Raw genomic sequence first — 56,068 nt, 5'->3', positions numbered from 1 at the left:
GCGGCTTCTGTGTGTCGAACCATCCCAAGTTCGAGGCGATCCGGCTGGCCTGCCGCCCCTATATCTTCACTGCCTCGCTGCCGCCTTCGGTGGTTGCGACCGCCGCAGCGTCGATCCGCAAGCTCCGGTTCGCGCACAACAAGCGCGCGCATCTCTGGGAAAACGCCCGGACCTTGCACGGCGGGCTCAAGGAAATGGGCTTCCGTCTCGGTACCGAAAAGCCGGACAGCGCGATCATCGCAGTGATCCTGGAGGATCAGGAGCAGGCCGTGACGATGTGGCAGGCGCTGCTCGACGGCGGCCTTTACGTCAACATGGCGCGTCCGCCTGCGACGCCGGCCGGCACCTATCTGCTGCGTTGCTCGCTTTGCGCCGAACATACGGCCGAGCAGGTTACGCGAATCCTCGAAATGTTCCGTGCCGCGGGCCGAAGCGTGGGCGTGATAAGCTGAAGCGACTCTAATCGCTTCCCCCCGGAGCTTCTGCACCTTAGATTCGCTCTATGAGTGAGGGGCAAGTCATTGTGCTGGAGCGCGTTCGTCGCGTGACGAACTGGCGTATCCTCGTGCTCGGTTTGCTCGCCATGCTCGGGCTGGGCGTGCTGGTGGCGATCATCGTCCTTCAGCAACGTACCGATCAAGAGCGCGACCGCGCCGTCGCACTCCAGCAGCATACTTTCGAAGTCGTCATCCGCGCCAACCAGCTCTCCGTCGCTGTCTCCGCGGCGGAGGCGGCTTTGGGCCGCTATGTGGTCAGCGCCGACAAGACGCTCGGTCAGCAATATTCGGCGCAATGGGGGCGTGCTGCCGAGCAGCTAGCGCGGCTGCAACAGCTCACTCGGGACAGTCCGCGGCAGCAGGGGCAGATTGCCCAGTTGCGGCGGGCTTTCGAGGTGCGCGGGCGGGAACTGAGCGAAACCGCGCTCTATTCGACCTACAAACGCCACAACGACGCATGGGGCAGCTATTATCGCGTCCGGCAGAGCCCGGCGCGGCAGGCCGTGGAGACTCTGCTCACCCGGATCGTCGATTCCGAGCGCGTGCTGCTGCGCGACCGGACGCGCGCAGCCGGGGACTTGATCGACAATTCGAGCTTCGCCTCGCGAATCCTCACCGGGTTCGGCGTGATGATCGTCGTCGGTGCGGTGCTGCTCGGCTGGCTGGCGATCGCGGCCGAGGGAGAGCGCGCCGCCGCCGACGCCGAGGCGACCGCGCAACGCGAGCGCGCGGCTGAGCTCCAGCTCGCGGTCGACGCCGCGACCGCCGATCTGCGCGCCGAAGCGCATGAGCGCGCGCACGCCGAGGCGCAACTTCGTCAGGTCCAGAAGATGGAAGCGGTGGGCCAGCTCACCGGCGGTATCGCGCACGATTTCAACAATATGCTCGCGGTCGTTCTCGGCGGTCTCGAACTCGCCAAACGCCATCTCCATACCGGAGGCCCCGACGCCCAGCAGCATATCGAGAATGCGATGGAGGGCGCCAACCGCGCCGCCGCGCTGACCCGGCGGCTGCTCGCTTTCTCGCGCTCGGAGCCTTTATTGCCCGAACCGGTCGAGGCGGGCGGGCTGATCGCAGGCATGTCCGATCTGCTCGATCGTACGCTGGGCGACACGATCAAGGTCAAGACGCGCGATGCGGGCAAGCAGTGGGCGGTCTGGGTCGATCGGCACCAGCTCGAGAACGCACTGCTCAATCTGGCGGTCAATGCCCGCGACGCGATGGAAGGGCGGGGGACGCTGACGATCACGACCGATGGCGCCACGCTCGAGGCGAACCAGGTCGGCGAGTGCCCGGCGGGCGATTATGTCACCATCACCGTTGCGGACACCGGCTGCGGAATGACGCCCGAGGTGCTGGATCGCGTGTTCGAGCCCTTCTTCACGACCAAACCGGTGGGCAAGGGCACCGGCCTCGGCCTCAGCCAGATCTTCGGCTTCGTGCGCCAATCGGGGGGTGAGATCGGGATCGAGACCGTACTCGGGGGCGGCACCAAGGTGATGGTCTATCTCCCGCGGCATACCGGGGAGGCGGCAACCGAAGCCTTGGAAGCACCGGCACCGGCGCCTGCGCTGGCGGCGCCCGTGATGGAGGAAGCCGTACCGGCGAAGGTCTATGACATTCTGGTGGTGGAGGACGATCCGCGCGTGCTTGGCGCGACCGTGGGCGCGCTGCAGGAACTGGGGCACCGGGTGACCTCCTGCTCCGATCCGCTGGCGGCCCCCGTTGCCGTTGCGGGAATGGCGTCGCTCGACCTCGTCATCTCCGACGTGCTGATGCCTGGGCAGACCGGCCCTGAGATGATCGCCAGCCTCGGCGAGCGGCTGGACGGCGTGGCGGTGCTGTTCGTCACCGGCTTCGCCGGCGAAGCGGAGGCCGATATGTTCGGCGGCCGCGGGGTGCTGCGCAAGCCGTTCACGATGGCGTCGCTTTCGCGCGCAGTGAACGAAGCCGTGGAATATGAAGCGCGCCGGGGAACCCAGCAGGCCGCCTGAGGGCCCTAATCCTCGTTGACCACCGAGTGACGCAGTGCCGCCGCGGCCATCTCGCGCGCCTTGTCGCGGGGCAGCGAGAGGGCCCGGGCCATCGGCCCGCCGAGCAATGCGTCGCCCAGCGCCATCAAAGTCAGCTGTAGTGTCTCTTCATGCAGCGAGCCCTGGATGTCGTCATGCTCTTCGGCGATCTCGTCGACGAGGCGGTGGATTGCCTCGAGGATGGGATCCAGCGCGTCCTCGTTGCCGTTGAGGATCATCCAGCTCGCCAGCGCGCCGGCGCCTTCCTTGCCGAATGCGTCGAACGTCAAATCGACGACTTCGCGCGGATCATGATCGTCAGTGCGCGCGCGCAACACTGCGGCGCCGATCTTGGCGGTGACGGAATCGGCGATACTGGCGGCGAGCGCCTTCTGCAGGCCCGCGGCCGAACCGAAATGATGGAGGAGATTGGCGTGGGTCCGCCCGATCCGCGCCGAAACCGCCTTCAGCGTGACCGCCTGCGGCCCTGCCTCGAGCAGCAGCGCGCGGGCGGCTTCCAGCGCGGCGTCGCGTGATTCCTCGGGGGACAGACGCTTGCGTGCACTGGATGACATTGACGGAGATTGACTCTTGCTCTCGGGGAGCCCGGCTTAGTGGAGGAAGCGCCGGGGCGAAAGCGGCGAATAGGGCTGCGTTTCCGTGATCGGGACTATCCAGGCGGATGGCCGATGCGGAGAAAGGAAACGCAGCCCCTTTGCTTGGCGTGAATCGTCACGCCGCCATTCGGTTTCGCGGATCGTGGTCGCCTACGTCGCCGCCGGCCAGATCGAGTTCGAACCGAACCGAGGGGACCGCGGCGCCGCGCCCGCGCGAATAGACCGAAGTCATCCGCCCGGTCGGACGGAAGCCCAGCTTGCGCAGCACGCGCCCCGAGGCGGGGTTGTCGAGAAAGTGCCCGGCGACGACGCGACGGATTCCCGCCGCTCGCGCCGCGCGCAGCACCGCCGCCCCTGCCTCGGTCGCATAGCCGCGGCCCCACGCCTGGGGCGTGAGCCAATAGCCGAGCTCGTGCTCTTCCTTCTCGAACGGGCCGATGCCGATCCCGCCGATCAGCCGCAACGGGCCGTCCTGATGCGCGAAGATCAGGAATCTCGGTTGGGTCGATTCGTCGAAGCTGGCAGCGAAGGTCTCCGCTGCCTCGATCGTATAGGGCCAGGGCGCGCGGGCGAGATTGCGCACCACGCTTTCGTGCCCGATCGCACGGGCGAGCTCGGCGGCATCTTCGCGCCAGCCGGGCCGCAACGTCAGTCTTTGCGTACGCACGAACATGACCAGTCTCCTCGGTCTTGTGGTGCCCCTGGCGCGTCACTGTGACACCCAGTTTGCAGCCACATTTCGAGGGAGCAAAGAAAAAGGGAGCCGGGGTGACCCGTCTCCCTTTTCAGCTGGTCCGTTCGCCGGACCCGGGTCACCCTGGTGGGCAACCCGTCCGGTTACCCGATGTTATTCGGCCGCTTCCGCAATCATGTCTACCGAACAGAATTTGCGGCCGAGCTTGCCGACCTTGAACGACACGCGGCCGTCGGTAAGCGCGAAAAGGGTATGGTCCTTGCCCATGCCCACGTTCACGCCCGGATAGATCTTGGTGCCGCGCTGGCGCACGATGATGTTGCCCGCGATCACGGCTTCGCTGCCGAACTTCTTGACGCCGAGACGACGGCCTGCCGAATCGCGGCCGTTGCGCGAAGAGCCGCCTGCTTTCTTATGTGCCATTTTGCGTTACTCCTCGTATCTCGCTTACGCTTCCGCGGCCGGGGCTTCTGCCTCGGCGGGAGCTGCGGCCTTCTTCGCCTTGGGCGCGGCCTTCTTCTTCTCTTCCTGCGCACCGATCGCGGTGATCTTCAGGATCGTGTGGTTCTGGCGATGGCCGTTCTTGCGGCGATAATTGTGCCGACGGCGCTTCTTGAAGACGATGACCTTCTCGCCCTTCGCCTGCGCGATGATCTCGGCCGAGACGGTCAGGCCGTCGGTCGGCTTCAGTTCGCTGCCCTCGCCGGCGAGCAGAACGTCGCCCAGCGTGACCGTCGAACCGGCCTCTCCGTCGAGCTTCTCGACGACGATCTTGTCTCCGGCGGCAACGCGATACTGCTTGCCGCCCGTGCGCACGATAGCGAACATGGCGATGTCTCAACCTACAAAAGCTAGTGCCCGCCAAGGATTACCCCGGCAGGAGGAAGGGCGCAGCTATGCGAAGAGGCCCGCGCTGTCAACCGGGGAGTGCCATTTTCACACGCGGGAATAGGCGATTTTGCATGGGCTCCGGTCGAGTGCCGTCATCTGCCGGTTTCGCGAGGGCAGTATTTCCAGAATGTTGCGCCGTAGCAACAGCCTCTGAAATAGTATTGCAGCGCACAAAGGTTGCTCTTTCGTTACAGAAGGATGCGCGCATGATGTTCTCCGGGGAGGGGGAACCCCCAAGGGAGGCAAAATCATGCGACGCTCGATTATCTCGATGCTCTTGGTCTCTGCTTCGGCATTTGCATTCGTGGCTTCGGCACAGGCGCAGACTGACGCGACTCCGCCGGCGACCCAGGTCGAAGGCGCCACGCCCGCCGATGCGGTGCCCGACGACGATCCTGGCAATGTCATCGTCGTCACCGGCACGCGCGCCGCGAACCGCACTGTCGCCGACAGTCCGGTGCCGATCGACGTGATCTCGTCCGAGGCGCTCTCCAGCTCGGGACTGGGGGAGACTAACAAGATCCTCAACAATCTCGTCCCGTCGTTCAACTTCCCGCAGCCTTCGATCACCGATGGCACCGACGTGATCCGCCCCGCGTCGCTGCGCGGCCTCGCGCCCGACCAGACTTTGGTGCTGGTCAACGGCAAGCGCCGTCACGTGACGGCGCTGCTCAACGTCAACGGATCGGTGGGACGCGGCTCGGCCGCGGTCGATCTCAATACCATTCCCGCGCTCGCGATCGACCGGATCGAAGTGCTGCGCGACGGCGCCTCGTCGCAATATGGCTCGGACGCGATCGCCGGCGTGATCAACGTACAATTGAAGCGCGCCAATCATGGCGGCCGCGCATCGGTGAGCTACGGCAAGTACATCACCACGATGAGCGGTGTGCCCAACGTCACCGGGCTCGCGCTGACCGGCGGCCAGCCGGTGTTCGATCCCGCCGACGGCCGCATCCTCGCCGCGAATCGCAGCGGCGAACGCAAGGCCAATGACGGCGATCTGTGGACCCTGGGCTTCAATGTCGGCCTGCCGATCGGTCCCGAAGGCTATTTCAACATCACCGCCGAATATCGCGACCGCGACAATACCAATCGCGCCGGATACGATCTCCGACCGAACTACAACCGCCCGACCGCTGCGTTCGACTCGCGCGAAATCGGCTTCAATCGGCTCAACTTCCGGTACGGCGACCCGAAGACCGAGGACTATAACGTCTTCGTCAACACGGGCGTGCCGATCGGCACGTTCGAGCTCTATGCCTTCGGCTCCTATTCCAAGCGCGACGGTCTGAGCGCCGCGAACTGGCGCCAGTCGGCCTCAGCGAACAACCGCGACTGGTCAGTCATCAGCCCGGCGACCACTCCCACGACGGCGAACTTCGTCCCGCTTAGGGCCGACGGCTTCCTGCCCTTCATCCACTCGGACCTGACCGACTATTCGGCCGCGCTCGGCATTCGCGGCGACGTTGCCGGCTTCTCCGCCGATCTCTCGGTCGTCTACGGCCACAACCAGTTCGATTATCGCACCGAGAACAGCCTCAACACGTCGTACGGCCCCACATCGCAGCGCGATTTCGATTCGGGCGGCCTGGCCTTCGGTCAGCTCACCGCGAACCTCGATCTCAGCAAGGAATTCGATTTCGGGCTCGCCAAGCCGCTGACGCTCGCGTTTGGCGCCGAATATCGCAACGACGCGTTCAACATCCGCCCCGGGGAGACTCAATCCTATGCGATCGGGCCCTATTTCCGGGCAGCGTTCGCGACCACCGCGCCGAACTGCGCGACGCAGGGCGGCGTCTATAACGCAGTGACCGGCATCTGCACTTTCCCCGGCCGCGGCGCATTGGTCGGCGCGCAGGGTTTTCCGGGCTTCCCCGCCTCCGCCGAAACCGATGTGAGCCGGCACAGCTATGCCGGCTATGTCGAGCTCGACACCGACCTGTTTCAGGGCTTCACCGTCACCGCCGCGGGCCGCTACGAGCATTTCTCCGATTTCGGCGGCACGCTGAACGGCAAGCTAGCCGCGCGCTACGAGTTCACTCCCGGCATCGCGATCCGTGGCTCGGTGTCGAACGGCTTTCGCGCGCCCTCGCTCCACCAGCAATACTTCACGACCACTTCGACCAATTTCATCTCGGGCGTGCCGGTCGAGATCAGCACCCAGCCGGTCTCCAGTCCGGTGGCGCTCGCGCTCGGTTCGAAGCCGCTCGAGCCCGAAAAATCGGTCAACTGGAGCGCAGGCGCCACGCTCAACCCTTTCCGCGGCTTCAGCCTCACCGCCGACTATTATCACATCAAGATCAAGGACCGGATCGTCCTTACCGAGAATCTCGGCGCGGCGGGCAGCGGCACGGCGGCGGTTAACGCCGCGGTGAAGGCAGTGCTCGACGCCAACGGCTTCCAGTCGGTCGGCGCTGCACGCTTCTTCATCAACGGCCTCGATACCACCACCCAGGGCGTCGATGTGGTGGCCACCTATCGCATCGGGCTGGAGTCGCTTGGCAACTGGTCGCTCTCGGCGGCCTATAACCGCAACACCAACAAGATCGATCGCCGGATCACCGATCTCGGGCCGCTGGCGCAGATCCCGGGGCTGGTCCTGTTCGGCCGCGTCGAGGGAATCCGCTTCACCAACGGTCAGCCGAGGGACAAGGTCGTGCTCAGCGCGGACGGATCACTGGGCGCGTTCGGGATCACCGCACGCACCACGCGCTACGGCGAAGTCATTGCTCCCGGCGCCACCGCGCCGATCGCCGATCCCACCAGCCTGACAGCTTATGGCCCCGACGACGTATTCCTCGAGCCCAAATGGGTCACCGATCTCGAGCTGCGCGTGACGCTCAAGGAGCACGCCACCTTCGCGTTCGGCGCGAACAATCTGTTCGATGTCTACCCGACCGCGCGGCCTACCGGTGCGCGCCCGACCAATGTGGGCGGCTTCTATCCGGTCGACGCCTATTACCAGCCGTACAGCAGCTTCTCGCCGTTCGGCTTCAACGGACGTTTCCTCTACGGGCGTTTCACCGCGCAATTTTGAGCGCAAAAGGAAAGGGGGCCGCGCGGCCCCCTTTTTCTAGTGCCGATGAAGCGGCTTCAGCTTGTACCGCCCGCCGGCATAGCGCTCGAACAGGCCCGCGATCGCGGGATGATCGACGGGTTCGTCGGTTTCGTCGACCACCAGATTCTGTTGGCTGACATAGGCGATGTAGCTCGATTCGGCATTCTCGGCGAGCAGATGGTAGAAGGGCTGGTCCTTGCGCGGCCGTACGTCCTCGGGGATCGCTTCATACCATTCGTCCGAATTGGCGAAGACGGGATCCACGTCGAAAATCACGCCGCGGAAATCGAACATCCGGTGGCGCACCACATCCCCGATCGCAAAGCGGGCCGAGGATATCGGCGGCATCGGCACTGCGGCTTCGAGGGGAAAAGCGGGGATGGGCTCACGCGACATGCCAATAATCTAGTGCTTGTGCGCCGCTGCACAAGCACTGCGCTTGCGGCCCCGGATTCATTGCGCTAATGGCCCGCCCTCATCGACCGGTGCCGGTCTCGGGATACCCCGATGGTCGGCATCTTAAGACCTCGCGGAGAGGTGGCAGAGTGGTCGAATGTACCGCACTCGAAATGCGGCGTGCCCTCACGGGTACCGTGGGTTCGAATCCCACCCTCTCCGCCACTTCTCGTCTCATCACGCCCACGGGACGGCTGGCAGGCGCGTTTGGCGCCGGCATCGTTACCCCTCGAGCTCCTCGAGCGCACCGCATGATCATGGACGAGGGTTGGCCTCTCCGGAGCTTCATCTCCTCTTAACCCGCCTTGCGCAGGAAGGGCATTCAAGCGGCGTCGGCATATTCGGCCCGCAATTTGCCGGGGTCGCGCCCTTATGATTGACGTCGCCATGTGCATCGGCAGGGATCATGATCCCTGGCTGGTCCTTCTCGCAGTGTTCGTCTGCTGCACCGGCGCGTTCGCGATCATGCAGATGTTCGGCCGCGCGCAGGTTACGCACGGCGCCCATCGCATCGCATGGCTGTTCCTGACTGCGGTCGGCGCCGGCGCCACGATCTGGTGCACCCATTTCGTGGCGATGCTGGCATATCGCGCAGGAGTTCCGGTCCGGCTCGATCCGGTGCTCACCATCGTCTCGCTGATCGCGGCGATCATCGGCACGGGAGTGGGGTTCGGGATCGCCGTTTCGCGTCGGGGCCGCCTCTATTCGGTCGTCGGAGGCGGAGTCGTCGGGCTCGCGATTTCGGGCATGCACTTCACCGGCATGGCGGCGTATCGGGTCGACGGGCTGGTCGAATGGCGGATCCCCTATGTGGCCGCGTCGGTGCTGTGCTCGGTCGTCTTTGCAGGCGCCGCGCTCGGCGTTTTCACTTCGCCCCGGATCGGCCGCCACCGTGTCGCGGCAGGGACGGCGCTGCTGGTCACGGCGATCGCGACGCTGCATTTCGTGGCAATGACGGCGCTGCGCATCACTCCGCTCCGCCTCAGCACCGCACCGCTCGAGCCGCAGCAGATGCATGCGCTCGCGCTCGCCACGGCGCTGGTGGGGCTGGTGGTGATCACCGCCGGCGTATCCGCGGCGCTGATCGATCGCTGGACTCGTTCGGACGCGATGGATCGGCTGCACCACATGGCGATGAACGACGCGCTCACAGGGTTGCCCAATCGCGTCAATTTCCAGTTGGAGCTCAAGCATCAGCTCGAGATCGCGCGCGCGAACGGTGGCCAGCTGGGCGTGGTGGCGATCGACCTCAACCACTTCAAGGAGATCAACGACGTCCACGGCCATCAGGCCGGCGACCAGGTCCTGCTCCTCGTCGCGCAACGCATGGCAAGCCAGCTCGGACGGAACGAGATGATCGCCCGCTTTGGCGGCGACGAGTTCGTGGCGCTCATTTGCTTCGAGCATCGCGCCCAGCTGACTGCCTTCACCGATCGGCTCAAGACGGTGCTCGAAACCCCGCTGGCGCTTGGGCAGTTCGAGGCGCGGGTCGGTGCCAGCTTCGGCGTCGCGGTCTATCCGACCGACGCGGGCGATGCCGAGACGCTGATGAACAACGCCGATCTGGCGATGTACCGCGCCAAGACCCAGCGCTCGCCCGCGCCCTGTTATTACGATGCACCGCTCGACGAAGCGATCCGCGACCGGCGGGAACTGGCGAACGATCTGCGGATCGCGCTCGATCAGGGCGCGCTCGAGCTTCATTATCAAGTGCAGACGTCGGTCGCGACGCACGCGGTGACCGGCTATGAGGCGCTGCTACGCTGGACCCACCCTATACGCGGGTCGATCGCACCGAGCCTGTTCATCCCGATCGCGGAGGAGAACGGCCTGATCCTGTCGCTGGGCGAATGGGTGCTGCGCCGCGCCTGCTCGGACGCGATTGGCTGGCCTCACGATGCCAAGGTCGCGATCAACGTATCGCCGATGCAGCTGATCCATGCCGATTTGCCGCGATTGTTCCATCAGGTGCTGATCGACACCGGGTTGCCGCCGCGCCGCCTCGAGATCGAGCTGACCGAGACCGCGATCATCGCCGACCGCGACCGTGCGCTGCACGTCCTTCGCCAGATCAAGGCAATGGGAATCGGCGTCGCGCTGGACGATTTCGGCACCGGCTATTCTTCACTGGAGACGTTGCGCGCCTTCCCGTTCGACAAGATAAAGCTCGATCGGCTGTTCGTCTCCGAGCTGGAGCACAGCCCACAGGCAGTGGCGATCGTCCGCGCAGTGCTCGCTTTGGGCAAGAGCCTCGCGATCCCGGTGCTCGCCGAGGGGATCGAGACCGAGCGCCAGCTCGGGGTGCTGCAGCGCGAAGGATGCGACGAAGTGCAGGGCTTCCTGCTCGGCTATCCCCAGGCGCTCGCGGAATATGACCGGCCCGGGCAGATCGACGAACCGTCCGAAGCTGACGCCGCCTGAACGGCGCCAGCATCCTCATTTAGCTCATTGATATGATAAATATTGACATTGCCATCGACCCTTTCGAGAATGCGCGCAAAGTGCCTTAGACACTAGCGACGGGAGCAGGGTGATGGCGAGACGATCGAGCGGAATGGTCGCGCTCATTCTGGCGCTGACGGCGGCAATCACGGCTGACGCGCAGCAAGCGCAAGTGCCGCCCGGCGCGCCCGAAACGCCGTATGTCGATCCTGCCAAGGCCTATCTCTTCGCGCACATGACCAAGGCGCGCTATGGCGTGCTTTATTATTCCGTGAGCGAGGACGGGCTGCACTGGCGGCAGGTCAATGGTGGCCGTCCGGTCTCGGAGGACTATCACGGCCACGCCTCTATCGCGCGCGGCGCTGATGGGCGCTATTTCCTCGTCGGCAATAAGAGTGACGAGGATCCCTATATCCGCTTCTGGGTCTCGGACGATCTGATCCGCTGGACGCCCTGGGGCAACTATAAGCCCGATCTCTCGAACATTCCGGGCCATGCGCGCGCGCTCCAGCGCATCGGTGCGCCCAAGCTGTTCTTCGATCAACGATCGGGCAAGTTCCTGTTGACTTGGCACACGCCGAATGTGCCCGGTGATCCGAAGGATCCCGAGCGCTATTGGGCCAGCCAGCGCACGCTCTATGTCCAGTCGCGCGACCTCAAGACCTTCGAGGGGCGCCCAAGGCGGCTGTTCGACTGGGACATGGCGACGATCGACACGATCCTCCAGCCCGACGATGCCGGGCCGGGCTATTGCGCGATCGTCAAGGACGAGCGCTATCCGTCGTACGACTGGACCACGGGCAAGACGATCCGGATGAGCTGCGCGCCGTCGCTGACGGGCCCCTATCCGCAGCCGGGTCCACCGCTCAGCCCCAATTTCCGCGAGGCGCCGACATTGATCCGCGCGCCCAACGATCAGGACTGGCTGCTCTATTACGAACAATATGCAGGCACGAGCTATGGCCTGTCGAAGGCGCCGCGGCTGCGCGGACCCTGGTATCAGGTCTCGGGAAACAGCGGCGTCGCTGCCTGGGATCGCTATGCGATGCCGGCGGGCCTGCGCCACGGATCGATGATCCAGATCGACCGCAAGCAATATGACGCGATCGTAGCCGCCTTCCCCGACAACGATTCGAAGGCGAAAGCGGGTACCTTCACCAACCCCTTGCTCCCGTCGGGCCCCGATCCCTCGGTCTACCGCGAAGGCGACACTTATTACTACATGCACACGCTGGGCGATCGGCTGGAGATCTGGCGGACGAAGAACATCACGGATCTGGCCAATGCCGAGCGGAAATTGGTCTGGCAGGCGCCGTCGCAGCCCGCACCTAATGGCGTGGCCATCTGGGCGCCCGAGCTGCACCGCATCAATGGCAGCTGGTACATCTATTACACCGCTGCCGAGACCGGCCATAATGACGACGCCCATCGCGGCATCTTCGTCCTGCGCAACAATGCCAGCGATCCGCTCACCGGCGCGTGGCAGGACATGGGCAAGCTGAAGACCCGATACGCGGGCATCGACGGCACTACTTTCGCGGCGGGCGGCAAGCGCTATTTCGTCTATTCGCCCTATGTGGGGCCGGACAGCGTGCTGTCGATCGTCGCGATGCGCGATCCGGTGACGCTGGAGGGACCGGAGACGATCATCGCGCGTCCCGACCAGAGCTGGGAGCGCCAGGGCGGCCGCCAGATCCTCGAAGGGCCGGCCTTCTTCGAGGGGCCGCGTGGCGACATCTACCTCTCTTACTCGGGAAGCGCCTGCTGGTCGGACGATTATGCGGTGGGGCTGCTGCATGCGAAGCCGGGCAGCGACCTGCTCGACGCGAAGTCCTGGACCAAGCGCCTCCAGCCGGTGGTCGCCAAGTCGGCTGCGGCGGGCGTTTATGCACCCGGCCACAACGGCTTCTTCACGACGCCGGGAGGCGAGACTTGGATCGTCTATCACGCCAATCCGGGCCCCGACATGCGCTGCACCCCGAAGCGCTCGCCGCGCATCCAGCGGGTGGAGTGGTCGCGCGACGGCCAGCCGGTCTTCGCTCAGCCGGTAGGCAGTGCCCGGCAGCTCGCCAAGCCGCGCTGAGGCGGGAGTTAACATATAAAGATATCTTTATATGTTACTTGACCGCGCCGCGCCGCAGTGCCAATCGTGACGGCGTCGAAGGTTCTTCGTCCGGGGCGTGCCCCGCGGCGGAGCTAAGACGGGAAGCCGGTGAAATGCCGGCGCTGCCCCCGCAACTGTAAGCGGTGAGCTGCGGTCCATTTGTGTCACTGGGGTTCGCGCCCCGGGAAGACGGATCGTCAGCCGTGACCCGTGAGCCAGGAGACCTGCCTGCGACGCGATAACGTCCACCGGCGGGGTGTCCGGGCTGGCCGCTTGCATGTCGTCGCGGGGTCGCCTCCGGGGCGCCCGCTCGTGTCTGGTTCCTGCCTCGCCCCTTTCTTCGGGGTTGAAGAACATGACCGTCACTGTTGCTACACTGGGGTTCCCGCGCATCGGGCCCCGCCGCGAGCTCAAACACGCGCTCGAGGCTTATTGGGCAGGCAAGACCTCTGAATCCGAACTGCTCGACGCCGCTTCGGGCCTGCGCACCGCCGCCTGGGCGCGGCAGAAGGCGCTCGGCGCCGACTGGCTGCCGTCCAACGATTTTTCGCTCTACGATCATGTTCTCGACACGAGCATGATGCTTGGCGCGATCCCCGAACGCTATCGCAGCGCGGCCGGCGAGGCGGATCTCGCGACCTATTTCGCGATGGCGCGCGGCACCACCGGCGAGGACGACGGCTGCGGCCACGTCCATGGCAGCGTCACTGCCTGCGAGATGACCAAGTGGTTCGACACCAATTATCACTATCTCGTGCCCGAGTTGGCGGGGCAGAAGCTCGCGCTCAATCGCCTGAAGATCGTCGACGAATATCGGGAGGCGAAGGCGCAGGGCTTCGAGACGCGGCCGGTGCTGCTCGGACCGGTCACCTGGCTGAGCCTTGCCAAGGGGCGCGGGGTCGATCCATTCGACATGCTCGACGAAGTGCTGGGCCTCTATGCCGCGATTCTCGGCCAGCTCGCCCATGTCGGTGCCGAATGGGTGCAGATCGACGAGCCGGTGCTGGTGCTCGACCTCGACGAGAAGCAGCGGCGCGCGCTGACTCGCGCTTATGCCCGGCTGTCGCGCTCGGGGCCCAAGCTGATGCTCACCACCTATTTCGGCGGGCTCGGCGAGAATCTGTCCTTCGCCGCGGCTTTGCCGGTGGCGGGGTTGCACGTCGATCTGGCCCGCGCGCCCGAGCAGCTTGATCCGCTGCTCAAGGCCGCGCCGAAGACGATGCTGCTGTCGCTCGGGGTGATCGACGGCCGGAATGTGTGGCGCGCCGATCTCGACGCACTGATCCAGCGGCTCGCGCCGATTGCGGCGGGCCGCGATCTGGTGCTCGCGCCATCCTGCTCGCTGCTCCACGTTCCGGTCGATCTGGCGCTCGAAAGCAAGCTTGGCGATGTGGCCGAATGGCTCGCCTTCGCGGTGCAGAAGGTCGAGGAACTGTCGGTCCTCAAGCGTGCGTTGAACGAGGGGCGGGCGAGCGTCGCCGAGGAACTGGCAAAGGCCGCGCGCGCGAATGCGGATCGCCGCGCCTCGCCGCGCGTCCACGATCCGGAGGTCGCCATCCGGACCGCGGCGGTGACCGATGCGATGTACGAACGCCGCTCGAATTTCGGCGAGCGGATCGTGGCGCAGGCGGTGGTGCTCGATCTGCCGGCGTTCCCGACCACGACGATCGGTTCGTTCCCGCAGACCGCGGAGGTGCGCAATGCCCGGGCACGGCGCAATCGCGGCGAGCTGGACGGCGCGGCATATGAGGCGTTCCTGCGGGAGGAGACGGCGCGGACGATCGCCTGGCAGGAGGAGGTCGGGCTCGACATGCTCGTCCATGGCGAGTTCGAGCGCAACGACATGGTCCAATATTTCGGCGAGCAGCTCTCGGGGTTCGCGTTCACCGTCAACGGCTGGGTGCAGAGCTATGGCTCGCGGTGCGTGCGGCCGCCGATCCTGTTCGGCGACGTTTCCCGTCCGACGCCGATGACGGTCGAATGGTGGCTTTATGCGCAGAGCCTGACCGCCAAGCCGGTTAAGGGCATGCTCACCGGGCCCGTCACCATCCTCAACTGGTCGTTCGTGCGTGACGACCAGCCGCGGGAGGCTTCGTGCCGGCAGATCGCGCTGGCGATCCGCGACGAGGTGGTCGACCTCGAGGCGGCGGGATGCAAGGCGATCCAGATCGACGAGGCGGCGCTTCGGGAAGGGTTGCCGCTGCGCCGGCGAGACTGGGAGGCCTATCTCGAATGGGCGGTGGCCTGCTTCCGGCTCTCCGCGGCGGGGGTGGCGGACGCGACGCAGATCCACACGCACATGTGCTATTCGGAGTTCAACGACATCCTGCCGGCGATCGGGGCGATGGACGCCGATGTGATCTCGATCGAGACCGCGCGCTCGCAGATGGAGCTGCTCGAGGGCTTCGCCGCATATCGCTACCCCGGTGCGATCGGGCCGGGGGTGTACGACATCCACGCGCCACGCGTGCCGGGCGAGGACGAGATGGTGGCGCTGATGCGGCTGGCGCAGCAGCATCTGCGGCCTGACCAGCTCTGGGTGAACCCCGATTGCGGGCTCAAGACGCGGAAGTGGGACGAAGTGAAGCCGGCGATCGAGGCGATGGTCGCCGCCGCACGGACGCTGCGCGCCGCGGCGTGACCTAACTCCCTCTCTCCGCTTGCGGGGAGAGGGCCGGGGAGAGGGGCGTGTCGATAATGCATCCGGCTTGCCCCTCTCCCGACCTCACTTCGTTCGATCACCCTCTCCCCTGAAGGGGAGAGGGAATTATCAGTCCGTCGTCACCAGCGGGTACTTCCCCCGGACATCGTCGAGCAGGCGCTCGATGATCGCATTCTCGCCGTTGCTGCCCGAGGGGGCGACCGACCAGTTGCAATGCGGATGCGTCTCGGGACTGTAGACGCGGACCTTGCCCAATGCCGCGCGCCAGTCGCGCTTGCTGCCGCCCGCCTTGCGCACCAAAGCCGTCACCAGCAGGTCCTGCAATTCGCCGGCCGTCATTCGGTCGGGCGGCCGCCCGGCTTCCATTCGGGCTTCGCCTTGCTGTCCGCCAGGCTGGCGAGCGGCGCGACCAGCGACTGGATCGCCCGCGCCATGAAGGGCAGATCGAGGTTCGCCACGGTATCTTCGGGAGTGTGATAGGTCGGCACCGTCGCCCAGCCCGAGACGGTGTGGGCGACCACGCCCTTCAGCGCCAAGGCATAATTGTCCGAGCGCTGGAAGAAGTTCTGCTCAGGGTACGGATCGGTGGTGACCAGAGCGCCGTGCGCCTTCAGCGTCTCGCCGAAGGTCGAGCGCTCATAGCCGGTCATCATCATCGTGCCGGCGGGGAGCTTGGGATCCTGCTGGCCGATCATCTCGATCTCGAGATTGGCGACCAGGTCCGACAGCGGCACCGGCGGGTGCTCGGCGAACCAGCGCGCGCCGAAGCCGCCGGCTTCCTCGCTGCCATAAGCGACGAACAATATGCCGCGGCGATGCTTCCTGCCGACGAGCGTCCGCGCCAGCTCGAGCACCGCGGCGGTGCCCGAGGCATCGTCATTGGCGCCGTACATCACCTTGCCGTCGGGGCGGACGCCGAGATGGTCGAGATGCGCGGTGATCAGGATCACGCCCGCCTTCGGATCGGTGCCCGGCAGATAGCCCAGGGCGTTGGTGGTGACCTGCGCCTGCTCGACGAGGCCGGGCAGTTCGAGCGCCACGTCGGCGCCGTCCTGCGCGGCGAGCTTGTCGAACGCGGCGTCGCCGAGCGCCAGCACGGTCGGGCGCACCCGCGGCGTCTCGCCCTTGATATAGCGGGGCAGACGGGGGCGGCCGCCGATGCGCTCATAATAGCCGCGCACCTGATCGGTGGCGCGGATGATCACCAATTTGACCTTCGAGGGATCGACCCCGCCGGCGAACTGGAGGCCGTTCACCTCCGCGCCGGTGACGATCACGGCGTCGGCGGCGGGAACCTGCTTCGGATCGGTGCCCGCATAGGCCACCAATTTGCCGCGGACCGGCTGGCCCGTGGAGGAGAAGAGCAAGGGCGCATCGACCGGGCTGCCGTTTGCGGTGAGCACCGGCGTTCCGTCGAGCCGCAGGCTGATCACGTCGATCGGCTGGGTGTATCCGGTCATCCCCGGCGCGGTGGCGAGGCGATAGCCGCGGAACATCGAGGCGACATAAGCGGCGGCGGCGGCCTCGTCCGGCGTCGCGCTGCCGCGGCCGCGCAGCGCCGGGCCGGCGAGGTAATCGACATGCGCACGGACATGCTCGGGCGTGATCGCCGCGGGGCCGCGCTGGGCGTGCGCGGGCGCGGTCAGCCCGGTCGCCAGCGCGCCGGCGAGGAGGATGGTCTTCAGCTTGGTGCGTGCGATCGGCATATATTCTCCCCCGTCAATGCCGGGCGCTTATCCAACATCCCTGTTGGATTCCAGCCGGCTAACTTCGCATTTTTCCCGCGAATCGTGAAATTTCGTTACGCGTGCGAGCAACTTAATGTCGTGGTGAGGGTGTTTCGGCGTCCTACAAAGCGGTGAAAAGCCGAGTCGCGGGCGCCGGAGGCCGGTGCGACGGTCGTTGCCGCGTGAAAAGCGGTGCTCGGTGCGTCGAAAACGCGGGAAAGTGGTAAAAGGGCGCAGAAAGTGCGTACAAAATGAGGCGAACCGCATGTGTCGCGTGATCGCTGCCGACGATGTCAAAGAGCGGCCAGCAAGGCGGGCCGCCCGAGGCAAGCAGACGAAATCCTACATTGCAAGGCTGGACCATTGAGGCTGATCGCTAGCAATCCATCCATTTCTGGAACGAAGTTGGATAGCGAACGTCCGCCGCCCGTGTGATCGAAAGCGAACCGTTATACAGTTATTGAAGTCGAAGCGGAGGCGCGCCTGCTGCCGTTCTTATCTCGATCACGCGCATTCCATCGAACCGGAATGCCGTTCTTGCACTTCCCTTGTTTAGTTGTGGATCGCAATTCCATTGCACCGACACCCAGTTAATGCCGCTGCCGCTAGGCCTGCCCGGCTTGCATTCGCGGAATTGCTCCAAGGACGCGGCCGAAAAATGAGCACCGTTCCGCCTTCGGGGCGTTGCATCGAAATCCGACGCATATTTCACCCCCAAAACCTTCAAAGACCGGAGCTTCCTCTGATCATTCTCGCGGACAGCATCTAAAACGCTTGCGACTATCGCGGCCCTCTGTCGGGCCACGGAGATGTCGCGTTGCAATTGCTCCCGATTGATTCCATCGGCATTTGGCGTTTGCTGGAAAGCGAATAAGCCAAAGAGCAATAATTCCAGCATCGGTCTATCCTAGAAATTCCGCGAGATATCTAGCACATCGCGCCATAACCATGATGTGAAGGTTGGCGGTTAACCTGCGGTAGACGTTCTTTTCTGCGTCATTTGGACAAATTCCACATAGACATCGCGGCCGCAATTCATCAGCCTGTATATCATGGGTCGTGGTCGATGCGCAGCGGTGTTATTCGGAAGTCTCCGCGCTTCCATCGCAGCGCTCCTATGGGCAGCGCTTGCTTTGGCAGGGTGCTCGCGCGCAGAGCAGGGATCCGATACCTGCAGCCGACAAAATCCAGTGGGAACGCAAGTCGCCTTCGACGCCGCACGCGCCGAGCTACACCGGCGAATGCGTACGGAGGGAATCCCAGAAGCGAAGGACCCGAGTTTTTACTTTCGGCCGGATTGCTGCAGCGTTGAAACCGTACGCCATAGCATGCTTGTCCGTGCGATAGCCGGTAACGTTTACGCGACGCACTACATTGTGACGCTTAGATTACATAATATTCCTCGACATCCGTACCATGTCGCTAAGTACAGCGTCAGCTCTTGCGGAAAAATAACAGACACACTCTGACGAGGAAACAAGGATGACTTTTCCTGCAACTGTCGAAAATGTTCTGTCTCTTTACCTGTATGGTACGGCGGACAAGCCTGAGCATTTTGCTGACAGGCTAAGGGATTTGCCTCCCGAGGCAACCTATCCTGTCACAGTCGACGCTGTCGCATATATGGAAAGCGTTGGCAGATACGCCTATGCAGCGCGCGCGACCGTAATTCAGGATTTCTTCGAAGGCAGAATTTCGTCCTCGATGGGCGTAACGGACGCAACCGGTCGAACCACCCTTTCGATAGCGGACTATCTGTCGCAGTCTAACAATGACGTCTCCGTTCTATCTTTTGTTGTTTCACAATATGGTACCGATACGGCTGGTGCCGATTTCAAGGAAAGGGCATTCATCTGGGGCACTACACAATTTTCGATAGACCCCTCGGCGACATTTGTCTGGGAAAACGGTCAACTTTCTATTGAGAACCTCGTTGTTGCTCCTTTTGACAATGTCGGTGCAGATGAGAATTTCGATTTTGAAGCGGGAAGCGAATATGCCCAGATGGTGAATGATAACTTCTTTCAGCCTTACATAGACCCATATGAAATAGGCCGAAAGATTGATATAGAGTTCGTCAACAGAGATCAGTTGCCAACCAATATTTCTTATTCATCGACTGATTTTTACTCGGATAAATTAAGAATTAATCAGACGAGTTCTACAATTGATCTATTGGCTCTTCCAGCTCAGGCGGCGCTCCTGCTGGCAGACATTCTATCGTCGGAGGTGGTCGAGTATTTTTTCGAAGACAAACTTATCGTCTACGGCTCCTATCTAGGTGATGTGATTACCCCGGCGAGCGCTATCTACCCTCTGAGTACTGGGGACCTGAGTGGGTACGGGCTCGCAATCGCTACTGGCTCGGGGAATGACCAGATCATCGGCTCGGCGAACGACGACCTTATCTACTCCGGTCTCGGAGATGACATAGTCGATGGGGGAGATGGAAGCGACACGTTGCACGGCGGCGCCGGCGCCGACTATCTCGATGGTGGCGCGGGCCGCGATACCATTTCATTTGAAGGTGCCACTGAAGGCGCCGTGCTCATTCGATCAAATAACCTGCTTCTGGGGCTAGGCTCCTCCACCAGCGATGCATATGGCGACACGCTTACTGGTTTTGAGGTCGTCGTCGGTTCAGATTTTGATGATCAACTCGAGCTCCTCAATGCGGGCATGGAAGCCTATGGCGGCGCGGGTGCCGATATCATCCGGGGAGGGAATGGCGACGATTTCATAGACGGCGGCGATGGGGCGAACATTCTCATCGGAGGCGCAGGCAGTGATCAGATGGTCGGCGGTTCTGACGCGGACTTTATCCGAGCCGATGGTAAAGACACAGCGCAACAATCTTGGATGCCTACGGTATTTGGCGGCGAAGGTCACGACGCAATTGTAATTGAAGGATCGCCATCTCAGGCTGAATTTACAGCACAAGGAGGGGTAGGCAATGATTACGTAGTTGTGGGTGCCAATATCAGTTTGGACTATCGATTTAATACGGGAGATGGGCACGATCACATTGTTCTGGAAGATGGCGCGAATTTAGGAATGCTGAGAGTTGATAGCAGCCAATCAGAATGGAGCGTAGAGTTTTACGTCGATAGTGTTGAATATGGTGGTCCAGTTAGCGAGAGTGGCTACGACTGGTACGGAGCTACCGGATCGCTTGTTTTGATGCACGACGGAAATTCAGACAGTATTACAATATCAAATTTCACTATTGGTATTCAAACCGAGCATAACTTTACGGACTTCGACCACATTACGATGGATGATGTGTGGGGATATATGGTGAATATATCGGGTGAATTTGGTTCAATGCTACACAGCACAATGCAGGGCGAGCGGAGGCCTTGGCACCCATCATGGGAAACATCGGGAGGAGAATTCGAGCTATTTTCGGGTAGTGTCGAGAACGCCTACGCTACCGCGTTGGATGATTTTAATGCGGCGAGGTCTGGTAGCCCGTCAATTCCGTCAGAACTTTGGCTTACGTAACGACCAACCCCAGTCGTCGGATTATTCGGCGGCTCCTTAGGTTTCAACAGACACCGCGCGCCTGTCTGAACGAGCGGCAGCTTACGGGGTCAGCGACATTGGTGCCGAACGACTGCAATCGAGCGCATAACTGCCAGTGGTTCCCCACTGAGGTTGTTCACCTCTTCGCCACCCGCCCCGCTTAACCGCCACCACCGCCGCATTCAGCGCTTGCAGGAACCGCGAGCGATCCGCCACCGCCACTCGAGCTGGTGGCGAAGGGTTTGCCCGCGCGGTGAAGGAGCCTGCTGCTACCGGTTTGCCGCCCGTCTCCGTTTGTGAGACCTTGCGCGACCTAATCGAAGCAGGGAGGATGTCCCGTGCTCATTCCGTTGCTGACCGTGCGCGATATTCCGGAGGCGGTTGCCTTCTACACGCGCGTCCTCGACTTCGAACTCGCTTCCGTCATGCCCGAGGAGGCGCCGTTCTATGCCGTGCTGACCCGCGGTGGGGACGAGATGCACCTCAACTTGACGCCGGGAGAGGGGCGGTTCGGGCATTGTTCCGCGATCGTGCTTTGCGACCACGTCGACGCGCTGTTCGCGTCGTTCTTGGCACGGGGGCTTCCGGTGCCGGGTCGCGCCGGCTCGCCTGTGCATGAAGCGCCCTTGGATCAGACCTGGGGTACGCGTGAATTCTATGTCGACGATCCCAGCGGGAACACGTTGGTGTTCCAGCAGCGGCGCTGAGATCGCTCCTTTTTCCCTTGTGGGGAGAAGGGAGGGGCCGGCCCGCTAACCGCCTCGCTTCACCGCCACCACCGCCGCGTCCAGCGCCTGCAGGAACCGCGACCGATCCGCCGCCGCGAAGGGTTTCGGGCCGCCGAGCTGGTCGCCGCCCGCGCGCAGGTCCGCCATGATCGCGCGCGTGGCGATGGCGCCGCCGATCGAGCTGGTGGTGAAGGGCTTGCCGGTGGGGGCGAGGACGCGGGCGCCGGCCTTCAGCGCGCGGTCGGCGAGGAGGATGTCGGCGGTGATCACGATCGCGCCGGGAGCGGATTGCTCGGCGATCCAGTCGTCGGCGGCGTCGAAGGCATCGCTCACCACCTGGCGGGTGAGCAGCGGATGCGCGGGGATGCGGAGGTGCTGGTTGCTGACCACGACGACGGGAACCTCGTGGCGCCAGGCGACCTTGTAGATTTCCTCCTTCACCGGGCAGGCATCGGCGTCGACGAGGATGCGGGGGTTGGGCATGGGCTATTCCTCTGGTCGAAGTGGCGGGTTCTTCGTGCCTATTCGCCATAGTCCGATACGGCCTTGGACTAGACCATTCCTCTCCCCTTGATAGGGGAGAGGATAGCGAAGCTTGGCAGCTTGCTGCCTAGCGCAGCTTGGTGAGGGGTAGGGCGGAGCGGCGCTCCGCGCGGCCGCCTTGCGGCCGCACCCCCTCACCCAGCTCCGACTAAGGCTTTGCTTCGCAAAACCTAAGTCTGCGCAACCCTCTCCCCCTACGGGGGCGAGGGAAGAATAAGGCTTCAGCGCGTCGGCGGGCCCTTGCGGTGGGGTTTGGCCTTGTACGGCGTCTGGGGGGGGCTGGGGTCCTGACGGCGCTGCGGACGGCCTTCGCCCTGGTGCGGGGGGCGGGGGCCGCTGTGGTGCGAGGGGCGTCCGCCGCCTTGGTGCGGGCTGCGGGCGCCGCCGCCGTGCTGGGGCGGGCCGTCGCGCGAGGGCTCGATGCGGACGTCCTCTTCGCCTTCGGTGGTGCGCGCGACCGCAGCGGCGAACTTGGCGGCGATGGCTCTGGGCACCTGGAAGAAAGTCTCGTTCGGGCCGATGCGGATCGCGCCGATCTCGTTCTTGGTGATGTGGCCGCGACGGCAGATCAAAGGCAGGATCCAGCGCGGATCGGCGTTCTGGCGGCGGCCGATATCCATGTGGAACCAGGCGATGTCGTCGAAGCCGGGGCGGTGACGCTCCTGCTGGGCGGCGCGGCGCCCTTCCGGAGTCTGCTCGATCATCTCCTCGGGCTGCGGCATCGCGGCGCGATGGGCGTGGACCAATGCGGCGGCGATCTCCTGCGGAGTCTTCTCGGCGAGCAGGCGCTCGGCGAGGGCGGCGTCTTCCTCGTCGGTCTCGATCGGCGCGAGCAGGGCGGCGAGGAGGCGCTCGCGATCGTTGGCGCGGATCGCCTCGGGGGTGGGGGCCTCGATCCACTCGGCGTTGATGCGCGCGCCCTTGAGCATCATCTCGACGCGGCGGCGGCGCGGATAGGGGACGAGGAGGACCGCGGTGCCCTTCTTGCCGGCGCGGCCGGTGCGGCCCGAGCGGTGCTGGAGCGCCTCGGCGTCGCGCGGCAGCTCGACATGGATGACGAGGCTGAGGGTGGGCAAATCGATGCCGCGCGCGGCGACGTCGGTGGCGACGCAGACGCGGGCCCTACGATCGCGCAGGGCCTGGAGCGCGTGGTTGCGCTCGGACTGGCTGTGCTCGCCCGAGAGCGCGACGGCGGAGAAGCCGCGCTCGACGAGGGTGGCGTGCAAGTGGCGGACATTGTCGCGCGTGGCGCAGAACAGGATCGCGGTCTCGGCCTCGTGGAAGCGGAGCAGGTTGATCACCGCATGCTCGGTGTCCGAGGGCGAGATGGTGACGCACTGATAGGCGATGTCGCCATGGCCGCGATCCTCGCCGACGGTCGAGATGCGCAGCGCGTCGGTCTGGTAGCGGCGGGCGAGCGCGACGATCGGCTTGGGCATCGTCGCCGAGAACAGGAGCGTGCGGCGCTCGTTGGGGGTGGCGTCGAGGATGTGCTCGAGATCGTCGCGGAAGCCCATGTCGAGCATCTCGTCGGCTTCGTCGAGGACGGCGGCGCGGAGGGCCGAGAGGTCGAGCGCGCCGCGTTCGAGATGGTCGCGCAGGCGCCCGGGCGTGCCGACGACGATGTGCGCGCCGTGGTTGAGCTGGCGGCGCTCCTTCGACGCGTCCATGCCGCCGACGCAGGTGGCGATGCGCGCGCCGCTCTGGCCGTAGAGCCACATCAGTTCGCGGCTGACCTGGAGCGCGAGTTCGCGGGTCGGGGCGATGATGAGGGCGAGCGGCTCGCGGCTGGGGACGATCCGGCCGTCCTCGCCGATCAGCTCGCCGGCCATTGCGAGGCCGAAGGCGACTGTCTTGCCCGAGCCGGTCTGGGCGGAGACGATGAGGTCGCGGCCCTGTGCCTCGGGCTCGAGGACGGCGGCCTGGACGGGGGTGGGCGCGGAATAATCACGCGCGGCGAGCGCTTCGGCGAGAAGCGCGGGGAGGTTCTGGAATTCCATGGAACCGCGCACATGGGCGCGGAGGGCGTCAAGGGCAAGTTAAATCGCGGTCGGCGGGGGAAGTCCTGAGGCGGGCGCGGGATTAAGCGGGGGTTCAGTCGGCGGGGGAGAGGCTGAGTGGAAGGGCCATCAGGGGAGACTTGCGCATGCGTGTGGTTGCGATCGGAATGTTCGTCCTCGCTACGGCGGCGGCCGCGCCGGCATCGGCGCAGATCGCGGGATCGATGCGGGGGCTTTCGGGGAGCCCGTCGATCCGCGGGGATATCCGGCTCCCCGAACCGGCCGATCCGGGGCTGGTGCGCGGCGTCTCGATATCGCGCGATGTCCGCGGCGTCCGGGCCGACATCGAGGCCGGGCGGCAGGCGGGGCAGCTGAGCCGGAGCGAGGCGCGGGCGCTGCGCCGCGAGAGCCGTCGGATCGAGGCGATGAGCGCGCGCTTTTCCAATGGCGGCTATACCGAGGCCGAAGTGGCGTTGCTGCGCGGCCGCACCGAGGCGTTGCGCAGCGCGACGGTGACGAAGCGGACGCAGGGGATGCAGGGCAAGTAGCGCCCGATTTTTCCGTTCGTTTCGAGCGTAGTCGAGAAACCTTGGGCGGCATTCGTGACTGTTTCTCGACTTCGCTCGAAACGAACGGTTTATGCCTCAGAGAGCCTGCGCAGCTGCCCAGCCACTCGCCCAGGCCCATTGGAAATTATAGCCGCCGAGCCAGCCGGTGACGTCGACTGCCTCGCCGATCGCGTAGAGGCCGGGGACTTTCCGGGCCTCCATCGTTTGCGAGGACAGCTCGGCGGTGCTGATCCCGCCGATCGTGACTTCGGCCTTGGCGAACCCCTCGGTGCCATTGGGGAGGAAGGGCCATGCGGCGAGGCGGCGTTCGGCTTCCTGCAGCTTGCGGTCGGGGAGGTTGCCGAGATCTCCGGGGAGCGCGAGCTGTTCGGCGAGGGTTTCGGCGAGGCGGCCGGGCAGGGCCTCGGCGAGCAGTTTGCGCAGCGCCGCGCGAGGGTTGGTGCGCTTGGCGTCGGTGAGCCAGTTCGCGGGGCGACCGGGGAGGAAGTCGATCTGGATCGGCTCGCCGTGACGCCAATAGCTCGAGATCTGGAGGATCGCGGGGCCCGAGAGGCCGCGATGGGTGAAGAGCGCGGCTTCGGGGAAGGCGGCCTTGCCGGCGCGGGCGATGACGTGGGTCGAGACGCCGGAAAGCTCGCGGAACAGCGCCTGATCGGGCGGGAGCGTGAGCGGGACGAGCGCGGGGCGGGGCTCGACGATCTTGAGGCCGAAGCGGCGGGCGAGATCATAGGCGAAACCGGTGGCGCCCATCTTGGGGATCGAGGGGCCGCCGGTGGCGATCACCAGTGCCGGGGCTTCGGCGTCGCCTGCCCGGTAGCGGCCATCTGCGTGATCGACTTCACCGACGCTGCGTCCGGTCCCGATCTCGACCTGGCCGCGCGCGCATTCGTCGAGCAGCATGTCGACGATCTGGCGCGCCGAGCCGTCGCAGAAGAGCTGGCCGAGCGTCTTCTCGTGCCACGCGATGCGATGGCGCTCGACCAGAGCGAGGAAATCCTGCGCGGTGTAGCGGCCAAGGGCGGACTTGGCGAAATGCGGGTTGGCCGAGAGATAGCGGTCGGGCGCGGTGTGGATGTTGGTGAAGTTGCAGCGGCCGCCGCCGGAGATCAGGATCTTCTTGCCGACCTCCGAGGCGTGATCGAGCAGCAGGACGCGCCGACCGCGCTGGCCGGCGACCGCGGCGCACATCAGGCCGGCGGCGCCGCCGCCGAGGATGATCGCGTCGTAGATGCGGCTCACCTGGCCATTTCCTCTTCGTCACCCCGGCCGGAGTGCCGGGGTCCACGGGGCGGCGAGGCGAGAAGCTCGAGCCTCTTGCCCTGCCGTGGTGGCGCGGTGGACCCCGGCCCAAGGCCGGGGTGACGGATGGGGGCAGGCAAGACGCTCAATGCAGCTTGGCGATGCTCAGGCCGTCGAGCTTGGCGCGCTCTTTCACCGATTCCTCGCTGCGGGTGAGCGCCTTGGCGATCGCCTTGAGCGCCATGCCCTTCTTGGCGAGGGTATGCAGTTTCTGGATCTCGTCGGTGCGCCAGGGCTGGCGGTGGCGTTCGAAACGCTCGGACATGGCTCGTCTCCTGTTATGGCTCCGCCATGCCAGCGACGACGGCGCGTGACCACCGAGGAAAAGCTGTGGATAAATGCGGCGGAGCGCCGATTCAGCGCGGTGGATCGGGCTCTTTTCCAGCCTCAGGCGAGTGAATTGAGGCGATCCGCCAGGTCTTGCCGTGCTGTGGGCGTCGTTGCTCACCACCTGAGTCGTCTCGGGCACACCTGCCCTCGGGCTCCCGTAAAGCGAAAGGGGCGGGCCTCTCGCGAGACCCGCCCCCTGTCAGCGTCAGTCCTGCCGGCGCAGCGCCGGCGCGGGCCTCACTTGACGTGCTTGGAAATGTGCTTGTTCATCTCGAACATCGTGACCTTGTCGGCGCCGAAGATCGGCTTCAGGGTCGCGTCCGCCAGAATTTCCCGCTTGTTTGCAGGGTTTTGGAGGTTGTTCTTCTTGATGTAATCCCACATCTTGCTGACAATCTCGCTGCGGGGCAGATCGGCGGTGCCGACGATCTTGGCCAGCTCGGGCGAGGGTGTAACCGGCTTGGCGATGCCACCGCGTGCTTTCGTCTCAGCCATATTCTTCGTCTCCTGTTCTGCCCGTTGCCGGGCTATTCCTTCGTCAGCGCCCCCGGCTTGTGGGAAGCCTTTCCGCCGTTGTCGCTCTCGACGATGTATTGCGGTTCGTGCTCGGATGCACGCACCTGATGCCCTTTGATCGTGGTATCGCGCGTCTGTCTAGACACGACTTTGCCTTGCGCGGTGCCTCCGGGCGATTTCCAGCCGACCCGATCGGCCTTTTTCAGATGCTTCGCCATGCGGGTTTCTCCGGTCGACCGCAGGCGAGGCGCATGTTGCCCGGTAGGCCGGCGGCGTCGATCGTGCTAGGAACGCCCCTCCACAGGGAGGGCAGACGATGCGGGTTCTGGTGTTGGGCGGGCTCCTGGCGTTGACGGCATGCGGGGGCGGCGGGACCACCGGGACCAATTATTCGGACGCGCCGCCCATGGCGGAGATCGTCGCGACGCCGACCCCCCGGGCAAGCGAAACGCCCGAAGAAGCGCCCGCCGCAGCGGAAGATGCTCCGGACAATGCCGCCGTGGACAATGCAGCGGATGCCGAGGCCGTGGCGAACACCACTGCCTGACCGGGCGCCTGACGCAAATCGGGGCTTTGGCGCTCCGTAGATCAACCATGGTGGACAAAAGCGCCATGTTCGCTAACAGGGGCACCGTGACGAACGCGCTGCGCCTTCTGCGACTTATCCGCCCTTAGGGGCCGAACCGCTGCGCGCGTACGCCTCTAAGGGCAAATGGCCGAGGGCCAAAGAACTTCCAGCACGAACTGGCACGCGCTACGGCGCGTCCGCGATCCCTTGAGAGGCTTCCCATGTTGCGCGACCCGAGCGTAAAATACCGTCCCTTCCCGCAGGTGGACCTGCCCGACCGGCAATGGCCGTCGAAGACGATCACGAAGCCGCCGCGCTGGCTCTCCACCGACATGCGCGACGGCAACCAGGCGCTGATCGATCCGATGGACGGCGAGAAGAAGCAGCGCTTCTTCGACTTGCTGGTGAAGGTGGGTGTCAAGGAGATCGAAGTCGGTTTCCCTAGCGCCGGCGCGACCGAATTCGACTTCATCTCGGGGCTGGTGCGCGACGGGCGCATTCCGGACGACGTGATCGTCCAGGTACTCACCCAATCGCGGCAGGATCTGATCGAGACGAGCTTCCAGAGCCTCAAGGGTGCGAAGAAGGCGATCGTCCATCTCTATAACGCCGTTTCGCCCGCGTGGCGGCGCATCGTGTTCGGGATGAGCCGCGACGAGATCCGCGAGATCGCAGTCGCCGGCGCCAAGGTGCTGCGCGACGAGGCGGCGAAGCAGCCCGATACAGACTGGCATTTCGAGTACAGCCCCGAGACCTTCTCCACCGCCGAGCTCGATTTCTCGGTCGAGGTTTGCGAGGCGGTGATGGAGATATTGCGCCCGACGCCCGAGAAGCCGCTGATCCTCAATCTGCCGGCGACAGTCGAGGCGGCGACGCCCAATATCTACGCCGATCAGATCGAATGGTTCGGGCGCAACATCCGCAACCGCGATTCCGTGGTGATCAGCCTGCACACGCACAACGACCGGGGGACCGGAGTCGCGGCGTCCGAGCTGGGACTGCTCGCCGGCGCGGACCGCGTCGAGGGCTGCCTGTTCGGCAATGGCGAGCGCACGGGCAATGTCGATCTCGTGACGCTGGCGCTCAACATGTACACGCAAGGTGTCGATCCGGGGCTCAACTTCTCGGACATCGACGAGGTCATCCAGACCGTCGAATATTGCAACCAGCTGCCCGTCCACCCGCGCCATCCTTATGCCGGCGAACTGGTGTTCACGGCGTTCTCCGGCAGCCATCAGGACGCGATCAAGAAAGGCTTCGCGGCGCAGGAAGCGCGCAACGACGAACTCTGGGACGTGCCGTATCTGCCGATCGATCCCAAGGATCTGGGGCGCGATTACGAGGCGGTGATCCGGGTCAACTCGCAATCGGGCAAGGGCGGCGTCGCCTGGGTGCTCGAGCAGGATCGCGGGCTCAAGCTGCCGAAGCGAATGCAGGCGGACTTCTCGCGCCACGTCCAGGCGCTGGCGGACGAGACCAGCCGCGAACTCAACGCCGCGGACATCCGGGAGAAGTTCGAGCAGGTCTATCTGCCGGGCGACAAGGATCGCATCGCATTGGTCGATTACGAGGAGACCGGCGCGGCGGGCCAGCGCGTGTTCGTCGGCCGCATCGCGATCGACGGCGTCGAGCAATCGATCTCGGGGCGCGGCAACGGGCTGATCTCGGGCGTGATCGATGCGCTTGCCGGGACCACCGGGCCGTCGCTCGACGTGGTCGATTATAGCGAGCATGCGATCGGCCACGGTGCGGATGCGCAGGCAGCCGCCTATGTCGAATGCCGGACCGAGGATGGGCGGACCGTGTTCGGGGTGGGAATCGATGCCGACATCGCGACGGCGTCGGTGCGGGCGGTATTGAGCGCGGCGAACCGGGCGGCCTGAGCACGGTCAGGCGCAATGCTTTCCGGCATCCTGCGTTGGTCGGCCCTGTGGGTGTTGATCTGGCTCGTCGGCACCGCCTGCGCCTTCATGCTCTATGGCAGCGCCTTCGTGGCGACGCCGACGCTGGTCGCCGCGATCATCTGCACGGTCGTGGGTGGACTGATCGCGACACTGGTTCACGAGGCCGGACACGCCGTAGCGGCGCTGGCGTGTGGGTGGCGGGTAGTGGCCTTCTCGGTGCGGCCGATCGGTCTGCACGTGCCGAGCCGCAGGCTGGTCTGGCTCCCACGAGAGCATCGCAAAGACCTGGGGGGTTATGTCGCCTCGGTTCCGACGACGCTGGCGCGAGGGACAATCGGCCGCTGGATGTGGATCGTGGCGGGCGGTCCGGCGGCATCGCTGCTTTTCGCTGCGATTGCGCTGATATCGCGGGAGACATGGCTGCACGGGCTCGACACGCCGGGACTTATAACGAGCAATTTCGGGTCGGCGCTGGCGATCCAGTCCGGGCTTTCGGCCTTCGGGGCACTGCTGCCCCATGGCCGTAGCGACGGCGCGCAATTGCTCGAAGCGATCCGGAGGGAGCCGGAATGGGTCGCGCATCGCCCCTGCACGTGGTTGCAGACGATGCTCGGTTACAATGTTCGCCTGCGGGACGTCCCGGACTGGCTCGTCGCGGCACACCGTGCAGTGCCGCATCCCGCGCCGCAGGGTGATCAGCATGCGGACGGGATCGATATCGGTCGGGTGCTCGATCGCGATACGTCCGATTATTCGCACGCGCGCATGCTGATCGACGCGTATCGGAAACGCTATGGCGGCGGGGCCTGGCTTGATTCGTGCGACGCCTATCTGGCGGCGATCGGAGAAGGCGATGCCGAGGGCGCCGCGGCGCGGCTTTGGCACGGCGATCCCGATCCGCGCGTGCAGCCGATGCAGCACGCCGCGAAGGCCGCGGTTTTGGCGGTGCAGGCCGACGAGAGGGGCATGCATGCCGAATTGCGCGACATGCGCCGCGCAGTTCGTGCGCAGTCGCCTTATCCCGACGCGACCTTCCGCGACATCGAGCGTGCAATCCGGGGGGCGCTGCGTCCCGCCTAGCGGGTCGGCCCGATATCGACCGCGCGGACGGACACGAACGCGAGGCGGCGCGGCCGGAACCGCGCCGCCTCGGCTGCCATCAGCTATAGGTCAGGCCGTAATAGCCGTAGATGCGCTCGCCATAGGCCTGGTCGAAGGCAGGCGGTTCTTCGGCGGTGTAGCGCGGGGCGGCTTCGAGGGTTTCCTTGTCGATGTCGACGACATAGCCGCCCTGATCGGTGTCGTAGCTGAGCTTTTCCCAAGGCAGCGGATAATAGTCGCTGCCGAGCCCGAACACGCCGCCGAACTGGAGCACGGCGTATTCGACCTGGCCTGAAAACTTGTCGACCATGAAATTGTAGATCGATCCGAGCTTCTCGCCGTCCTCGTCATAGACGGCGGTGCCTTCCACCTTGTTCGACGCGATCAGGGTGTCGGTTTCGTCGGTCGCGATTTCCGTGTCGGCCGTGCTTTCCGTATCGGTCATGGCTCGTCTCCTCGACTCGGCCCCCGCCGCCCTGGCCAGGATGCGCCGGGGCAGTGACTCGGCGATGACAGAACGGCTGGCTCTGCGTGAAGTTCAGCGGCTCGGATCGATCAGATATTTCTCGCCGGTCGCCTTTTTCGCGTAGGCGGCGACCACGGCCGGATCGAGCGCCTCGGTCAGCGAGATCGTGGCGGTGTAATGGCTCGCGAAGGTCGTCTTCAGCTCCGCGGCGACGCGGGCGCGCAGCCGCATCGTGCCTTCCATGCCGAGCTTCATCAGGAACGGCGTGAGCAGGAAGCCGCTGACACTCCAGGCGAATCCGTAGCCGCGGTCGAGCTCGGTGGGCCCGAGGTCGAGCGCGCCGTAGATATAGACCTGCTTGAACGTGGAGGAGCCGTAGCGGCTATATTCGGTCGCGCTGCGGTTGGCCGCGGCTTCCATTGCGTGGAGAATCGCGTTGGCGAGCTTGCCGCCGCCGATCGCGTCGAAGACCAGCGTGGCGCCGGTCTGGGCGATCGCGTCGGTGAGCTTTTCGCGGAAGTCTTCTGCGCTGCTGTCGACGATGTGTCTGGCGCCGATTTCGCGCAGGATCGCGGCCTGCGCATCGTTGCGGACCACGTTCACGAGGGGCACGCCGTCGGCGATGCAGATGCGGTTGAGCATCTGGCCGAGATTGGAGGCGGCGGCGGTGTGGACGAGTGCCTTGTGCCCCTCCATCCGGAGCGTCTCGACCATCGCCAGCGCCGTGAGCGGATTGACGAACATCGATGCCCCGTCGGCTGCGCTCGCGCCCTCGGGCAGCGGGATGCAGTCGCGCGCGGCGATCTTGCGGTACTGCGCATACATCGCGCCGCCGATCATCCCGACCTTCCTGCCGAGCAGACCCGCGACATTCTCACCCGCCTGCACGACGGTGCCGGCGCCTTCGTTGCCGACGGGCAATGGCTGGTCGAGGCGGGCCTTCATCGCGCCCATCCGCGCCTGGGGGATCGCGGCGGTGAGGGTCGGGCGATCCGCACTGCCGCCGGGCTGGAGCGTCGCCATGTCGGCCGGGCCGAGCAGCAGCCCGAGATCCGAGGGATTGATCGGCGCCGCCTCGACACGGACGATGACTTCGTCGGGGCCGGGTGGATCGAGCGTGACGGGCTCGAGGCTGAGCGTCAGCTTCCCGTCGTTCGACACGGTGGAACGCAGTTCGAGTCCGGTGAGGCGATCGGGCATCCTTCTCTCCGTTCCAGTCAATCGCGCAGGCGGACGATCTCGCATCCGATCCGCGCGTCCGGATAAATGTCCAGCTTGGTCGAGCTTACCCGCACTTGATACACCCGGGGGTCGGCAAGCGCGAGCGCGGCGACTTCGTCGCACAGCACTTCCTGCAGCTCGAAATGGCGCGAGGCGGCGAGCGCGAGGATGCGTTCGCGGAGGAAATCATAGTTCACGACGTCTTCGATGCGATCCTGCGGCGCGGTGGCGTAGCGGCAGGCCATCGCGACGCTGAGCACCACGCGCTGCGGTCCGGCGCGCTCCTCGGGGTGGACGCCGAGGCCCATCGTCACTTCGAGCCCGTCGAGCCGGATCGTGTATTCAGGCATCGGGACGCTCGCGACCTTCGAACATCACGTCGCCGTCGCGCGGCAGGAAACGCTGGCCGCAATCGACGAAGATGTTCTGGCCGGTGATGCTGCGCGAAGTGAGCAGATGCTCGACCGTCGCGGCCACGTCGTCGAGCGCTACGGGGCGCTGGAGCAAATTCTGGCGGGCATGTTCCGAGAATTGTTCGGGCGTCTGATCGAGGCTGGGCAAGGTCAGGCCGGGCGACACCGCATTGACGCGGATCCGCGGGCTGAGCGCCTGCGCCATCATCTGCGTCGCGGCGGCGAGCGCGGCCTTGCTGCAGGTATAGGTGAAGAAATCGGGGTTGAGATTGGCGACCTTCTGGTCGAGCAGATTGACCACCGCGCCTTCGTCCATGTCTTCCTGCGCCGCCAGCGCCGAAGCGAGCGCCACCGGCGCGCCGAGGTTCACGCGCATATGCTGGTCGAGCAATGCGAAATCGGTGATCGGGAGCGCATCGAAGACGAATAAAGAGGCATTGTTGACGAGACCGGTGACCGGCCCGCCCAACCCCTCGCGCGCATCGGCGATCAGCGCGGGCGCGGTGGCGGCATCGGCAAGTTCGCCCGTGACCACACAGGCACTGCCGCCCGCCGCGGCGATCGCGTCGCGCAGCGCTTCGGCGTCGTCGGGGGCGTGGTGATGGTGGATCGCTACGGCATGCCCGCGCAGCGCCAGCCGGCGCGCGATCCCCGCGCCGATGCGCCGCGCGCCGCCGGTGACGAGGACGTTCATTGCCATGACGTACTCGTAACCGTTCGCTTCGAGCGAAGTCGAGAAGCCTTCGCTGCACAACCGTTTCTCGACTTCGCTCGAAACGAACGGAGGGAGGGCGCCGCGCTTCCCATCAATAACCCATCAAGGCGAGCACCTCGCGGCGGCTGCGCTCGTCTTCGCGGAACACGCCCATCATCCGGCTGGTGACCATGCCGACGCCGGGGGTGCGCACGCCGCGCGCGGTCATGCAGGCGTGGCTCGCCTCGATCACCACGGCGACACCCACCGGCTCGAGTTCGTTCCAGATGCAATCCGCGACTTCGGCGGTGAGGCGCTCCTGGACCTGCAGGCGGCGTGCGAAGGCGTGGAGCACGCGCGCCAGCTTCGAGATGCCGACGACATGATCCTTCGGCAGGTAGGCGATCGACGCCTTACCGATGATCGGCGCCATATGGTGCTCGCAATGCGACTGGAACGGGATGTCCTTCAGGAGCACGATCTCGTCATAGCCGCCGACTTCCTCGAACACGCGCGAGAGGTGGTGCGCGGGATCCTCTCCATAGCCCTGGCAATATTCCTTCCACGCGCGGGCGACGCGCTGGGGCGTGTCGATCAGGCCTTCGCGGCCGGGATCGTCGCCGGCCCAGCGGATCAGCGTGCGGATCGCATCGGCAACGTCGTCGGGCACGGCGATCTTGGCGGGCGAGGCGACCAGATCGCCATCTTCCGCAGGATCGTGAATTTCCGCCATCTACCCGTCCTTCCTTGCCTTGATCCATTTTACGCTACGGCATGCTTGTCTTCGCCGCGCGGCACCTGTTGCCTATCTGTACCGCCCGGCGAAAAACGGCTGGAAACCGCGAAGTTCCGCGCTGCAATCCCGTTGACGGCTCGAAAAATGCAGCGTTAGTTGCATGCGTAATAAAAGCAACGTCGACACCGGATAAGAGCCGGAGGCGATCAGGAGAGGGGGGACATTACCCATGAAGAAGCTCGATTTGCTCGCGGCGACTGCGCTTGGCTTGCTTTTGGCGATGCCAGCGTTCGCACAGGATACCGCCACAACCACCGACGAAACGCAGACGCAGGAATATCAGAGCGCCAACGACATCGTCGTCACCGCCACCCGGCGTAACGAGACTGTCCAGGACGTGCCGATCGCGATCACTGCGATCGGGCCCGAGCTTCTCCAGAATGCCGGCGTCGACAATGTTCGTGACCTCGAGCAGCTCGCGCCTTCGCTGCAGAGCTCCACCGGTCAGTCTTCGGCGACAGGCACCACCATCTATCTCCGCGGCATAACTACCGGCGGCGACAATCCCGGCTTCGAGCCCGCTGTCGGCGTGTTCATCGACGGCGTGTTCCGCGCCCGCGCCGGCGTGGCGATCTCCGAACTTCCCGAGCTCGAGCGCGTCGAAGTGCTGCGCGGGCCCCAGGGCACCTTGTTCGGCCGCAACACCTCGGCCGGCGCGCTCAGCATCTACACCGCCCAGCCGCAGTTCGAGACCCACGGCTATGTCGAGGGGATGTACGGCAACTACAATGCGTACGGCGTGAAGGGCGCGATCACCGGGCCGGTGAGCCAGTCGCTCGCGCTGCGCCTCGACGCGGGCTATCGCAAACGCGACGGCTATATCAACGACGCGAACAGCGATCGCGCGATCAACGACATCAACCGCTGGAACGTCCGCGGCCAGGCTTTGCTCGACAGCGGCGACATCACTTTCCGCCTGATCGGCGATTATTACGAGACCGACGAGCAATGCTGCGGCGCAGTCTCGGTGGTGCGCGGGCCGCTCGCCCCGGCGATCCAGAGCATCGCGGCGGCGCAAGGGCTGGTCGGTCTCTACACCGGGCCCGGCAGCGATCGAACCCAGGCGATGTCGCCCAACCGCGATTACGCCGAGAAGGTCAAGGACTGGGGCTTCTCGGGCGAACTCAACTGGGATCTGGGCGGGACCAAGCTCACTTCGATCACCGCCTATCGCAACTGGCGTGTGATCCGGAACCAGGACATCGATTTCTCGGGCATCGATCGTGCCTATCGCAACGGCTATCGCAACGAGCTGACCGATTTCACGCAGGAGCTGCGCCTGCAGGGCTCGGCGTTCGGCGACAAGCTCGACTGGCTGATCGGCGGCTTCTACCTGAACGAGACCAACAAGCTGCGCGACGTGGTGCAGATCGGCAATGACGGCAATCGCTATGTCGATACGGTGTTCGCCGGCCAGCTCCGCGCCGGGTTCGGCACGCCGCTGCAATTCTACGGCTCGCTGGGGCCGACGGTGCCGACGGTCGGCGCGGCTCTGCTCAACCCCGCGGTTCCCAACACCTTGCCCGCGCTCACCGCAGCATATGGCGCGCTGGCTCCGCTGGTCGGCTGTTTCCGGGCGCAGGCCGGCACCGCACCGGCCGCCGCCTGCGTGATCCCCAACTATCCGCGCACGCCGATCCCGGGCCTTGCCGCGCTTGCGGCGAGCCCGCTTCCGGGCGCGGTGGCGGGGCAGGGCAACAGCCCCGACGACTTCCGCGTCAAGACCAACGCCTTCGCATTGTTCACGCACAACATCATCAACGTGACCGACAAGCTCTCGGTGACGCTGGGTGCGCGCTGGAACCATGAGAGCAAGGACATGACTGCCTCGATCAACAACAATCTGGGCAGCTGCACCTTCTTCAACCAGGTGCGCGCGGGCAATCCGGCGGCGACCGCCTATGCCAATGTGCTCCGCCAGATCCCTGGGCTGTTCAACAACCTGTTCCTGCTGAGCTGCAACCCGGCGGTGAACACCGAGTTCAACGGCAACTACGAGGACGATTTCACCGACAACGAGATCACCGGCACCGCCAAGCTGGCGTACAAGGTCTCGGACCGGTTGCTCGCTTATGCGAGCTTCGACCATGGCTACAAATCGGGCGGCTATAATCTCGACCAGGCGACGTTCGATTCGGTGCTGCTCGGCGGCAACGGCGCGCAGGGTTCGGACCTGCGCTTCGGCGCGGAAACCAACGACGCCTACGAAATCGGCTTCAAGGCGAGCCCGAGCCGCGAATTCTCGCTGAACGTCGCGGCGTTCTACATGAACTTCTACAATCTCCAGTCGCTGGTATTCTCGGGCAACAATTTCGTCGTCCAGAACGTGCCGAAGAGCGTCAGCAAGGGCATCGAGATCGAATCGACGATCCGCCCGGCCCGGGACCTCACCTTCCAGCTGGGCTACAGCTATATCAGCGCGAAATATTCAGACAGCAACGACTTCACCGGCACGCCGCTCGCCGGGCAGGAGGGGCGGCAGTTCAACAACCAGCCCGAGCACACCGTCACCGTGGCGACGACCTGGACTCCGCCGATCACCAACCGGATCAACGGGCTCTTCCATGTCGACATGCGCTACAACAGCGAAGTGACCATCCCTTCGGGCAACCCCAATCCGGTGACCGGCCGCACGCCGATCAACAATCCGGGCTATCCGCTGATCAGCGCGACGGTCGGGCTCGAATCGTCGGACAAGAGGTGGCGGGCCGAGTTCTTCGTCGAGAACCTCACCAACCAGTTCTACTATATCACCGGCTTCGCGGTGCCCGAGCAGACGGGCAACTATGCCGGCTATCCGGGCTATCCGCGCTTCTTCGGCGGGCGGGTGCGCGTCGGCTTCTGAGGCTCGATCCTCGAACGCGGGCGGCCGGGGAGCGATCCCCGGCCGTTTTGCTTTGCGTCAGCCTTCGAACAGGTGATCGAGCGCGCTGGCGGGCAGGCACCAGAAGATCGCCACCAAAGCCGCGCAGCCGAGGCCGAGCGCGGGGGAGACGAAGGTGAGCGCGATGCCCGAGACATAGACCGCGCTCGCCGCCGCGCCCTTGCGCAGCGCGAGGCGGTGATAGGCTTTCGATTCTTCCGACTGGCTGCCGGTGCGCCGGATCGTGCGCTGCAGCCACATATAGGTGAAGGACGGCAGCAGCATGATGCCCATGTAGACGAGCGTCGCGTCGCGGCTGAAGATCTGCTCGCCCAGATAGGCGGTGCCGAAGGGGATCAGCGACAGCGCGAAGATCAACGCGATGTTCGACCAGAGCAGGCCGTTGGTCACGCGGGTGGCGTGGTGGAACAGCCGGTGATGGTTGACCCAGTAGATCGAGACATAGGCGAAGCTGAGCGCATAGGAGACGAACACCGGCCACAAATGGAGGAGGTTGCCCCAGCCGGGCTCCTCGGGCGCGTGCATTTCGAGCACCATGATCGTCACGACGATCGCGATCACTGCATCGGAATAGGCCTCGACGCGGGTCACGCCGGCGCGGCCCTCGGTTTCTTCGGTCATGGGGGTCCCCTTTTCGATTGTGGGGAGCCTAACCGAAATGGTGAGCGAAATCTGCGTCTCCCTCTCTCCGCTTGCGGGGAGAGGGCCGGGGAGAGGGGGTTATCGAGGGCGCACCGCACTTGCCCCTCTCCCCGGCCCTCTCCCCTGAAGGGGAGAGGGAGAAGAGTTGCTCAGTTCTTGTCTTTGTCGACCAGCTTGTTGGCGCTGATCCACGGCATCATCGCGCGCAGTTCGCTGCCGACCTCTTCGATCTGGTGGCGCTTCGCCGCGATGCGGCTGGCCTTTAGCTCGGGCTGACCGGCGCGGTTGTCGAGGACGAAGTCCTTGACGAAGCGGCCCGACTGGATGTCGGCGAGGACGCGCTTCATTTCCTTCTTGGTCTCTTCGGTGATGATGCGCGGGCCCGTCTTGATGTCGCCATACTCGGCGGTGTTCGAGATCGAATAGCGCATGTTGGCGATGCCGCCCTCGTACATCAGGTCGACGATGAGTTTCAGCTCATGCAGGCACTCGAAATAGGCCATTTCGGGAGCGTAGCCGGCCTCGACCAGCGTCTCGAACCCGGCCTGGACCAATGCAGTGGCGCCGCCGCACAGCACCGCCTGCTCGCCGAACAGATCGGTCTCGCATTCCTCGCGGAAATTGGTCTCGATGATGCCCGAACGGCCGCCGCCGACGCCCGAGGCGTAAGCGAGCGCGACGTCGTGGGCATTGCCCGAGGCGTCCTGGTGGATCGCGATCAGGCAGGGAACGCCGCCGCCGCGGACATATTCGCTGCGCACGGTGTGGCCCGGGCCCTTGGGGGCGATCATGATCACGTCGATGTCGGCGGGCGGCTCGATCAGGCCGAAGTGGACGTTGAGGCCGTGCGCGAAGGCGAGCGCGGCGCCCGGCTTCATATTGCCCTTGAGATCGGCGTCCCAGATGCCGGCCTGATGCTCGTCGGGGGCGAGGATCATCAGGATGTCGGCCCAGCCGGCGGCTTCCTTGTTGCTCAGCACCTTGAAGCCGGCGTCCTCGGCCTTCTTCGCCGAAGCCGAGCCGGGGCGGAGCGCGATCGCGACTTCCTTGACGCCGCTGTCGCGGAGATTCTGCGCATGGGCATGGCCCTGCGAGCCATAGCCGAGGATGGCGATCTTCTTGCCGGTGATCAGGTTCAGATCGGCGTCGCGATCGTAATAGACTTTCATTTCTCTTCCTTTCCGATCGTCATCCCCGCGAAAGCGGGGACCCATCTCCTGCCGGCTCGGCGAGCGGGCACGGTTCGGAGATAGGCCCCCGCTTTCGCGGGGGTGACGGGTAAAAAATTCAGGCCGCCTCGCGGCCCCGTGAAATTGCCACCACGCCGGTGCGTGCGACTTCGACCAGGCCGACCTCGCGCATCAGCTCGACGAACTTGTCGATCTTCTCCGATCCGCCGGTGACTTCGAACACGAAGCTCGAAATCGTCGCGTCGACGACGCGGGCGCGATAGACCTCGGCGAGGCGCAGCGCCTCGATCCGGTGATCGCCGGTGCCTGCGACCTTCACCAGCGCCAGCTCGCGCTCGACATGCGGGCCGAAGGCCGTGAGGTCGGTCACCTTGTGGACCGGCACGAGGCGCTCGAGCTGCGCGATGATCTGCTCCATCACCGCGGCCGAGGCCGACGTCACGATGGTGATGCGACTAATTCGATTGTCCTCGGTGATCTCCGAGACGGTGAGGCTTTCGATATTGTAGCCCCGCGCCGTGAACAGGCCCGCGATCCGGGCGAGGATGCCCGGCTCGTTGTCGACGATCACGGCAAGCGTATGCCGCTCTTTTTGCTCTTCCTTGATGTGCATTTCAGCGAGTCCGTTCGATGGCTTCGAGCCAGTCGTTCCAAAGGGCGATGTCAACGGGCTTGCCGTCGCTTTTCGGCGCTAGCGAACTGAGCAGCATGGCCAGGTCATCGCTCTGCCCGCCATCACGCTCCCGATAGGCATCGAGAAAGTGACGCATTGCCGCAAAGCCGCGCTCGGCCGTCAGCGACGGCATTTCCATTTCGAGCGCAGTCATCAGACCAGTGCCTTGGCTTCGTCGTCCATTTCGCCGGAGACTTCGGCGGCCTGGAGCAGCATTTCGGTATGGGCGGCGCCCGACGGGATCATCGGGAAGCAATTGGCGAGCTTGGCCACCCGGCAATCGACGAGCACCGGCCCGTCATGGGCCAGCATCTCGCTAATGCCCGGCTCGAGCTCCTGCCGGCCCTCGATGCGAATGCCCTTCCAGCCATAGGCCTCGGCGAGCTTGACGAAATCGGGGAGCGCGTCGCTGTAGCTCTCCGAATAACGCGACTGATAGGTCAGCTCCTGCCACTGGCGGACCATGCCCATATATTCGTTGTTGAGGATGAAGATCTTGACCGGCAGGCGATATTGGGTCGCGGTCGCCAGCTCCTGGATGTTCATCTGGATCGACGCCTCGCCGGCGATGTCGATCACCAGCGCGTCCGGATGGCCGAGCTGCGCGCCGATCGCGGCGGGCAGGCCGTAGCCCATCGTGCCGAGGCCGCCCGAGGTCAGCCATTTGTTGGGCGCCTCGAAGCCGAAATGCTGCGCGGCCCACATCTGGTGCTGGCCGACTTCGGTAGTGATGATCGGCGCGCGGTGCTTCGTCGCCTCGTACAGTGCGCGGATCGCGCGCTGCGGCATGATCGCGTCGCCCTTCTCCTCGAAATCGAGGCAGCGGGTCTGGCGCCAGCCGTTGATGCGGTTCCACCATTCGGTGAGGTCGGGCTTCGGGTGCTGACGGGCCCTCCAGCAATCGATCATCTCGCGGAGCGCGATGCCGACATCGCCGATGATCGGCAGGTCGACGCGGACATTCTTGTTCACGCTCGACCGGTCGATGTCGATGTGCACTTTCCGGGAGTTCGGCGCGAACGCGTCGAGCCGGCCGGTGACGCGATCGTCGAAACGCGCGCCGAAGGCGATGATCAGGTCCGCCTTGTTCATCGCCCAATTGGCTTCGTAGGTGCCGTGCATGCCGAGCATGCCCAGCCACTGGTCCGACGAGGCGGGCAGGGCGCCCAGGCCCATCAGCGTCGAGGTGACCGGCGCGCCCGTCATCGCCGCGAGTTCGCGCAGCAGCTTCGAGGCCTCGGGACCCGAATTGATGATCCCGCCGCCGGTGTAGAAGACCGGGCGCTCGGCGGCGGCGAGCATGTCGACCGCTTCCTGGATCTTCGCGGCATCGGGCTGGGTCTGCGGACGATAGGTCTTGTGCTGGATCGGACCCGGCGCCTCGTAGCGCGCAGTGGCGACCTGCACGTCCTTGGGGATGTCGACGACCACCGGTCCGGGGCGGCCCGAAGTGGCGATGTGGAACGCCTCGTGGATGATGCTGCCGAGCGTCTCGGGGCCCTTCACGAGGTAATTATGCTTTGTGCAGTGCCGCGTGATGCCGACCGTGTCGGCCTCCTGGAATGCGTCGGTGCCGATCAAAGCGGTCGGGACCTGGCCGGTGATCACGACCATCGGGATCGAATCCATCAGCGCATCGGTGATCCCGGTGACGGCGTTGGTCGCGCCCGGGCCCGAAGTGACGAGCACGACACCGGGCTTGCCGGTCGAGCGGGCATAGCCCTCCGCGGCGTGGGTCGCGGCCTGCTCGTGACGGACGAGGACGTGCTTGATGCGGTCCTGCTTGAAGAGCGCGTCGTAAATCGGAAGCACCGCGCCACCGGGATAGCCGAAGATGACCTCCACACCGAGGTCGCTCAACGCCTCGATCAGGATGTCTGCTCCGCTCTTCTCGGTCACGTCTGCCTCCTTTTGCTGCGTTGCCGCACAACGCCGGGATTGGCGCTGCTAACGGCAATAAAATGGCACGTCAAGCACTATATGAGAAATTTAGTTTCAATTATTCCCAATAATACCTTTGTTTCTGTCGCGCTGCTGCGTTCCCAGTGGGGCGGCGGCTGGCGGCGGAACCACGTATACTGGCGTTTGGCATATTGTCGCGTGGCAAGTGCACCGGCGGCGGCGGCCTGAACGACATCGGTTTCGCCCGCGAACAGCGCGCGCAGTTCGGGAACGCCGATCGCGCGCAGTACGGGAGCGTCGGCCGGAATGTCGGTGCGGGCGAGCAGGGCGCTCGCCTCGGCGCGTCCCTGATCGAGCATGTCGGCGAAGCGCCGGTCGATGCGTTCGCCGAGCCAGTCGCGGTCGGGGAGGAGGATGAGCGGGGCGAGGCGGACCTCGCTTTCGATCCCGCCGAGCCGCCGGGTCTGCCAATGCGAGAGCGGCTTGCCGGTGGCGCGTACGACTTCGAGCGCGCGGGCGACGCGGGTGGTGTCGGTCGGGTTGAGCTTCGCCGCGGCTTCAGGATCGGCGGCGGCGAGCTGGGCGTGCGCTTCGGCCACCGGCAGCGCGCGCACTTGCTTTCGTATGGCCGGATCGATTTCGGGCACCGGCGCTATGCCCTCCAGCAAAGTGCGCAGATACATGCCGGTGCCGCCGACAAGGATGGGCAGGCGTCCCTCGTCATGCGCTTCGGTGATGGCGGCGCGCGCTTCGGCTGCCCAGCGCGCCGCCGAATAAGCGTCGGCGCCGTCGACATGGCCGAACAGCCGGTGGGGCACGCGCGATTCCTCGTCGACCGTCGGGCGAGCGGTCAGGATGCGCAGATCGGCATACACCTGCATCGAATCGGCGTTGATCACGGTGCCCCGGTGCTTTTCGGCGAGCGCGAGCGCGAGCGCGGACTTGCCGCTCGCCGTCGGCCCTGCGATGAGCGCCACCGTTGGCAGGTCAGGGGATCCCATGTTCATCGCGACGCTCATAGCAGACGGCCTCGGCGCGGGGCAGCTTTCCGAAGCCGCCGATCGGTTGGCGGGTGTCGATTGTGCGCCAGGGGCGTGGCACTGGATCGATCAGGGCAAAGCGGCGGACCTGTTGTTCGTATCGCATCCGGGCGCGGCGCGTGCGGCACTGGAGGGCGCGTTTCCGGCGACCGATGTGATCGTCCAGCCGCAGGAGGGTCGGAGCAAGAAACTGCTCGTCGCCGACATGGATTCGACGATGATCACAGTCGAATGCATCGACGAACTCGCCGATTATGCCGGGATCAAGAGCCGGATCGCCGAAGTGACCGAGCGGGCGATGAAAGGCGAGCTCGACTTCGCCGAGGCGCTCGACGCCCGCGTGGCGTTGCTGGAGGGGCTCGAGGAAAGTGCGATCGACCGCTGCCTCGCCGAGCGCGTCAAGCTGATGCCGGGCGCGAAGGCGCTGGTACGGACGATGCGCGCGCGGGGCGCAACGACGATCCTCGTCTCGGGCGGATTCACGCGCTTCGCCGAGCCGGTGGGTTCCGAGATCGGCTTCGATCGGGTGATCGCCAACCGGCTCGAGATCGGCGATGCGAAGCTGACCGGGAAGGTCACGAAGCCGATCGTCGACAGCAGCACCAAGGAAACCACGTTGCTGGGCGCGCTGGCTGAGCTGGGCCTGCCGGCCGAGGCATCGATCGCCGTGGGCGACGGCGCGAACGACCTCGCGATGATCCGGCAGGCAGGCCTGGGCGTGGCCTATCACGCCAAGCCGATCGTCGCGGCAGCGGCGGGTGCGCGGATCGATCATAATGACTTGACGGCGTTGCTCTATGCGCAAGGGATCGCGGCGAAGGATTGGGTCGCGGACTGATTTTTAGCGCCGCGGCGGGGGATGGCGGACGTCGCGTCGCCTCAGCGTTTCGAGGCGGCTCCCGCGAGGATGGCGAGCTTGCGGTCGAATTCACCGCCGTCGTTGGCGAGGCGCGAGATGCGTGCCGAATGCCACAAATGCCGCCGCCCGGCTTCGAGCTGTCCCGCCTTCAGCTCGTAAGCGGCAAGCCGTTCGCAGGCCTGCGCCTTCATCGGTTCGTCGTCGAAACCATCCCGATCGCACGACAACGCGTACAGCTTCATCGCGCCTTCCCGGTCTCCCAGCTTCTCCAATACCTCGCCGCTCCACAATGGCGTCACGGGACGGCGGTCGGCGTCGAGATCGAAACGTGCGAGCAACTGGCGCGCCGTCGGTGTCAGCCGAGGCGAGGTGACGTCCGACAAAAGCCGCAGCATGTAGACGTCGGGCTGCGCGAACCGTTCGGGCGCCACCTGCAACAGGAGCTCGCTCAGGGCGACTGCGCGATCGCCACCCTCGCCGGTCATGCGTCCCCGAAACGCCTGGAGCAGCGCCTCGTCGAGCAACTGCTCCACCGCCATCGGCGCCGGCTTCGCGCCGATGGCGCGTGCAACCTCTGCCATCGGCCGATCGAAGTCGATCGCCTTGCCGCCCATCACCCAGCTATCGAAGAATGCCAGGCCGAAAGGCTGACGCAACACGTCTGCATAATCGAGCTGCGCCAGCGCGGACGGCGTGTCCGCATTGGCGAGGAAAATGAAAGTCAGCTTCCTGTCCGGCACCCGCAGGAACAGTGCGGACTCGGCCTGGCCATAGCCGAAGACCCAATGCAGGCGCGTCCCCGCGCTCACCTGCGTGAACCAGCCATAGCCGTAAGGATGCCCGTTCCGCGGCGTCGTCAGGCGATCATAGGCGGCTTGGCCGATCAGCGTGTTGCGATCGAGCGCGGCGGCATATTTGGCCAGGTCGTCGATCGTCGAGATCAGTCCCGAGGCAGGATAGGCTGCGTCCCAGTCGTAAGGCCGCTCGATATAGTTCCAGCCCCTCGGGGAGCTTTCGGCCTGGTAGCGCCTGACGGCACGGGGCGCGAGCGGATTGTCCTTCTGGTATCCTGTCATCGTGTCGGTCATGCCGAGCGGGGTCAGGATCCGCTGACGGTTCTGCACCACATAGCTTTGCGGCGAAGCCGTGGCGCTGATCTTGTCGAAAAGGCCCGACAGGAGATTGAAGCGGGCGCCGTTATAGACATAGGTCTCGCCCGGGCGCCCACCCGAGCTCATGCTGAGCACATCGCCGAGCGTGATGTTGGGATCGCCAACGCCTTCCGGGGGATGCCAGCCGGTGTTGAGCGGATAAGCGAGCAGCGGATCCTCCAGCCGGATCTTTCCCTCCGCCTCCAGCTGGCTGAGGATGATCCCGGTCATGGACTTGGTGACCGAGGCGATGCCGAACAACGAGTTGGGCATAATCGGCGCACTTGAGCCGCGGTCCGTAACGCCTTCCTGATGGCGATAGACGATCTTACCGTCTCGCACGACGGCGGCGCTGAAGCCCGGCAGCCCGAGCTGGACTGCGATGCGATGCAGGCGGGCGGTGAATTCGGCGTCGCGGGGCTGCGCCTGAACGGGCGAGGCGAGGCAAGTGATCCCAAGCGCCAGGATCCAGAACCGCAAGCGCATGCATGTTTCCCCTATCCGATTCGGAACCGAAACATGCCGTACAATGAAACCGGTTACAATATCACGGCTCAACCCCCGCGCCGTGTTCAATGGGTTCGCATCTCGAACCGGATCTTACCGATTCACTGCTCCGCTCTTGCGGTCCGTGGAACACCGCCTCGATATTGTTGCCGTCGGGGTCGGGCAGGAAGGCGGCGTAATGGCCGGGGTGATAGGTGAAACGCCTCGACCATCGTCTTGTCCTTCGCCCGGAAGGCGAGGTCGTGCCCGGGCGCGCGGATCGATCATAATGACCTGATGGCGTTGCTTTAAGCGCAAGAGATTGCGAAGGATTGGGTGACCAGCTGAGCGGATCGCATAGGTGCTGCGAGATCAGCGTGCCTCCAGCACCATGTTGAAGGGACCCTCCGTCGCGCGCCGGACGGTCTCGAAACCACCCTCCTCGATGATCCGGCTAAGCCTGGCTTCCCCTGCCTGCGCGCCGAGAGCTTCGCCAACCTCCTGATCGAGCGAGGTAGGCACGCAGATCATCGTCGAGGCATTATAGTATAGCCGCCCGACCGGATTCATATTGTCGGCCGGCACATCACCGGCGATCGGCTCGACGATCATCCAAACGCCGTCCGGTGCGAGAATTCGGCGCATATGCGCGGCGCATCCGCGTGGATCGCCCATATCGTGCAGGCAATCATACATCGTGACCAGATCAAAGCCGTCCTCGGCGATTTCCTTCGCCTTGGCTACTTCGAAGCGCACGCGATCGCCGAGACCATGTCGTTCGGCATGGCGTCGCGCCTCTTCGATCGAAGGTTCGTGGAAATCGAAGCCCACGAACTGGCTCTCGGGATACGCCTCGGCCATCAGCAATGTCGAAAAACCCACCCCGCAACCGACATCGGCTGTTTTGGCACCGGTGCGAAGCCGTTCCTCGATACCGTCGAGCGCGGGAATCCAGTTCTGTACGATGTTGTTGACGTAGCCAGGCCGGAAGAATGCTCCCGTCGCGCAGAACAGGCAGCCGGCGTGATCGCCCCACCGTACTCCTGTGCCTTGCCGGAAACACTCCTCGACCTTCGCTTCGGCCTCGATCATCGCCGCCACAAGCTCGAATGCGCCGGCAAGGTAGACCGGACTTTCCCGGTTCGCGAACACCATGGCCTGTTCGGGCGACAGGCTGAACCGGTCCGTGACCGGATCAAAATCGACATAGCCGTTCGCCGCCTGGGCAAGCGCCCATTCGCGCACATAGCGTTGGTGAAGCCCGCCCGCTCTTTGTGCGAGTTCGGAGGCGGTGGCGGGCGCATTGTCCAGTGCATCGAACAATCCCAGCCGGAGACCCACGCGAACGGTCGGTACGCTCATCGCGCCGCCGAGATCGTTCAGCATCTTTCCCACGAAAGCGTGAAGTTTGGTTTCGTCGATAGGTGGCGACATCGGCTCGCTCCTTTCCCTGCAGTCGGATCGACTCTCCAGGGGGCTCGATGCGGAACGATATATCACAATCTTCAAGGTGCGGAAACGTGACCGAGAGTGCACCCGGTCGGTATTGCCTGGTGCGTCAGTCTCACCCCTCGAAGGTGATTTTCACCGATCCACCGCTGCGCTCATGGGGCCCATGGAACACCGCCTCTATATTGTTGCCGTCGGGATCGAGCAGGAAGGCGGCGTAATAGCCCGGGTGATAGGGGCGTTCGCCAGGCGGGCCGTTGTCAGTGCCACCGGCGGCGAGGCCGGCGCAGTGGAACGCTTCGACCATTGTGTTGTCCTTCGCCTGGAAGGCGAGGTGGTGGCGGCCGGTGAGCTTGCCCTGCGCGGCTTCGCTGTCGGCGGACGAGACGAACAGCTCGTCAGCCCAGAAATAGTCGTCGGCCTCGCCGCCGATGGGCACGCCGAGCACGTCGAACACGGCTTCGTAGAAACGGCGGCTGGCGGCGAGGTCGGCAACGACCAGCTGGATATGGTCGATCAGCCGACCGCGGTGCAGTTCCATTGTTTCCATGTCGAACCTCCTCGCTTCAGCGGTGGATCCCGGTGTCGAAAGTGAAGGTCAGCGCCACACCGCCCGAAAACTGGTTCCGCGAGCCGATCGTTCGGACGATCGGGGAGTCGGCGGCGTCGGCGACGAGGCGGTCGTATTTGGCATAACCGTAGAGCCCCCAGTGCCGATCCAGCTGGTAGAGCGTCGTGGCGGCGGCGCCGAACGAATGCACGCCGCCGTCAGGGGCGTATACGGGGAGGCCGGTCCGCGCGCTCGCCGCGGGGTTCACGCCGAAATAGGCCTGCTGGTATTTGCGATCGGCGAGCGTGAAGCGCGGCCCGACCGAGAACAGCCATTTGTCGCCGTCGCGCGCGACGTAATCGAGCATCACGTCGCTCACCAGGCCCTTATGGCCGGTCACGCCTTTGCGCAGCTCGCCGCGCGCGCGGATCGAAGAACCCAGCCAGACGTCGACGAAGCCGCCCGCCTCGATGCTCGTCCCCACTTCGTCGACCGGAAGATCGGTCTCCTTGCGCCTTCGGCTTCCCTCGAGCTGGATTGCGGGGCCGAACGCAAATCCCGTACCCTTGATCAGCGAGGAAGAGACACTCTGATCAGCCGCTTCATATTCGAATGGCCTGTCGCCGCGCGTGATCGAGACGTCGACGAACGGAAGCAGGAACACTTCGTTCGAACCGGGAAAGCGTGGCTGCAGCTGCGGGCCCAGCGCGAGACGCGCCCTGATCGGCTCCTTGTCTGTGCGAGCCTCCGGCGCGGGCGCCGGTTCCTCGGGAGCATTCTGGGCGGCTACGCCGGAGGCGAAGAGAAGCGCGGGAGTGGCAGCGATGGCCAACAGGGCTTTGATCATGGGCGCGAAACGCACCTCATGCGAGTTTTGTTGCGGCCGCGAAGTGATTTCCCTTCCGGTCAGCGCGCCACGGGAACGCAGGGCTTGACGCTGCCGCAGGCACCGGCGGCGGCCGCGCGCGAGGCGAAGGGGCCGACGAGGAGCTTGGTCAACGCGCCCGCCTTTACGTAATAAGGCTGGCGGCCGGGGAAGCGCCCGCTCACCTGGCTCCAGAGTTTCCGCGCGTTGCCTGGATCGCCGAACGCGCCGAGCTGGACGCGCCAGCCGCCGTCCTGCGCGGGAGCAGGGGTCGCGCGTACTGAAGCGGGTGCGGGTTGCGTCGGGCGTGGCGCAGGGCGTGTGGCCGTGGGCGGCTCGGGGCGCGTGACCGCGAGCGGAGCGGGACGCACATTCTCCGCAACCTCGACCGGCGGGAGCGGGCGGCCGCCCTTGTTGAATTCATCTTCGTATTTGCGCGCGAGCACGAGGCCCTGCTGGCGATCGCCCAGCGGCATATATTGGTCCATCTGCGCGCGCGCCTTGACCGCCGCGTCGAGGCCGGTCGAGGAGGCGCGGACCATCAGTGCATAAGCGCGGACCCAATCCTTCCCGACGCCATCGCCGTTGAACAGCATGATGCCGAGGATGTATTGCGCGCGCGCATCGCCGCGGCTCACTGCACGCTGGAGCCAGGGGACCGCATCGGCGCGCTTGCCGTTCTCGAACAATGCGAGGCCGTAATAGCCCTCGGCCTGTTCATGGCCCTGGAGCGCGGCCTTGCGATACCAGGCCTCGGCCTGTTTGAGGTCGACCGCGACGCCGCGGCCGAGCTTATAGGCCTGGCCCATGTTGAACTGCGCGTCGGCATTGCCCTTGTCCGCGGCGGGGCGCCATTTATCGACCGCGGTGCGATAATCGCCGCGCTCATAAGCGTCGACGCCGGCCTTGACCGGGTCTTCCTGCGCACAGGCCGGGGCCACCAGCAGCAGGGCACCCGCGACGGCGGCCATCCACAGAGACTTCATTCCGAGCACGCTCCACCACCCCACGAAAAGAGATGAATGCCACTTAACGCGCGGCAGGCAAAGATATCCTTACCGACATGGAAACCAGGACGCGTGCCAAGGCGACACGCGTTAACTGCTTCTTATCTACCCCCATGGCATCAGGCACTCTGCACTTATCGAGTTTCCGAGGGGGTTCATGCGCGTTCTAGCGATGGCATCGCAGAAGGGTGGGTCGGGGAAGACCACGCTGTCCGGTCACCTTGCGGTGCAGGCACAGCTGGCCGGCCACGGGCCCGTCGTTCTCATCGATATCGACCCGCAGGGTTCGCTCTCCGACTGGTGGAACGAGCGCGACACGGAGTATCCGGCGTTCGCCCAGACCACCGTCGCGCGGCTCCAGGCGGATCTCGAGGTTCTCCGCCAGCAGGGCTTCCGTCTCGCCGTGATCGACACGCCGCCCGCCATCACCATGGCGATCCAGAGCGTGATCCAAGTCGCCGAGCTGATCGTCATCCCGACGCGTCCGTCGCCCCACGATCTGCGCGCCGTCGGCGCCACGGTCGATCTGTGCGAGCGCGCCGGCAAGCCGCTGATCTTCGTGGTCAACGCCGCGACGCCCAAGGCGCGGATCACTTCGGAAGCCGCGGTCGCGCTGTCGCAGCACGGCACCGTCGCGCCGATCACGCTTCATCACCGCACCGATTTCGCGGCATCGATGATCGACGGCCGCACCGTCATGGAAACCGACCCGCGCGGCAAATCCGCGGGCGAGGTCGCCGGGCTGTGGGCCTATATCTACGACCGGCTCGAGAAGAATTTCCGCCGCACCGTGTTCGCGGCGCCGGCGCAGCCGAGCCAGTTCGGCCAGGCGCCTCGCGCAGGTGGCTTCGGCCGCCGCGTGGTCGGCTGAGGGAGGCGGCGATGATCGGCACCTCCAAACCCCTCGCTTCGCTCTCCTCCAGCCTCCTCGCCCGCAAGGGGCAGGCGCGTCCGGCAATGCGTCCGCAGGGCTTCCTGCAGATGAATACGGGTCCGCAGGAAGATCTCGGCTGGAACGACATGGGCCATGATTTCCAGCCCGCGCCGGTGCAGGTGCCCTATGTCGCCCCGCTCGACGAGGCGATCGAGGCACCCAAGCCCGCCGTGCTCCGCCAGATCGAGGCGCTCGACGAGCAGCTCGCCGCGCCCGTCTATGCGCCCGAGCCGGAACCCGAATTCGTGCCCGAGGCCGAGCCCGATTATGCGCCGCTTCAGGTGCCCGTCCGGAAGATGAAGCGTGAGCCGGTGCTCAAGCACGCGCCCGAAGTTCCGGAAGGCACGCTCGCCCGGGTGGTGCGCGAAGTCGCTTCGAAAAAGACCAAGGCCGCGTTCACGCTGCGCCTCGACCAGGAACGCCATCTCAAGCTCCGCCTCGCATCGGCGATCACCTGCCGCTCGGCGCAGCAGCTGGTCACGCAGGCGCTCGACCAGTTTCTCGAATCGCTCGAGGGCATCGACGCTCTCGCCGGCCAGATCGAACCCGCCGCGAACCGTGGGTGAAGGACATGACCATGAACAGTCGTAAGATGATCAAGTTCGGCCTCTCGGCGCTCGTGCTGGGCGGCGTGGCCGTGACCGGTATCGCGACGCAGGGCTTCACCAGCTCCGCCTTCGCGACTGCGGGCGCCAACGTCAAGAAGGCGGAAGCGGAGGCGAAGGCGGCCGAAAAGGCGATCGCGAAGCGCAAGGGCGGCGACGCCGTCCAGCACGCCGAAGCCGCGGTGGCCAACGATCCGACCAGCGCCGAGTATCGCGCCTTGCTGGGGCAGGCCTATCTGCTCGCAGGCCGCTTCACTTCGGCCTCGCAGGCTCTTACCGACGCGCTGACGCTCGATCCCGCCGATGGCCGCGTGACGCTCAACCTCGTCCTCGCCAAGATCGCGCAGGGCGATTGGCAGGGCGCGCGCACGACGCTGCAGACCAGTGGCGACAAGATTCCCGCGAGCGATCGTGGCCTCGCCTTCGCGCTGGCCGGCGATCCAGTGACTGCGATCGACATTCTCGGCCCCGCGGCGCGCGAAGCGACCGCCACGGCCAAAACCCGCCAGAACCTCGCGCTGAGCCTTGCGCTCGCCGGCCGCTGGAAGCAGGCCAACGAGATCGCGGCGATGGACGTCGCGCCGGACAAGCTCCAGGCGCGGATGATGGAATGGGCGCGCTTCTCGCGACCGACCAACGCTTATGACCAGGTCGCGTCGCTGTTGAACGTGGTGCCGGTGCGGGACGGCGGCCAACCGGTCGCGCTAGCGCTTTCGCAGCAGCCCAATGTCGCCGTGGCGGCAGTGGCTCCGGCCGACCCCGTCGATGCCTATATGCCCGGTGTGCCGCAGGGCGCGGAGCAGGCTGTCGCCGAGGCACCCGTCGAAGTCGCCGCCGCACCCGCTCCGGAAGCGCAGCCCGAGCCGCAGCAGGTTGCCGGAACCGGCCCGCAGGTGGTGTTCGGCCCGCGCGCCGAAGTGGTCCAGCAGATCCGCGTCGCCGCGCGGGCGCCCGCGCCGGTCGCCGCCAAGGCCCCGGTTCGCGTCGCCAAGGCTTCGCCTGCCGTCGCGGCTCCCGTCGCCGCGGCGAAGGCCAAGCCCGGCAATTACTATGTCCAGCTCGGTGCTTATGAGAACGCCGAAGTCGCCCGCGACGGCTGGGCGCGGCACGCCAACCGCGTTCCCGCGCTTCGCGGCGAGACTCCGCAGGGCGTCAAGTTCTCGACCGCGGCGGGCAATTTCTACCGCCTCTCGGTCGGCGGCTTCGACCGCGCCGGTGCGGCCTCGCTCTGTCGCCAGGTGCGCGCGAGCGGCAGCCCCTGTTTCGTCCGTATGGGCGCCGGCGACAGCGTCGCCGCCTGGGTCAAGGGCGGCGGTCGCGCGCAGGTCGCCGCGCGCTGAGCCGAACAGATTTCGTCACGGAAAGGCCGGGGCTCGCGCTCCGGCCTTTTTCGTTAGAGGTCAGGCGCGCGTCATCCAGAACACGACGACGGCGACGATCAGTATGAAGCTGCCCAACAATGCCAACTGCACCTTCCAGGGCAGAATATCGAACAGCGTCTCGAAGATGGGCCCCCACATCCGCGCCTCCTATTCGACCTGCGCCCCGCCCTTGTAGAGGCTCAGCACCTTGCCCTGGACGGGCAGGCGATCAAACGGGGTGTTGCCGGCGCGGGCGACCATGCGCTCGGCCTCGATCTGCCAGGGCGCGCCGGAATCCAGGACGATCAGGTCGGCGGGGGCGCCGGGCTCGAGCGTGCCGGTCTTCAACCCGAGAATCTTCGCGGGATTGGCGGCGAGCAATGCGAACAGGCGCTCGATCGGGATCAGCCCGTCGCGCACCAGCCCCAGCGATAGCGCCAGCAGAGTCTCCGCGCCCGACATGCCGGGCTCGGCATCGACGAAGGGCAGGCGCTTCGCTTCGGGGCCGCGGGGATCGTGGCCCGAGGCGATCACGTCGATCGTGCCGTCCTTGACTGCCGCAAGCGCCGCCTGGCGATCGCTTTCGTCCCGCAGCGGGGGCGAGAGGCGCGCGAAGGTCCGGAAATCGCTCATCGCGATGTCCGACAGCAACAGATGCGCGGGGGTGATGCCGCACGTGACGCGGACGCCCCGGCGCTTGGCGGCCCGGATCAGGTCGAACGCCGCGGCGGTGGTCACCTGGCGGAAATGGATGCGCGCGCCGGTCTCCTCGGCGAGCATCAGGTCGCGCGCTACGGCGAGCGCCTCGGCGATGGCGGGAGCGGCGGGGAGGCCGTGGCGCGTGGCGGTCTCGCCCTCGGTCGCGACGGCGCCGTCGGTCAAGCCGCCATCTTCGGCATGCACGACCACCACCAGGCCGATGTCGCGGGCGTAGGCGAGCACCTTGCGCATCGTCGCCGACGAGGCGATCCAGCCGCGTCCGGTGGCGACGGCGCGCGCGCCCGCCGAGGCGTTGATCGCCATCTCGCCGAGATCCTGGCCGTCGAGGGCGCGCGTCGCGGCGGCGAGCGGATGGACCCAGAGCGCAGGCTTTCCCGAGAGCGCCGCCCGGCGGATGATGCCGGGATCGTCGAGCACCGGCGATTGATCGGGCATCAGCCCGACGCGGGCTATGCCGCCGGCGCGGCAGGCGGCCCGGTCGACCGCGAAGACGCCGAGATCGATCAATGCGGGTGCGAGCGTCTTGCCGGCGAGATCGATCACCTGCGCGTCGCCGGCGACCTCGAGGCTGCCCGTTGCGGCGATGGTCTCGCCGTCGACCAGCAGATCGCCGGTGCTGACGCCGCCGACGGGGCAGACGAGCCGGGCATTGCGGAAAACGGTCTTCATGCCCAGCCCTCCACGCCACGCTCGCCGCGCGTGAGCACATCGAGACAGGCCATGCGGACGGCGACGCCCATCTCGACCTGCTCGGTGATCGCGCTGCGCTCCGGGTGATCGGCGACCGAGGATTCGATCTCGACGCCGCGGTTCATCGGCCCCGGGTGCATCACCAGGGCATCGGGTTTGGCGCGCGCCAGCCGCTCCGGCGTGAGGCCGTAGCGCATGTGGAATTCGCGAGTGGAGGGGATGTAGCCGCCCGCCATCCGCTCGTTCTGGACGCGGAGCATCATGACCACGTCGGCGCCTTCCAGCGCGGCGTCGAAATCGGTGAAAGGCTGGACATACATCCGCTCGATCGCGGCGGGCATCAAGGTCGAGGGTGCGACGACCCGGACTTCGGCGGCGAGCGCGGTGAGCGCCAGCATGTTCGAGCGGGCGACACGGCTGTGGAGGATGTCGCCGCAGATCACCACGCGCTGGCCGGCGACCGATCCCCGGCGACGGCGGATGGTGAGTGCGTCGAGCAGGGCCTGGGTGGGATGCTCGTGCCAGCCGTCGCCGGCGTTGAGCACCGGACAATCGACCTTCTCGGCGATCAGGTCGACCGCGCCCGAGCTCATGTGACGGATGACGATCACGTCGGCGCGCATCGCGTTGAGCGTCACGGCGGTATCGATCAGCGTCTCGCCCTTTTTCACCGAGCTTTGCGCGGCATGCATGTTGACGACGTCGGCGCCCAGCCGTTTCCCGGCGATCTCGAACGAGAGCAGGGTCCGCGTCGAATTCTCGAAGAAGGCATTGATCTGGGTGAGGCCTTCGAGGCGCTTGTCGCTCTTGGCACGCGTGCGGTTCGCCTCGACCCATTGCTCGGCCTCGTCGAGCAGGAAGACGATCTCGTGTGGCTGGAGTCCCGCGATGCCGGTGAGGTGCCGGTGCGGGAAGGCGGCGCGGCCGGGAAGCTGGGCCGCGGGGCTGTGATCGGAAGCTTGCATTAAAGCTGCGGCCTAGACCGGGATGCGTGGAGTGGCAAGCGGCCGCGGCCGCGGATCAGTCCGGCTTATTCTTGCCAGCGTCCTTGTCAGCGTCCTTCTCGTCGTCCGGAGTCTTCTCGCCCTTCGCCGATCGGACGAGTTTCCACCATGCCGCGAACAGGGCGGCGAGCGCGAGCAATATGCCGGTGACGAGCTTGATCCAGGTCGGCGCTTCGGTCAGCCCGTCGCGCACGCGATCATACCACGCCACCTTGACGTCTACTGTGCGCGTCTCGACCGTGCTGCCGAGCACGACGCGCTCGCCATTGGCCATCACGCCCTCGACCGCGGTCTTCACTGCGAGCGCATAATTGGTGCCACGAAGCGGCGTGACTTCCCACTCCCAGCTCGTGGTGCTCCCCGGCCGTAGTACCTGCGAGGCCGGGCTCTTGGGCTCGATCTTGAAGCCTTGGCCGATCAGTTCGGCGCGCATGTCGCGTCCGACGAGCGGGCTATATTGCTCGGTCTCGCCCGGGAGCGCGTCGACCACCTCGGCGGGGGCGGGGCCCTTGCTGATGGGACGTGCGGCGATGCGACTGGGCGCGGGCGACGGCGTCGGGGTTTCGAGAGTCGCGCTGGCATTCTCAGGGACGGTGGCGTTGTCCGAGGCGTTCTTCACCGCCGGCTCGCCGCCGCTACCGGGATCCTCCATCGGGGGCGGTTCGAGCGAGATAGCGAGCTCGATCATCGTCGCCTTGCCCCGCGTCATCGGTGGCACGTTGAACGCAGCGGTGCCCTTCTTCGCCTCGGCGGCGGTCGCGGTCAGATCCTCGCAGTCTTCGCGGGTGGTGCGGCGATTGATCTCACGGCAGAAGATCATCTCGCCCGCGACTTGCGCATTGGCGACGATCACATTGTCTTCGCTGGTGTTGCGCGCTTCCCTGCGGGCTTCGTTGCAGCCGGCCAGCAAGAGCAGTATCGCGCCCGTCAGAAGCTGCTTGTGCATCGGACCATCCCCCGCAGATCCAAGGCTTCCCTATACATGAGTTTCGCGCGTCGGCAAAGTTACCGGAAGGTCAGCCCGACAACATTCAAATATTGTTCAGACGTTGACCAAGGCGTCGATGGCCGCCTGAAGGATATGTGCCGCGGCCATATTGTCGATCATCTCGGCGCGGCGGGCGCGGCTGAAATCTTGCTCGATCAGGGTGCGCTCGACCGCGACGGTGGACCAGCGCTCGTCCCAGAGCAGGATCGGGAAGCCCATATCGTCGAGATTGCGCGCGAAGGCGCGGGTCGATTGGGTGCGCGGGCTGTCGCTGCCGTCGAGATTGAGCGGCAGGCCGATGACGAGGCCCTTCACGTGCTGCTGTCCGATCAGTTCGGCGAGCGCCGCCTTGTCCTTGGTGAATTTGGTGCGGCGGATGAGCGAAGCGGGGCTGGCGAAGCTCCAGCCGGCGTCGCACAATGCCGTGCCGATCGTCTTCGTTCCGACATCGAGCCCGATCAGGCGGCCGCCCGCAGGCAGCGCGGCACGGAACTCGGCGGAGGCGGTGGTGATCATTTCTTGAATGCCGCCAGCCGGCGCTCTGCATCCTGGCGGACATTCGCCCAGAACAGGCTGTAGTCGAACACATGGTAATTGTTGCCGGGCAGGACATATTGGCCGAAATCGGGCGGCGTGCGGCCGATCGTGACGAAGCCGCGGCCGTCGCAACGCGCAGGGACGCGTCCGGTGACGAGTTGTGCCGATTGGAAGCTCATATCCGGGATGAGCGTGCCGAGATTGGCCTCCGCCGGGGCCGAACCCCCGGGCTTGCCGGTGAGCGGGTTGATGCAGATCATCGACGTCCCCGCGCGGGGCTTGCCGGTGAAGCCGGTGGTCGCATCGAACGTGTCGAGGATCAGCGAGGGATCGGCGGGCTCGGCGAAGCTCTGCCAGGAGAGGATGCAGCCCGTCTCGTCGGGGCGCGAGCAGGCTGGGAGCCCCATTTTGGGCAGGTCCGCAGTGATCGAAACCGGCCAGCCGACGACATAGGCGGCGATCACGCGCTTCGCGAGGGGCGTGCCGGCGACGCGATCGACGAGCAGGCGCGAGAGGTGGAGCGCGCCCTGGCTGTGGCCGGCGAGGAGGATCGGGCGGTTGCCGGCCTCCTTCACGAACTGATCGAACGCGGCGAGCACGTCGCGATAGGCGAAATCGAGCGCGTGCTGCGCGCTTGCGTTGCTGGTGAGGAAGGCGCCGAAGGTCGCCTGGCGGTAGCGCGGTGCCCAGATTTC

Annotated in this window: 51 protein-coding genes, 1 tRNA gene, 1 pseudogene and 1 riboswitch (2 of these 54 only partly in view); of the genes and pseudogenes, 18 read left to right on the top strand and 35 right to left on the bottom strand. The window is 65.4% G+C overall.

What is annotated here, in order from left to right; all coding sequences use genetic code 11:
* Positions 1-452, top strand: the 3' end of a protein-coding gene (gene spt, locus BR78_RS0105165; RefSeq protein WP_029935362.1) for a serine palmitoyltransferase. The gene continues 811 nt to the left of window position 1, outside the view; only the last 452 of its 1,263 coding nucleotides appear in the window; its start codon lies off the left edge, out of view; the stop codon is at positions 450-452.
* A 50-nt stretch (positions 453-502) separates the two neighbouring features.
* Positions 503-2,491, top strand: coding sequence for an ATP-binding protein (locus BR78_RS0105160; protein ID WP_029935360.1), 1,989 nt, complete (start codon positions 503-505; stop codon positions 2,489-2,491).
* 5 nt (positions 2,492-2,496) lie between these two features.
* Here BR78_RS0105160 and BR78_RS0105155 read toward each other — a convergent pair whose 3' ends face one another.
* From BR78_RS0105155 to rplU, 4 genes are all read right to left on the bottom strand, one after another.
* Positions 2,497-3,084: a TetR family transcriptional regulator gene (locus BR78_RS0105155; protein WP_029935358.1), complete on the bottom strand. Its 588-nt coding sequence runs from the start codon at positions 3,082-3,084 to the stop codon at positions 2,497-2,499.
* Positions 3,085-3,241: 157 nt separating this feature from the next.
* Complete coding sequence (locus BR78_RS0105150) at positions 3,242-3,799, bottom strand: GNAT family N-acetyltransferase (protein ID WP_197021277.1); 558 nt, start codon at positions 3,797-3,799, stop codon at positions 3,242-3,244.
* A 174-nt stretch (positions 3,800-3,973) separates the two neighbouring features.
* Positions 3,974-4,243, bottom strand: coding sequence for a 50S ribosomal protein L27 (gene rpmA, locus BR78_RS0105145; RefSeq protein WP_029935354.1), 270 nt, complete (start codon positions 4,241-4,243; stop codon positions 3,974-3,976).
* 24 nt (positions 4,244-4,267) lie between these two features.
* Positions 4,268-4,648, bottom strand: a complete 381-nt coding sequence (rplU, locus tag BR78_RS0105140) for a 50S ribosomal protein L21 (RefSeq protein WP_029935351.1) — start codon at positions 4,646-4,648, stop codon at positions 4,268-4,270.
* A 313-nt stretch (positions 4,649-4,961) separates the two neighbouring features.
* On the opposite strand from rplU, the gene BR78_RS0105135 reads away from it, so the two are divergent.
* Complete coding sequence (locus tag BR78_RS0105135) at positions 4,962-7,751, top strand: TonB-dependent receptor plug domain-containing protein (RefSeq protein ID WP_029935349.1); 2,790 nt, start codon at positions 4,962-4,964, stop codon at positions 7,749-7,751.
* 36 nt (positions 7,752-7,787) lie between these two features.
* Here BR78_RS0105135 and hspQ read toward each other — a convergent pair whose 3' ends face one another.
* Positions 7,788-8,168, bottom strand: a complete 381-nt coding sequence (gene hspQ / locus BR78_RS0105130) for a heat shock protein HspQ (protein WP_029935347.1) — start codon at positions 8,166-8,168, stop codon at positions 7,788-7,790.
* 135 nt (positions 8,169-8,303) lie between these two features.
* Here hspQ and BR78_RS0105125 point away from each other — a divergent pair.
* From BR78_RS0105125 to metE, 4 genes are all read left to right on the top strand, one after another.
* Positions 8,304-8,393: transfer RNA gene (locus BR78_RS0105125), tRNA-Ser, on the top strand.
* Between the two features lie 207 nt (positions 8,394-8,600).
* Positions 8,601-10,649 (top strand): putative bifunctional diguanylate cyclase/phosphodiesterase, encoded by a 2,049-nt coding sequence (locus BR78_RS0105120; RefSeq protein WP_029935345.1) that lies wholly within the window; start codon positions 8,601-8,603, stop codon positions 10,647-10,649.
* 112 nt (positions 10,650-10,761) lie between these two features.
* Positions 10,762-12,753, top strand: coding sequence for a family 43 glycosylhydrolase (locus BR78_RS22110; protein WP_081855609.1), 1,992 nt, complete (start codon positions 10,762-10,764; stop codon positions 12,751-12,753).
* A gap of 62 nt (positions 12,754-12,815) precedes the next feature.
* A riboswitch (cobalamin riboswitch) is annotated at positions 12,816-13,020 on the top strand.
* A gap of 109 nt (positions 13,021-13,129) precedes the next feature.
* On the top strand, positions 13,130-15,415 hold the full coding sequence (metE, locus tag BR78_RS0105105) for a 5-methyltetrahydropteroyltriglutamate--homocysteine S-methyltransferase (RefSeq protein WP_029935343.1): 2,286 nt from the start codon (positions 13,130-13,132) through the stop codon (positions 15,413-15,415).
* Between the two features lie 129 nt (positions 15,416-15,544).
* On the opposite strand, the gene BR78_RS0105100 is transcribed toward metE, so the two are convergent.
* The 3 genes from BR78_RS0105100 to BR78_RS21590 all read right to left on the bottom strand — a co-directional run bounded on the left by BR78_RS0105100 (position 15,545) and on the right by BR78_RS21590 (position 18,061).
* Complete coding sequence (locus tag BR78_RS0105100; RefSeq protein WP_231478158.1) at positions 15,545-15,802, bottom strand: hypothetical protein; 258 nt, start codon at positions 15,800-15,802, stop codon at positions 15,545-15,547.
* On the bottom strand, positions 15,772-17,142 hold the full coding sequence (locus BR78_RS0105095; RefSeq protein ID WP_029728750.1) for a M28 family metallopeptidase: 1,371 nt from the start codon (positions 17,140-17,142) through the stop codon (positions 15,772-15,774). The genes BR78_RS0105100 and BR78_RS0105095 overlap by 31 nt, the downstream gene beginning before the upstream one ends.
* 478 nt (positions 17,143-17,620) lie before the next feature.
* Positions 17,621-18,061, bottom strand: a complete 441-nt coding sequence (locus BR78_RS21590; protein ID WP_156022222.1) for a hypothetical protein — start codon at positions 18,059-18,061, stop codon at positions 17,621-17,623.
* 584 nt (positions 18,062-18,645) lie between these two features.
* Here BR78_RS21590 and BR78_RS0105090 point away from each other — a divergent pair.
* Both BR78_RS0105090 and BR78_RS0105085 read left to right on the top strand, forming a co-directional pair.
* Positions 18,646-20,667 (top strand): calcium-binding protein, encoded by a 2,022-nt coding sequence (locus tag BR78_RS0105090; protein WP_025561185.1) that lies wholly within the window; start codon positions 18,646-18,648, stop codon positions 20,665-20,667.
* A 359-nt stretch (positions 20,668-21,026) separates the two neighbouring features.
* Positions 21,027-21,395: a bleomycin resistance protein gene (locus tag BR78_RS0105085; protein WP_025561186.1), complete on the top strand. Its 369-nt coding sequence runs from the start codon at positions 21,027-21,029 to the stop codon at positions 21,393-21,395.
* A 45-nt stretch (positions 21,396-21,440) separates the two neighbouring features.
* Here the strand turns inward: BR78_RS0105085 and BR78_RS0105080 are convergent, their stop codons facing one another.
* The gene (locus tag BR78_RS0105080; protein WP_025561187.1) at positions 21,441-21,899 is read right to left on the bottom strand and encodes a YaiI/YqxD family protein; all 459 of its coding nucleotides are present in this window, start codon (positions 21,897-21,899) and stop codon (positions 21,441-21,443) included.
* A 281-nt stretch (positions 21,900-22,180) separates the two neighbouring features.
* Positions 22,181-23,959 (bottom strand): DEAD/DEAH box helicase, encoded by a 1,779-nt coding sequence (locus tag BR78_RS0105075; RefSeq protein WP_025587728.1) that lies wholly within the window; start codon positions 23,957-23,959, stop codon positions 22,181-22,183.
* A 146-nt stretch (positions 23,960-24,105) separates the two neighbouring features.
* Between BR78_RS0105075 and BR78_RS0105070 the strand changes: the two genes are divergently transcribed.
* The gene (locus BR78_RS0105070) at positions 24,106-24,507 is read left to right on the top strand and encodes a hypothetical protein (protein WP_025561072.1); all 402 of its coding nucleotides are present in this window, start codon (positions 24,106-24,108) and stop codon (positions 24,505-24,507) included.
* 96 nt (positions 24,508-24,603) lie between these two features.
* Here BR78_RS0105070 and BR78_RS0105065 read toward each other — a convergent pair whose 3' ends face one another.
* The 4 genes from BR78_RS0105065 to BR78_RS0105050 form a co-directional block, all read right to left on the bottom strand.
* Entirely contained in the window at positions 24,604-25,767 is a 1,164-nt protein-coding gene (locus tag BR78_RS0105065) for an NAD(P)/FAD-dependent oxidoreductase (protein ID WP_025561071.1), read from the bottom strand.
* A 145-nt stretch (positions 25,768-25,912) separates the two neighbouring features.
* The gene (locus tag BR78_RS0105060) at positions 25,913-26,092 is read right to left on the bottom strand and encodes a hypothetical protein (protein ID WP_025561070.1); all 180 of its coding nucleotides are present in this window, start codon (positions 26,090-26,092) and stop codon (positions 25,913-25,915) included.
* 302 nt (positions 26,093-26,394) lie between these two features.
* The gene (locus BR78_RS0105055; protein ID WP_025561069.1) at positions 26,395-26,652 is read right to left on the bottom strand and encodes an SWIB/MDM2 domain-containing protein; all 258 of its coding nucleotides are present in this window, start codon (positions 26,650-26,652) and stop codon (positions 26,395-26,397) included.
* A gap of 32 nt (positions 26,653-26,684) precedes the next feature.
* Positions 26,685-26,891 carry a DUF2945 domain-containing protein gene (locus BR78_RS0105050; RefSeq protein ID WP_025561068.1) on the bottom strand — a complete coding sequence of 69 codons (207 nt, stop codon included), beginning with the start codon at positions 26,889-26,891 and terminating at the stop codon, positions 26,685-26,687.
* Positions 26,892-26,989: 98 nt separating this feature from the next.
* Between BR78_RS0105050 and BR78_RS0105045 the strand changes: the two genes are divergently transcribed.
* The 3 genes from BR78_RS0105045 (at position 26,990) to BR78_RS0105035 (ending at position 30,225) form a co-directional block, all read left to right on the top strand.
* Complete coding sequence (locus BR78_RS0105045; RefSeq protein ID WP_025561067.1) at positions 26,990-27,220, top strand: hypothetical protein; 231 nt, start codon at positions 26,990-26,992, stop codon at positions 27,218-27,220.
* A 242-nt stretch (positions 27,221-27,462) separates the two neighbouring features.
* A complete protein-coding gene (gene leuA / locus BR78_RS0105040; RefSeq protein ID WP_025561066.1) occupies positions 27,463-29,124 on the top strand; it encodes a 2-isopropylmalate synthase in 1,662 nt (553 codons plus the stop codon).
* A 15-nt stretch (positions 29,125-29,139) separates the two neighbouring features.
* On the top strand, positions 29,140-30,225 hold the full coding sequence (locus BR78_RS0105035; RefSeq protein ID WP_025561065.1) for a M50 family metallopeptidase: 1,086 nt from the start codon (positions 29,140-29,142) through the stop codon (positions 30,223-30,225).
* A gap of 79 nt (positions 30,226-30,304) precedes the next feature.
* Here the strand turns inward: BR78_RS0105035 and BR78_RS0105025 are convergent, their stop codons facing one another.
* The 5 genes from BR78_RS0105025 to folE form a co-directional block, all read right to left on the bottom strand.
* The gene (locus BR78_RS0105025) at positions 30,305-30,691 is read right to left on the bottom strand and encodes a PRC-barrel domain-containing protein (protein WP_025561063.1); all 387 of its coding nucleotides are present in this window, start codon (positions 30,689-30,691) and stop codon (positions 30,305-30,307) included.
* A gap of 93 nt (positions 30,692-30,784) precedes the next feature.
* A complete protein-coding gene (locus BR78_RS0105020) occupies positions 30,785-31,912 on the bottom strand; it encodes a zinc-binding dehydrogenase (protein ID WP_025587724.1) in 1,128 nt (375 codons plus the stop codon).
* 17 nt (positions 31,913-31,929) lie between these two features.
* On the bottom strand, positions 31,930-32,283 hold the full coding sequence (locus BR78_RS0105015; RefSeq protein WP_025561223.1) for a dihydroneopterin aldolase: 354 nt from the start codon (positions 32,281-32,283) through the stop codon (positions 31,930-31,932).
* Positions 32,276-33,046, bottom strand: coding sequence for an SDR family oxidoreductase (locus BR78_RS0105010; RefSeq protein ID WP_025561222.1), 771 nt, complete (start codon positions 33,044-33,046; stop codon positions 32,276-32,278). Before BR78_RS0105010 ends, BR78_RS0105015 begins: the two co-directional genes overlap by 8 nt.
* A gap of 106 nt (positions 33,047-33,152) precedes the next feature.
* Complete coding sequence (gene folE, locus BR78_RS0105005) at positions 33,153-33,773, bottom strand: GTP cyclohydrolase I FolE (protein ID WP_025561221.1); 621 nt, start codon at positions 33,771-33,773, stop codon at positions 33,153-33,155.
* 232 nt (positions 33,774-34,005) lie between these two features.
* Here folE and BR78_RS0105000 point away from each other — a divergent pair, with 232 nt between their 5' ends.
* Positions 34,006-36,681: a TonB-dependent receptor gene (locus BR78_RS0105000; protein WP_029728677.1), complete on the top strand. Its 2,676-nt coding sequence runs from the start codon at positions 34,006-34,008 to the stop codon at positions 36,679-36,681.
* Between the two features lie 57 nt (positions 36,682-36,738).
* Here BR78_RS0105000 and BR78_RS0104995 read toward each other — a convergent pair whose 3' ends face one another.
* The 6 genes and pseudogenes from BR78_RS0104995 to miaA form a co-directional block, all read right to left on the bottom strand.
* On the bottom strand, positions 36,739-37,341 hold the full coding sequence (locus tag BR78_RS0104995; protein WP_029727533.1) for a TMEM175 family protein: 603 nt from the start codon (positions 37,339-37,341) through the stop codon (positions 36,739-36,741).
* A gap of 170 nt (positions 37,342-37,511) precedes the next feature.
* Positions 37,512-38,531 carry a ketol-acid reductoisomerase gene (ilvC, locus tag BR78_RS0104990; RefSeq protein WP_029935339.1) on the bottom strand — a complete coding sequence of 340 codons (1,020 nt, stop codon included), beginning with the start codon at positions 38,529-38,531 and terminating at the stop codon, positions 37,512-37,514.
* Positions 38,532-38,649: 118 nt separating this feature from the next.
* On the bottom strand, positions 38,650-39,165 hold the full coding sequence (gene ilvN, locus BR78_RS0104985) for an acetolactate synthase small subunit (protein ID WP_029728692.1): 516 nt from the start codon (positions 39,163-39,165) through the stop codon (positions 38,650-38,652).
* 1 nt (position 39,166) lies between these two features.
* A complete protein-coding gene (locus BR78_RS0104980; RefSeq protein ID WP_029728693.1) occupies positions 39,167-39,379 on the bottom strand; it encodes a hypothetical protein in 213 nt (70 codons plus the stop codon).
* Positions 39,379-41,133 (bottom strand): annotated as a pseudogene (locus BR78_RS0104975) (acetolactate synthase 3 large subunit); the annotation flags it as partial. The gene BR78_RS0104980 and the pseudogene BR78_RS0104975, both read right to left, overlap by 1 nt.
* 68 nt (positions 41,134-41,201) lie before the next feature.
* Entirely contained in the window at positions 41,202-42,128 is a 927-nt protein-coding gene (gene miaA, locus BR78_RS0104970; RefSeq protein WP_029728695.1) for a tRNA (adenosine(37)-N6)-dimethylallyltransferase MiaA, read from the bottom strand.
* On the opposite strand from miaA, the gene serB reads away from it, so the two are divergent.
* Entirely contained in the window at positions 42,127-43,005 is an 879-nt protein-coding gene (gene serB, locus BR78_RS0104965; RefSeq protein WP_029728696.1) for a phosphoserine phosphatase SerB, read from the top strand. The two genes, miaA and serB, sit on opposite strands and share 2 nt — an antisense overlap.
* Before the next feature lie 41 nt (positions 43,006-43,046).
* On the opposite strand, the gene BR78_RS0104960 is transcribed toward serB, so the two are convergent.
* From BR78_RS0104960 to BR78_RS0104940, 5 genes are all read right to left on the bottom strand, one after another.
* Positions 43,047-44,663, bottom strand: coding sequence for a serine hydrolase domain-containing protein (locus BR78_RS0104960; protein WP_029728698.1), 1,617 nt, complete (start codon positions 44,661-44,663; stop codon positions 43,047-43,049).
* A 372-nt stretch (positions 44,664-45,035) separates the two neighbouring features.
* Positions 45,036-46,199, bottom strand: a complete 1,164-nt coding sequence (locus BR78_RS0104955) for a class I SAM-dependent methyltransferase (protein ID WP_231478157.1) — start codon at positions 46,197-46,199, stop codon at positions 45,036-45,038.
* A gap of 28 nt (positions 46,200-46,227) precedes the next feature.
* Entirely contained in the window at positions 46,228-46,662 is a 435-nt protein-coding gene (locus BR78_RS0104950; RefSeq protein WP_029728700.1) for a VOC family protein, read from the bottom strand.
* A gap of 16 nt (positions 46,663-46,678) precedes the next feature.
* A complete protein-coding gene (locus BR78_RS20830; RefSeq protein ID WP_156022221.1) occupies positions 46,679-47,509 on the bottom strand; it encodes a MipA/OmpV family protein in 831 nt (276 codons plus the stop codon).
* Positions 47,510-47,568: 59 nt separating this feature from the next.
* Positions 47,569-48,513, bottom strand: coding sequence for an SPOR domain-containing protein (locus tag BR78_RS0104940; protein ID WP_029935335.1), 945 nt, complete (start codon positions 48,511-48,513; stop codon positions 47,569-47,571).
* 178 nt (positions 48,514-48,691) lie between these two features.
* Here BR78_RS0104940 and BR78_RS0104935 point away from each other — a divergent pair, with 178 nt between their 5' ends.
* The 3 genes from BR78_RS0104935 to BR78_RS0104925 are packed head-to-tail and all read left to right on the top strand — an operon-like array spanning position 48,692 to position 51,413.
* Positions 48,692-49,405 (top strand): ParA family protein, encoded by a 714-nt coding sequence (locus tag BR78_RS0104935; RefSeq protein WP_025494771.1) that lies wholly within the window; start codon positions 48,692-48,694, stop codon positions 49,403-49,405.
* 11 nt (positions 49,406-49,416) lie between these two features.
* Complete coding sequence (locus BR78_RS0104930; protein ID WP_029935333.1) at positions 49,417-50,034, top strand: hypothetical protein; 618 nt, start codon at positions 49,417-49,419, stop codon at positions 50,032-50,034.
* 11 nt (positions 50,035-50,045) lie between these two features.
* On the top strand, positions 50,046-51,413 hold the full coding sequence (locus BR78_RS0104925; RefSeq protein WP_029935331.1) for an SPOR domain-containing protein: 1,368 nt from the start codon (positions 50,046-50,048) through the stop codon (positions 51,411-51,413).
* Between the two features lie 189 nt (positions 51,414-51,602).
* Here the strand turns inward: BR78_RS0104925 and BR78_RS0104915 are convergent, their stop codons facing one another.
* The 5 genes from BR78_RS0104915 to BR78_RS0104895 form a co-directional block, all read right to left on the bottom strand.
* The gene (locus BR78_RS0104915) at positions 51,603-52,823 is read right to left on the bottom strand and encodes a dihydroorotase (protein ID WP_029935328.1); all 1,221 of its coding nucleotides are present in this window, start codon (positions 52,821-52,823) and stop codon (positions 51,603-51,605) included.
* On the bottom strand, positions 52,820-53,809 hold the full coding sequence (locus BR78_RS0104910; RefSeq protein ID WP_025494777.1) for an aspartate carbamoyltransferase catalytic subunit: 990 nt from the start codon (positions 53,807-53,809) through the stop codon (positions 52,820-52,822). Before BR78_RS0104910 ends, BR78_RS0104915 begins: the two co-directional genes overlap by 4 nt.
* Positions 53,810-53,864: 55 nt before the next feature.
* On the bottom strand, positions 53,865-54,794 hold the full coding sequence (locus BR78_RS0104905; RefSeq protein WP_029935326.1) for a hypothetical protein: 930 nt from the start codon (positions 54,792-54,794) through the stop codon (positions 53,865-53,867).
* A 96-nt stretch (positions 54,795-54,890) separates the two neighbouring features.
* Positions 54,891-55,352, bottom strand: coding sequence for a Holliday junction resolvase RuvX (ruvX, locus tag BR78_RS0104900; protein ID WP_029935324.1), 462 nt, complete (start codon positions 55,350-55,352; stop codon positions 54,891-54,893).
* Positions 55,349-56,068, bottom strand: partial view of a DUF3089 domain-containing protein gene (locus BR78_RS0104895; protein WP_029935321.1) — the 3' portion only. Its footprint extends 384 nt past the window's final position; only the last 720 of its 1,104 coding nucleotides appear in the window; its start codon lies off the right edge, out of view; the stop codon is at positions 55,349-55,351. Before BR78_RS0104895 ends, ruvX begins: the two co-directional genes overlap by 4 nt.

Source organism: Sphingomonas sp. UNC305MFCol5.2, assembly GCF_000712135.1.
Taxonomy (GTDB): domain Bacteria; phylum Pseudomonadota; class Alphaproteobacteria; order Sphingomonadales; family Sphingomonadaceae; genus Sphingomonas.
This window is presented reverse-complemented; position numbering and strand designations above follow the sequence as displayed.

Excerpts from the sequence above, each read along its gene's own strand:
- BR78_RS0105160 (WP_029935360.1), top strand. The coding sequence starts at position 503 with ATGAGTGAGGGGCAAGTCATTGTGCTGGAGCGCGTTCGTCGCGTGACG.
- BR78_RS0105155 (WP_029935358.1), bottom strand. The coding sequence starts at position 3,084 with ATGTCATCCAGTGCACGCAAGCGTCTGTCCCCCGAGGAATCACGCGAC.
- BR78_RS0105150 (WP_197021277.1), bottom strand. The coding sequence starts at position 3,799 with ATGTTCGTGCGTACGCAAAGACTGACGTTGCGGCCCGGCTGGCGCGAA.
- rpmA (WP_029935354.1), bottom strand. The coding sequence starts at position 4,243 with ATGGCACATAAGAAAGCAGGCGGCTCTTCGCGCAACGGCCGCGATTCG.
- rplU (WP_029935351.1), bottom strand. The coding sequence starts at position 4,648 with ATGTTCGCTATCGTGCGCACGGGCGGCAAGCAGTATCGCGTTGCCGCC.
- BR78_RS0105135 (WP_029935349.1), top strand. The coding sequence starts at position 4,962 with ATGCGACGCTCGATTATCTCGATGCTCTTGGTCTCTGCTTCGGCATTT.
- hspQ (WP_029935347.1), bottom strand. The coding sequence starts at position 8,168 with ATGTCGCGTGAGCCCATCCCCGCTTTTCCCCTCGAAGCCGCAGTGCCG.
- BR78_RS0105120 (WP_029935345.1), top strand. The coding sequence starts at position 8,601 with ATGATTGACGTCGCCATGTGCATCGGCAGGGATCATGATCCCTGGCTG.
- BR78_RS22110 (WP_081855609.1), top strand. The coding sequence starts at position 10,762 with ATGGCGAGACGATCGAGCGGAATGGTCGCGCTCATTCTGGCGCTGACG.
- metE (WP_029935343.1), top strand. The coding sequence starts at position 13,130 with ATGACCGTCACTGTTGCTACACTGGGGTTCCCGCGCATCGGGCCCCGC.
- BR78_RS0105100 (WP_231478158.1), bottom strand. The coding sequence starts at position 15,802 with ATGGAAGCCGGGCGGCCGCCCGACCGAATGACGGCCGGCGAATTGCAG.
- BR78_RS0105095 (WP_029728750.1), bottom strand. The coding sequence starts at position 17,142 with ATGCCGATCGCACGCACCAAGCTGAAGACCATCCTCCTCGCCGGCGCG.
- BR78_RS21590 (WP_156022222.1), bottom strand. The coding sequence starts at position 18,061 with ATGCTGGAATTATTGCTCTTTGGCTTATTCGCTTTCCAGCAAACGCCA.
- BR78_RS0105090 (WP_025561185.1), top strand. The coding sequence starts at position 18,646 with ATGACTTTTCCTGCAACTGTCGAAAATGTTCTGTCTCTTTACCTGTAT.
- BR78_RS0105080 (WP_025561187.1), bottom strand. The coding sequence starts at position 21,899 with ATGCCCAACCCCCGCATCCTCGTCGACGCCGATGCCTGCCCGGTGAAG.
- BR78_RS0105075 (WP_025587728.1), bottom strand. The coding sequence starts at position 23,959 with ATGGAATTCCAGAACCTCCCCGCGCTTCTCGCCGAAGCGCTCGCCGCG.
- BR78_RS0105070 (WP_025561072.1), top strand. The coding sequence starts at position 24,106 with ATGCGTGTGGTTGCGATCGGAATGTTCGTCCTCGCTACGGCGGCGGCC.
- BR78_RS0105060 (WP_025561070.1), bottom strand. The coding sequence starts at position 26,092 with ATGTCCGAGCGTTTCGAACGCCACCGCCAGCCCTGGCGCACCGACGAG.
- BR78_RS0105055 (WP_025561069.1), bottom strand. The coding sequence starts at position 26,652 with ATGGCTGAGACGAAAGCACGCGGTGGCATCGCCAAGCCGGTTACACCC.
- BR78_RS0105050 (WP_025561068.1), bottom strand. The coding sequence starts at position 26,891 with ATGGCGAAGCATCTGAAAAAGGCCGATCGGGTCGGCTGGAAATCGCCC.
- BR78_RS0105045 (WP_025561067.1), top strand. The coding sequence starts at position 26,990 with ATGCGGGTTCTGGTGTTGGGCGGGCTCCTGGCGTTGACGGCATGCGGG.
- leuA (WP_025561066.1), top strand. The coding sequence starts at position 27,463 with ATGTTGCGCGACCCGAGCGTAAAATACCGTCCCTTCCCGCAGGTGGAC.
- BR78_RS0105035 (WP_025561065.1), top strand. The coding sequence starts at position 29,140 with ATGCTTTCCGGCATCCTGCGTTGGTCGGCCCTGTGGGTGTTGATCTGG.
- BR78_RS0105025 (WP_025561063.1), bottom strand. The coding sequence starts at position 30,691 with ATGACCGATACGGAAAGCACGGCCGACACGGAAATCGCGACCGACGAA.
- BR78_RS0105020 (WP_025587724.1), bottom strand. The coding sequence starts at position 31,912 with ATGCCCGATCGCCTCACCGGACTCGAACTGCGTTCCACCGTGTCGAAC.
- BR78_RS0105015 (WP_025561223.1), bottom strand. The coding sequence starts at position 32,283 with ATGCCTGAATACACGATCCGGCTCGACGGGCTCGAAGTGACGATGGGC.
- BR78_RS0105010 (WP_025561222.1), bottom strand. The coding sequence starts at position 33,046 with ATGGCAATGAACGTCCTCGTCACCGGCGGCGCGCGGCGCATCGGCGCG.
- folE (WP_025561221.1), bottom strand. The coding sequence starts at position 33,773 with ATGGCGGAAATTCACGATCCTGCGGAAGATGGCGATCTGGTCGCCTCG.
- BR78_RS0105000 (WP_029728677.1), top strand. The coding sequence starts at position 34,006 with ATGAAGAAGCTCGATTTGCTCGCGGCGACTGCGCTTGGCTTGCTTTTG.
- BR78_RS0104995 (WP_029727533.1), bottom strand. The coding sequence starts at position 37,341 with ATGACCGAAGAAACCGAGGGCCGCGCCGGCGTGACCCGCGTCGAGGCC.
- ilvC (WP_029935339.1), bottom strand. The coding sequence starts at position 38,531 with ATGAAAGTCTATTACGATCGCGACGCCGATCTGAACCTGATCACCGGC.
- ilvN (WP_029728692.1), bottom strand. The coding sequence starts at position 39,165 with ATGCACATCAAGGAAGAGCAAAAAGAGCGGCATACGCTTGCCGTGATC.
- BR78_RS0104980 (WP_029728693.1), bottom strand. The coding sequence starts at position 39,379 with ATGACTGCGCTCGAAATGGAAATGCCGTCGCTGACGGCCGAGCGCGGC.
- serB (WP_029728696.1), top strand. The coding sequence starts at position 42,127 with ATGTTCATCGCGACGCTCATAGCAGACGGCCTCGGCGCGGGGCAGCTT.
- miaA (WP_029728695.1), bottom strand. The coding sequence starts at position 42,128 with ATGGGATCCCCTGACCTGCCAACGGTGGCGCTCATCGCAGGGCCGACG.
- BR78_RS0104960 (WP_029728698.1), bottom strand. The coding sequence starts at position 44,663 with ATGCGCTTGCGGTTCTGGATCCTGGCGCTTGGGATCACTTGCCTCGCC.
- BR78_RS0104950 (WP_029728700.1), bottom strand. The coding sequence starts at position 46,662 with ATGGAAACAATGGAACTGCACCGCGGTCGGCTGATCGACCATATCCAG.
- BR78_RS20830 (WP_156022221.1), bottom strand. The coding sequence starts at position 47,509 with ATGATCAAAGCCCTGTTGGCCATCGCTGCCACTCCCGCGCTTCTCTTC.
- BR78_RS0104940 (WP_029935335.1), bottom strand. The coding sequence starts at position 48,513 with ATGAAGTCTCTGTGGATGGCCGCCGTCGCGGGTGCCCTGCTGCTGGTG.
- BR78_RS0104935 (WP_025494771.1), top strand. The coding sequence starts at position 48,692 with ATGCGCGTTCTAGCGATGGCATCGCAGAAGGGTGGGTCGGGGAAGACC.
- BR78_RS0104930 (WP_029935333.1), top strand. The coding sequence starts at position 49,417 with ATGATCGGCACCTCCAAACCCCTCGCTTCGCTCTCCTCCAGCCTCCTC.
- BR78_RS0104925 (WP_029935331.1), top strand. The coding sequence starts at position 50,046 with ATGAACAGTCGTAAGATGATCAAGTTCGGCCTCTCGGCGCTCGTGCTG.
- BR78_RS0104915 (WP_029935328.1), bottom strand. The coding sequence starts at position 52,823 with ATGAAGACCGTTTTCCGCAATGCCCGGCTCGTCTGCCCCGTCGGCGGC.
- BR78_RS0104910 (WP_025494777.1), bottom strand. The coding sequence starts at position 53,809 with ATGCAAGCTTCCGATCACAGCCCCGCGGCCCAGCTTCCCGGCCGCGCC.
- BR78_RS0104905 (WP_029935326.1), bottom strand. The coding sequence starts at position 54,794 with ATGCACAAGCAGCTTCTGACGGGCGCGATACTGCTCTTGCTGGCCGGC.
- ruvX (WP_029935324.1), bottom strand. The coding sequence starts at position 55,352 with ATGATCACCACCGCCTCCGCCGAGTTCCGTGCCGCGCTGCCTGCGGGC.